Annotated in this window: 55 protein-coding genes (1 of these 55 cut by a window edge); 23 read left to right on the forward strand and 32 right to left on the reverse strand. The window is 63.3% G+C overall.

Annotated features, from left to right (window positions below; genetic code table 11):
• The 5 genes from LSO07_RS15270 to LSO07_RS15290 all read right to left on the reverse strand — a co-directional run.
• Positions 1–1933: the 5' portion of a bifunctional 2',3'-cyclic-nucleotide 2'-phosphodiesterase/3'-nucleotidase gene (locus tag LSO07_RS15270; protein ID WP_151095147.1), read on the reverse strand. Its footprint begins 170 nt before the window's first position; the window shows 1933 of its 2103 coding nt (coding positions 1–1933); it begins with the start codon at positions 1931–1933; its stop codon lies beyond the left edge, outside the window.
• 83 nt (positions 1934–2016) lie between these two features.
• Positions 2017–2472, reverse strand: coding sequence for a TlpA family protein disulfide reductase (locus tag LSO07_RS15275; RefSeq protein ID WP_151095149.1), 456 nt, complete (start codon positions 2470–2472; stop codon positions 2017–2019).
• Complete coding sequence (locus tag LSO07_RS15280; protein WP_070254407.1) at positions 2469–2936, reverse strand: DUF3299 domain-containing protein; 468 nt, start codon at positions 2934–2936, stop codon at positions 2469–2471. The genes LSO07_RS15275 and LSO07_RS15280 overlap by 4 nt, the downstream gene beginning before the upstream one ends.
• Positions 2937–2947: 11 nt before the next feature.
• Positions 2948–4144, reverse strand: coding sequence for an FtsX-like permease family protein (locus LSO07_RS15285; protein WP_151095151.1), 1197 nt, complete (start codon positions 4142–4144; stop codon positions 2948–2950).
• Positions 4141–4797, reverse strand: coding sequence for an ABC transporter ATP-binding protein (locus LSO07_RS15290; RefSeq protein ID WP_151095153.1), 657 nt, complete (start codon positions 4795–4797; stop codon positions 4141–4143). The genes LSO07_RS15285 and LSO07_RS15290 overlap by 4 nt, the downstream gene beginning before the upstream one ends.
• Before the next feature lie 140 nt (positions 4798–4937).
• On the opposite strand from LSO07_RS15290, the gene zigA reads away from it, so the two are divergent.
• From zigA to LSO07_RS15310, 4 genes are read left to right on the forward strand one after another with little or no spacing between them, the layout of a single operon-like run.
• Entirely contained in the window at positions 4938–6164 is a 1227-nt protein-coding gene (gene zigA, locus LSO07_RS15295; RefSeq protein WP_151095155.1) for a zinc metallochaperone GTPase ZigA, read from the forward strand.
• Between the two features lie 19 nt (positions 6165–6183).
• The gene (locus LSO07_RS15300) at positions 6184–7212 is read left to right on the forward strand and encodes a CobW family GTP-binding protein (RefSeq protein ID WP_151095157.1); all 1029 of its coding nucleotides are present in this window, start codon (positions 6184–6186) and stop codon (positions 7210–7212) included.
• A complete protein-coding gene (locus tag LSO07_RS15305; protein ID WP_151095159.1) occupies positions 7209–7997 on the forward strand; it encodes a HoxN/HupN/NixA family nickel/cobalt transporter in 789 nt (262 codons plus the stop codon). The genes LSO07_RS15300 and LSO07_RS15305 overlap by 4 nt, the downstream gene beginning before the upstream one ends.
• A gap of 44 nt (positions 7998–8041) precedes the next feature.
• Positions 8042–8560: a GNAT family N-acetyltransferase gene (locus LSO07_RS15310; protein WP_092604874.1), complete on the forward strand. Its 519-nt coding sequence runs from the start codon at positions 8042–8044 to the stop codon at positions 8558–8560.
• 12 nt (positions 8561–8572) lie between these two features.
• Here the strand turns inward: LSO07_RS15310 and LSO07_RS15315 are convergent, their stop codons facing one another.
• The 9 genes from LSO07_RS15315 to LSO07_RS15355 form a co-directional block, all read right to left on the reverse strand.
• Complete coding sequence (locus tag LSO07_RS15315) at positions 8573–8998, reverse strand: Fur family transcriptional regulator (protein ID WP_034787417.1); 426 nt, start codon at positions 8996–8998, stop codon at positions 8573–8575.
• A gap of 102 nt (positions 8999–9100) precedes the next feature.
• Positions 9101–10441: an alpha/beta hydrolase gene (locus LSO07_RS15320; protein ID WP_151095161.1), complete on the reverse strand. Its 1341-nt coding sequence runs from the start codon at positions 10439–10441 to the stop codon at positions 9101–9103.
• Positions 10442–10549: 108 nt separating this feature from the next.
• Complete coding sequence (locus LSO07_RS15325; RefSeq protein ID WP_034787421.1) at positions 10550–11428, reverse strand: peptidase; 879 nt, start codon at positions 11426–11428, stop codon at positions 10550–10552.
• 90 nt (positions 11429–11518) lie between these two features.
• Positions 11519–12328, reverse strand: a complete 810-nt coding sequence (locus tag LSO07_RS15330; protein ID WP_070279556.1) for a transglutaminase family protein — start codon at positions 12326–12328, stop codon at positions 11519–11521.
• A complete protein-coding gene (locus tag LSO07_RS15335) occupies positions 12328–13272 on the reverse strand; it encodes an alpha-E domain-containing protein (RefSeq protein WP_034787425.1) in 945 nt (314 codons plus the stop codon). The genes LSO07_RS15330 and LSO07_RS15335 overlap by 1 nt, the downstream gene beginning before the upstream one ends.
• Positions 13266–14720: a circularly permuted type 2 ATP-grasp protein gene (locus LSO07_RS15340; protein WP_052140579.1), complete on the reverse strand. Its 1455-nt coding sequence runs from the start codon at positions 14718–14720 to the stop codon at positions 13266–13268. Before LSO07_RS15340 ends, LSO07_RS15335 begins: the two co-directional genes overlap by 7 nt.
• 128 nt (positions 14721–14848) lie before the next feature.
• Entirely contained in the window at positions 14849–16006 is a 1158-nt protein-coding gene (locus LSO07_RS15345; RefSeq protein ID WP_151095163.1) for a sensor histidine kinase, read from the reverse strand.
• 67 nt (positions 16007–16073) lie between these two features.
• Positions 16074–16949 carry a hypothetical protein gene (locus LSO07_RS15350; RefSeq protein WP_151095165.1) on the reverse strand — a complete coding sequence of 292 codons (876 nt, stop codon included), beginning with the start codon at positions 16947–16949 and terminating at the stop codon, positions 16074–16076.
• A 98-nt stretch (positions 16950–17047) separates the two neighbouring features.
• Complete coding sequence (locus LSO07_RS15355) at positions 17048–19255, reverse strand: TonB-dependent receptor (protein WP_151095167.1); 2208 nt, start codon at positions 19253–19255, stop codon at positions 17048–17050.
• Positions 19256–19488: 233 nt separating this feature from the next.
• On the opposite strand from LSO07_RS15355, the gene LSO07_RS15360 reads away from it, so the two are divergent.
• The 3 genes from LSO07_RS15360 (at position 19489) to LSO07_RS15370 (ending at position 22469) form a co-directional block, all read left to right on the forward strand.
• Positions 19489–20166, forward strand: coding sequence for a hypothetical protein (locus LSO07_RS15360; RefSeq protein WP_151095169.1), 678 nt, complete (start codon positions 19489–19491; stop codon positions 20164–20166).
• A gap of 112 nt (positions 20167–20278) precedes the next feature.
• Positions 20279–21229 carry a 2-hydroxyacid dehydrogenase gene (locus LSO07_RS15365; RefSeq protein ID WP_099387747.1) on the forward strand — a complete coding sequence of 317 codons (951 nt, stop codon included), beginning with the start codon at positions 20279–20281 and terminating at the stop codon, positions 21227–21229.
• Positions 21230–21284: 55 nt separating this feature from the next.
• Positions 21285–22469, forward strand: a complete 1185-nt coding sequence (locus LSO07_RS15370) for a low temperature requirement protein A (protein ID WP_404811519.1) — start codon at positions 21285–21287, stop codon at positions 22467–22469.
• A gap of 13 nt (positions 22470–22482) precedes the next feature.
• Here the strand turns inward: LSO07_RS15370 and LSO07_RS15375 are convergent, their stop codons facing one another.
• Positions 22483–23013 carry a GNAT family N-acetyltransferase gene (locus LSO07_RS15375; protein ID WP_151095173.1) on the reverse strand — a complete coding sequence of 177 codons (531 nt, stop codon included), beginning with the start codon at positions 23011–23013 and terminating at the stop codon, positions 22483–22485.
• 103 nt (positions 23014–23116) lie between these two features.
• Between LSO07_RS15375 and LSO07_RS15380 the strand changes: the two genes are divergently transcribed.
• Complete coding sequence (locus LSO07_RS15380) at positions 23117–23686, forward strand: XRE family transcriptional regulator (RefSeq protein WP_092604883.1); 570 nt, start codon at positions 23117–23119, stop codon at positions 23684–23686.
• Between the two features lie 2 nt (positions 23687–23688).
• Here the strand turns inward: LSO07_RS15380 and LSO07_RS15385 are convergent, their stop codons facing one another.
• Positions 23689–24564: a LysR family transcriptional regulator gene (locus LSO07_RS15385; protein WP_151095175.1), complete on the reverse strand. Its 876-nt coding sequence runs from the start codon at positions 24562–24564 to the stop codon at positions 23689–23691.
• An 84-nt stretch (positions 24565–24648) separates the two neighbouring features.
• On the opposite strand from LSO07_RS15385, the gene LSO07_RS15390 reads away from it, so the two are divergent.
• The 3 genes from LSO07_RS15390 to LSO07_RS15400 all read left to right on the forward strand — a co-directional run bounded on the left by LSO07_RS15390 (position 24649) and on the right by LSO07_RS15400 (position 28282).
• On the forward strand, positions 24649–26145 hold the full coding sequence (locus LSO07_RS15390) for an MFS transporter (protein WP_151095177.1): 1497 nt from the start codon (positions 24649–24651) through the stop codon (positions 26143–26145).
• Between the two features lie 218 nt (positions 26146–26363).
• Positions 26364–27932 carry an EAL domain-containing protein gene (locus tag LSO07_RS15395; RefSeq protein ID WP_151095179.1) on the forward strand — a complete coding sequence of 523 codons (1569 nt, stop codon included), beginning with the start codon at positions 26364–26366 and terminating at the stop codon, positions 27930–27932.
• Complete coding sequence (locus tag LSO07_RS15400) at positions 27929–28282, forward strand: hypothetical protein (protein WP_151095181.1); 354 nt, start codon at positions 27929–27931, stop codon at positions 28280–28282. Before LSO07_RS15395 ends, LSO07_RS15400 begins: the two co-directional genes overlap by 4 nt.
• A 3-nt stretch (positions 28283–28285) precedes the next feature.
• On the opposite strand, the gene LSO07_RS15405 is transcribed toward LSO07_RS15400, so the two are convergent.
• Positions 28286–29638, reverse strand: a complete 1353-nt coding sequence (locus LSO07_RS15405; RefSeq protein ID WP_191909686.1) for a serine hydrolase — start codon at positions 29636–29638, stop codon at positions 28286–28288.
• Positions 29639–29775: 137 nt separating this feature from the next.
• Complete coding sequence (locus LSO07_RS15410; protein WP_151095185.1) at positions 29776–30684, reverse strand: VirK/YbjX family protein; 909 nt, start codon at positions 30682–30684, stop codon at positions 29776–29778.
• A gap of 196 nt (positions 30685–30880) precedes the next feature.
• Here LSO07_RS15410 and LSO07_RS15415 point away from each other — a divergent pair, with 196 nt between their 5' ends.
• The 4 genes from LSO07_RS15415 to LSO07_RS15430 are packed head-to-tail and all read left to right on the forward strand — an operon-like array spanning position 30881 to position 32952.
• Complete coding sequence (locus tag LSO07_RS15415; protein ID WP_151095187.1) at positions 30881–31489, forward strand: hypothetical protein; 609 nt, start codon at positions 30881–30883, stop codon at positions 31487–31489.
• 30 nt (positions 31490–31519) lie between these two features.
• Positions 31520–31954 carry a DUF1801 domain-containing protein gene (locus LSO07_RS15420; protein ID WP_151095189.1) on the forward strand — a complete coding sequence of 145 codons (435 nt, stop codon included), beginning with the start codon at positions 31520–31522 and terminating at the stop codon, positions 31952–31954.
• Entirely contained in the window at positions 31951–32502 is a 552-nt protein-coding gene (locus LSO07_RS15425; RefSeq protein WP_151095191.1) for a hypothetical protein, read from the forward strand. The genes LSO07_RS15420 and LSO07_RS15425 overlap by 4 nt, the downstream gene beginning before the upstream one ends.
• Before the next feature lie 3 nt (positions 32503–32505).
• Positions 32506–32952, forward strand: a complete 447-nt coding sequence (locus LSO07_RS15430) for a GNAT family N-acetyltransferase (protein ID WP_151095194.1) — start codon at positions 32506–32508, stop codon at positions 32950–32952.
• 136 nt (positions 32953–33088) lie between these two features.
• Here LSO07_RS15430 and LSO07_RS15435 read toward each other — a convergent pair whose 3' ends face one another.
• Complete coding sequence (locus LSO07_RS15435; RefSeq protein ID WP_191909687.1) at positions 33089–34099, reverse strand: DNA-binding protein; 1011 nt, start codon at positions 34097–34099, stop codon at positions 33089–33091.
• A gap of 221 nt (positions 34100–34320) precedes the next feature.
• Between LSO07_RS15435 and LSO07_RS15440 the strand changes: the two genes are divergently transcribed.
• Positions 34321–35340: a tyrosine-type recombinase/integrase gene (locus LSO07_RS15440; protein ID WP_151095198.1), complete on the forward strand. Its 1020-nt coding sequence runs from the start codon at positions 34321–34323 to the stop codon at positions 35338–35340.
• A 767-nt stretch (positions 35341–36107) separates the two neighbouring features.
• On the forward strand, positions 36108–37241 hold the full coding sequence (locus LSO07_RS15445; RefSeq protein ID WP_151095200.1) for a sensor histidine kinase: 1134 nt from the start codon (positions 36108–36110) through the stop codon (positions 37239–37241).
• 235 nt (positions 37242–37476) lie between these two features.
• On the opposite strand, the gene LSO07_RS15450 is transcribed toward LSO07_RS15445, so the two are convergent.
• From LSO07_RS15450 to LSO07_RS15470, 5 genes are all read right to left on the reverse strand, one after another.
• Positions 37477–37914 (reverse strand): GNAT family N-acetyltransferase, encoded by a 438-nt coding sequence (locus tag LSO07_RS15450; RefSeq protein WP_151095202.1) that lies wholly within the window; start codon positions 37912–37914, stop codon positions 37477–37479.
• The gene (locus LSO07_RS15455; RefSeq protein ID WP_151095204.1) at positions 37911–38363 is read right to left on the reverse strand and encodes a PaaI family thioesterase; all 453 of its coding nucleotides are present in this window, start codon (positions 38361–38363) and stop codon (positions 37911–37913) included. Before LSO07_RS15455 ends, LSO07_RS15450 begins: the two co-directional genes overlap by 4 nt.
• A gap of 31 nt (positions 38364–38394) precedes the next feature.
• The gene (locus LSO07_RS15460; protein ID WP_052140589.1) at positions 38395–38877 is read right to left on the reverse strand and encodes a MarR family winged helix-turn-helix transcriptional regulator; all 483 of its coding nucleotides are present in this window, start codon (positions 38875–38877) and stop codon (positions 38395–38397) included.
• An 81-nt stretch (positions 38878–38958) separates the two neighbouring features.
• Positions 38959–39333: a hypothetical protein gene (locus tag LSO07_RS15465; protein ID WP_151095206.1), complete on the reverse strand. Its 375-nt coding sequence runs from the start codon at positions 39331–39333 to the stop codon at positions 38959–38961.
• A 134-nt stretch (positions 39334–39467) separates the two neighbouring features.
• Positions 39468–40676, reverse strand: coding sequence for a citrate synthase (locus LSO07_RS15470; RefSeq protein WP_225317315.1), 1209 nt, complete (start codon positions 40674–40676; stop codon positions 39468–39470).
• A gap of 76 nt (positions 40677–40752) precedes the next feature.
• Between LSO07_RS15470 and LSO07_RS15475 the strand changes: the two genes are divergently transcribed.
• On the forward strand, positions 40753–41298 hold the full coding sequence (locus tag LSO07_RS15475; RefSeq protein WP_151095208.1) for a GNAT family N-acetyltransferase: 546 nt from the start codon (positions 40753–40755) through the stop codon (positions 41296–41298).
• Positions 41299–41315: 17 nt separating this feature from the next.
• On the forward strand, positions 41316–42368 hold the full coding sequence (locus tag LSO07_RS15480; RefSeq protein ID WP_151095210.1) for an NAD(P)/FAD-dependent oxidoreductase: 1053 nt from the start codon (positions 41316–41318) through the stop codon (positions 42366–42368).
• A gap of 14 nt (positions 42369–42382) precedes the next feature.
• Here the strand turns inward: LSO07_RS15480 and LSO07_RS15485 are convergent, their stop codons facing one another.
• The 3 genes from LSO07_RS15485 to LSO07_RS15490 all read right to left on the reverse strand — a co-directional run bounded on the left by LSO07_RS15485 (position 42383) and on the right by LSO07_RS15490 (position 43951).
• Entirely contained in the window at positions 42383–42841 is a 459-nt protein-coding gene (locus LSO07_RS15485) for a hypothetical protein (protein ID WP_151095212.1), read from the reverse strand.
• Positions 42838–42969 (reverse strand): hypothetical protein, encoded by a 132-nt coding sequence (locus tag LSO07_RS28370; protein WP_263643051.1) that lies wholly within the window; start codon positions 42967–42969, stop codon positions 42838–42840. The genes LSO07_RS15485 and LSO07_RS28370 overlap by 4 nt, the downstream gene beginning before the upstream one ends.
• Before the next feature lie 100 nt (positions 42970–43069).
• On the reverse strand, positions 43070–43951 hold the full coding sequence (locus tag LSO07_RS15490; protein WP_070254474.1) for a LysR family transcriptional regulator: 882 nt from the start codon (positions 43949–43951) through the stop codon (positions 43070–43072).
• Positions 43952–44048: 97 nt separating this feature from the next.
• Between LSO07_RS15490 and LSO07_RS15495 the strand changes: the two genes are divergently transcribed.
• Entirely contained in the window at positions 44049–44633 is a 585-nt protein-coding gene (locus LSO07_RS15495; protein ID WP_191909688.1) for a GNAT family N-acetyltransferase, read from the forward strand.
• A 128-nt stretch (positions 44634–44761) separates the two neighbouring features.
• A complete protein-coding gene (locus LSO07_RS15500; protein ID WP_269450147.1) occupies positions 44762–46249 on the forward strand; it encodes an MFS transporter in 1488 nt (495 codons plus the stop codon).
• A 4-nt stretch (positions 46250–46253) separates the two neighbouring features.
• On the opposite strand, the gene LSO07_RS15505 is transcribed toward LSO07_RS15500, so the two are convergent.
• The 3 genes from LSO07_RS15505 to LSO07_RS15515 all read right to left on the reverse strand — a co-directional run bounded on the left by LSO07_RS15505 (position 46254) and on the right by LSO07_RS15515 (position 51168).
• Positions 46254–47306, reverse strand: coding sequence for an alpha/beta fold hydrolase (locus tag LSO07_RS15505; RefSeq protein WP_151095216.1), 1053 nt, complete (start codon positions 47304–47306; stop codon positions 46254–46256).
• Between the two features lie 9 nt (positions 47307–47315).
• The gene (locus LSO07_RS15510; RefSeq protein WP_151095218.1) at positions 47316–48779 is read right to left on the reverse strand and encodes an alpha/beta fold hydrolase; all 1464 of its coding nucleotides are present in this window, start codon (positions 48777–48779) and stop codon (positions 47316–47318) included.
• Positions 48780–48864: 85 nt separating this feature from the next.
• Positions 48865–51168, reverse strand: coding sequence for a heavy metal translocating P-type ATPase (locus LSO07_RS15515; RefSeq protein WP_151095220.1), 2304 nt, complete (start codon positions 51166–51168; stop codon positions 48865–48867).
• 98 nt (positions 51169–51266) lie between these two features.
• On the opposite strand from LSO07_RS15515, the gene cadR reads away from it, so the two are divergent.
• Both cadR and LSO07_RS15525 read left to right on the forward strand, forming a co-directional pair.
• Entirely contained in the window at positions 51267–51698 is a 432-nt protein-coding gene (gene cadR, locus LSO07_RS15520) for a Cd(II)/Pb(II)-responsive transcriptional regulator (protein WP_034787498.1), read from the forward strand.
• A 42-nt stretch (positions 51699–51740) separates the two neighbouring features.
• Positions 51741–52793, forward strand: coding sequence for a hypothetical protein (locus LSO07_RS15525; protein ID WP_151095222.1), 1053 nt, complete (start codon positions 51741–51743; stop codon positions 52791–52793).
• Here LSO07_RS15525 and LSO07_RS15530 read toward each other — a convergent pair.
• Together LSO07_RS15530 and LSO07_RS15535 are read right to left on the reverse strand one after the other, a co-directional pair.
• Entirely contained in the window at positions 52790–54340 is a 1551-nt protein-coding gene (locus LSO07_RS15530; protein WP_225317316.1) for a methyl-accepting chemotaxis protein, read from the reverse strand. The genes LSO07_RS15525 and LSO07_RS15530 overlap by 4 nt on opposite strands.
• A 60-nt stretch (positions 54341–54400) precedes the next feature.
• Positions 54401–54868 carry a cache domain-containing protein gene (locus LSO07_RS15535; protein ID WP_080753727.1) on the reverse strand — a complete coding sequence of 156 codons (468 nt, stop codon included), beginning with the start codon at positions 54866–54868 and terminating at the stop codon, positions 54401–54403.
• Between the last annotated feature and the right edge of the window lie 103 nt (positions 54869–54971).

A 54971-nucleotide genomic window follows, 5' to 3' on the forward strand; every position in this document is an offset into this window, starting at 1 on the left:
TGCCATTGGCCGCCAGCGTGACCTTGCCGCCTTTGGTGCTGAGCGACGCCAGGTAGTTGCTCACCACGGCCTGGTTCGCATCGGGCGACTTGATGATGGTCTTGCTGCCATCGATGCCAGGCACGGCGCCGCCGCCACCGGCGCGGTAGTCGTTGGTGGCGACGATGAAGTCATCGCCATCGGCCACCGCCGCACCCTTGTACGTGAGGTTGACGATGCGGCTGCCCGGCTTTTTCGTCACGTCGATCTGGTACGTCAGCGCATTGTTTTCCGCGTAGAACACGTCATAGTTATAGATCGTGCCATACGACGGCACCAGGTCTTGCTCGGCGCTGCTGGCCGGGTCGATCTGGTTGAATTGTTTGGCCGACGTTTCCAGCCACGCCTTCAAGTCCGCGCCCTTGATCTTCACGGCTTGCAGGTTGTTATTGCTATACAAATACAGGTCGCCCGGATTGCGCACTTGCAAGCCGACCGGCGCGGCCGGGGAGGCGCCAGCGGCCACGTCCGTGAAGTCCGACGGCCCGTTGCGGCCCGCCTTGAATGGCGCGCTGCAGGAAATGACGGGGATGTTCTTGTAGCTGGACAAGGTGGCATCGGTGCTGGTGGCGATGAAATTCTTCACGTAGTCGAGCTGCGCCTGGTTCACCAGCTGGATGGCGCTCACGTCGCCCACCAGCGCAAAATAGGCGGACATCTCGAAATCCGTGCTGATGCCCAGCGGCTGCTTGGCGTAGGCGATGGTGGCTGCGTGCTCGGTGGCCACGAGAGGAGCGATGGCCGGATCGGCTTTCACGAGGGTCTTGCCATCCGTGTACTTGAAGCCGCGCGATTCCACCGTCGTCTTGGCCGGCTGCACCACCCACTTGCCGCCCTGATAGGCCATCGTCAGCTTGATGATGCCCAGGCGGCGGCCCCAGCTTTGCGCCATGACGGTGGGCACGCCGTTCACAAAGCCGTTGACGGCGTCGATCTTCGCGCTGGCGGGGAAGGCGGCGAACGACGCGTCCAGCGCGGCCGCGCCTTCTTCCTTGCCTTTCGGGAAGATCAAGTGCGAGTGGCCGATCATCAGCGCGTCGATGCCCGTGTTGGTCAAATGATAGCTGCCGTTTTCCATCTTCGGACTGTAGGCGCTCGTGTCCAGGCCGCCATGCGACAGGGCCACGACGAGGTCGGCGCCCTTGTTGCGCAATTCCGGTACGTACTGTTTCGCCGCTTCCTGCACCCCCGTCACGCTGACCTTGCCAGCGAGTACTTTTTGATCCCATTCGAGGATTTGCGGCGGCACAAAGCTCAGCACGCCCACATTGATTTTCACCGTCAGCTTGCTGCCATCGGGCGCCGTGGCGGCGAAATCGCGGGGCAGCAGGGTGTAGGGCTGGAAGATGGGTTTGCCGCTGGACACGCCGACGACATTGCTCAGCACGGAAGGGAAGGCTGGCGCGCCGCACGTGCCCGTCGGCTTGGCCACGCCGGGAATGCCGAAATCCGTGTTGGTGATCTGGCTCAGGTAGGGCAAGCCATAGTTGAATTCATGGTTGCCCATGCCGCCCGCATCATATTTCAGCGCGTTCATGGCCTTGTGCACGGCCAGCGTGCCGGAGCAGGGCACGGGCGCCGCCACGGCCTGCAGGTCGGCCAGCAAAGTGCCCTGGATGACGTCGCCATCGTCGAGCAAGACGTTGTTCGGATTTTCCGCGCGCGCCGCCTGGATCAGGTTCGACGTGCGTTCCAGGCCCAGGCTCGTGTCTTCCGCCAGCGCATAGTAGTTATAGCTGAGGACATTCGAGTGGATATCGGTGGTTTCCAGCAATGCCACGGTGACCGTCGTGCCTTCGGGAATGGCCGGCGCGGCCGGCGTATTCGAACTGCCGTTGCAAGCAACGAGACCCACACTTGCCAGCGCCGCCAGCATGACCCAATTTGTTTTCATTACCGCCCTCGGAGAGATTCAAAGGACGCGACTGTAACGCCGCCATATGACGCGGCGATGACAGCCGTGCAAGGTGCATGGAATCAGGGCTGTGCGCAGGCGGCCACGGCCTTGGCTAGCCAGGCCGCATCGACGGCGCCCAGGCGCCGTGTACAGACCCGATGTTGAGAATTTACAATCACTGTGTACGGCAAGCCCTTGATTTGATTGCCAAAGGCGGGCAGAAAGGCGGGTGAGGCCAGAGCCTGCGGATAGCTGGCCGGGTGTAGCCGCAGAAACGCTTGCGCGGCCGTCCGCGTATCGATGGCGATGCCGATGAAGGGCAAGCCGGGCTGGCCGGCGGCGTGGGCATTGAAGATCGGCAACTCCTGGATGCACGGCAGGCAATTGCTGGCCCAGAAGTTCAGCACCACAGGCTGGCCTGGGAACTGGCCCAGGCGTATGCTGCCATCCGCATCAAGGCGGGGCAGGTCGAAGGACAGCGGTGCGGCAGCCGCATGGCCGGCCAGCAAAAGCAATAAAGCCGGCCAGCGCATCATTGCGGCACCACGGCCGCGTCCGTCATGCGGTAATACAGGCCCATGGGGTCGCTGGCCAGTACCTTCAGCTTGCCTTGCACGATGAAGGGCGCATAGCTGAATTTCACGGGTGTCCGGCTCTTGATTTCCACCACGCCTTCCGGGCCGGCAGGCAGGCAAAAGGGACAGCTGGCCGAGGTGACGGTCAGCAGGAAGTGTTTCTGCTTCTGGCCAGGTTCCAGCGGCATCATGAAACCTTGCACTTTCACGTCAGTATTGTCGAGCGCGCTGATTTCCGGCGTGTATTTCGGCACCATGCGGCCTTTTTTCGCCTTCACCGTGGTGGCCTGGCCCAGCAATTTCCACGAGACGACGCCGGGCAAGTCCGTCAAGGGGGCGAAGAACGATGGCGGTTCGTCGGCGGGGGCCGCTGCGGCGCTGCCGGCCAGCAGCAGTCCAGCGCCCAATAGCATGATTTTCAGCATGTTCTTTCCTTTCAGGGACGCGCCAGGGTGGCGGCGATATCGGTGCGGTAGGCGCGCGCGGCGGGAATGGCGGCGGCCAGCAAGCCCACGGCCACGGCGATGACGGGTAGCCACGCTTCACCGGGGACAATGCGCCACGCTTGCAGGTTCAGGTCCTGCATCGATGCCAGCCAGCCCAGCAAGCCGACGGCCGCATGGCCCAGCAGCCAGCCCAGCGCCGCGCCCGTCAATGACAGCAGCAAGCCCTGCGCCAGCAGCAAGCGCAGCAGTTTGGCGGGCGAGGCGCCCAGGGTGCGCAGGATGGCCAGGTCGGTCTTGCGCTCTTCCAGCGCGCCGTACAGCGCCACGAACAGCGACAGGGCCGCCACCAGCAGTACGCCGGCGGCAATCGCCCGCAGCACATCGATGCCCACGCCCAGCAGGTTGAACAGCCGTGCCGCCTCGAAAGCGGGCTGCGCCGCCTGCAGCCGGGCCTGACTGTTCACCCAGCGGGGCAGGCTGATCGCGGCCAGGGGAGATGCGTATTGCACCAGCACGGCCGTCAGTTCGCGCTCGGGCGCGGCGGCTGGCACGGCCGGCTGCTCATCGGGGTCCGTTTCATGCACTTGCCATACGGAAGCGACGGGCGTGAGGATCAGCCGGTCCAGCACCGTGCCCGTGGGCGCCAGGATGCCCGTCACCGTGTACGGCGCGTGTTCGTGCACTTCGCCGCCCGCCGCCAGCCCGTGCGAGCCGGCAAATCTGGCGCCGAGGGTGGCGCCCGTGTCGCGTGCGGCGCGGGCGCCGAACACGGCTTGCATGGCTTGCGTAAACAGTTTTCCTTGCGCCAGGTGCGCGCCATAGTGGTCCAGCAGCGCCGTCGTGCTGCCGACGATGCGGAAACCGTGGAAGTTGTCTCCCAGCGCGAGCGGAATCGCGGATTTCACCAGCGGCTGCGCGGCCAGCGCAGCCAGCGCGCCGTCGGGAATGTTACCGGTCGGAATATCGGCGTGATACACGGACGACAGGATCAGCTGCAAGGGCGAGCCTTTCGCGCCCACCACCAGGTCGATGCCTTGCGCATCGCGTTCGGCGTGCTCTTCCAGCTGGCTCGATACGCCGAGTATGAACGTCATCATGGCGATGCCGATGGCGACCAGCAGCAGGTTCAGGCTGGACGCCAGCGGCTTGTGGCGCAGGGCGCGCCAGGCCAGGGTGGCCGCGTTCATGCCGCACCCCTGGCGCGGGGCAAGCGCAGCACGAGAGCATCGGGCAGGGCGGCCAGCACCCTGGCGTCGTGGCTGGCAATCACCAGCGAGGCGCCAACTTGCGCGGCCTGGCAGGCCATCAGGGTGACGACGGCGGCGCAGGCGGCGTCGTCGAGGTTGTCCGTCGGCTCGTCGGCCAGGATCAGTTGCGGGCGCATGACGACGGCGCGCGCGATGGCGGCCCGTTGCCGTTCGCCGCCGCTCAGGGCATGCGGGTAGACATCGAGCTTGTTGGCCAGGCCCAGCTGGCCCAGCAAGCTGGCCGCGCGGGCCGGATCGGGCCGCTGGCCGCTGGCGTAGGCAGGCAGCAAGACATTGTCGAGCACGTTCAAACTGGGCACCAGCGCCAGTTGCTGGGGTAGCAAGCCGATGGCGCGGCCGCGCCAGCTGTCGCGCTGGCGTGGCGTCAGGCCGGGCAGGGACGTTCCCGCCACGTCGAGGCGACCCGCCTGGGGCGCCAGGATGCCGGCCAGCAAATGCAGCAAGGTGGATTTGCCGGAGCCGGACGGCCCCAGCAGCAACGCGTGGCGCCCGGCGGGCAAGTGAAAGGCGGCGATGTCCAGCACGGGGCAGGCTGGATCATAGCCATAGGTCAGGGAGGCGAGGTGGAGCATGGAATTCTTTCGGGTGGCTAGCTGGCAAAGATTGCCGCACAAATGCAATTGAGCTGCATTATAATTCAAACGCAATACACTTGCATTTGAAATGCTGCCTCCTTGATTGCCAACCTGATCGCCCCATCCGAAAGATACCCATGACCCAACGCAAACTCCCCGTCACCGTCCTGTCCGGCTTTCTCGGCGCCGGCAAGACCACCTTGCTTAACCACATACTGCGCAACCGCGAAGGCAAGCGCGTGGCCGTCATCGTCAACGACATGAGCGAAGTCAATATCGACGCCTCGCTGGTAAAAGACAGTGCCGCAGCGGCTGGCGCGGCCCTGTCGCGCACGGAAGAAAAACTCGTGGAAATGTCCAACGGCTGCATCTGCTGCACCCTGCGCGACGATCTGTTGCTGGAAGTGCGGCGCCTGGCTGCGGAAGACCGCTTCGACTATCTGTTGATTGAATCGACGGGCGTGGGCGAACCGATGCCCGTGGCCGCCACCTTCGACTTCGAGGATGAGCACGGCGACAGCCTGAACGACGTGGCGCGCATCGACTGCATGGTCACCGTGGTGGACTGCGCCAACCTGCTGGCGGATTTCCATAGCGAAGACAGCCTGGAGCAGCGCGGCGAGATCGCCGGCGAGGGCGACGACCGCCAGCTGGCCAACTTGCTGACGGAACAGATCGAATTTGCCAATGTCATCGTCCTCAACAAGGTCGACATGGTCGATGCGGCCGAACGCCTGCGCGTGCTGGCCATTTTAAAAGCCCTGAATCCCGGTGCGCGCATCATCGAAACCAACCAGTCCATCGTGCCGCTGGACGCCATCCTGGGCACGAACTTGTTCGACCTGGAGCAGGCTGCCAGCATGCCGGGCTGGGCCCATGAATTGGCCGGCAGCCACACGCCGGAGACGGAAACGTATGGCATCAGCAGCTTCGTCTACCGGGCGAAGGAGCCGTTCCACGCGCAGCGCCTGCATGACTACATTGCCCAGCCGATCAAGGGCGTGGTGCGCAGCAAGGGATATTTCTGGCTGGCCAGCCGGCCCGAATGGGTGGCCAGCCTGTCCGGCGCGGGCAAGCTGATGAATATCGAGCCCGTGGGCCTGTGGTGGGCCTCCGTGCCGAAGGAGCGCTGGCCGACGGATGCGGCCTCGCTGGCGGAAGTCAAAGCGGGCTGGAGCGAAACGTATGGCGACCGCTATCAGGAGCTGGTCTTCATCGGCCAGGACATGGACCGGGCCGCCATCGAGGCAGACTTAAAGAAATGTCAACTCAACTACACGGAAACGCGCCAGGGCATGGCCGCCTGGCGCAAGCTGCCCGATCCGTTTCCCCAATGGCAGCGCATGGAAGAACTTGAAGATTAACCATCGATAGGAAAGCAATATGACAGAACTGATCCCCGTTACCATCATCACGGGTTTTCTCGGCAGCGGGAAAACCACCTTGCTCAAACGCATATTGCAGGGCGATCACGGCGTGCGCATCGCCGTGATCGAAAACGAATTCGCCGCCGAAAGCATCGACCATGGCTTGCTGGTGCAGGACAGCGACGAGCAGATCGTGGAAATGAACAATGGCTGCATCTGCTGCAGCGTGCGCGGCGACCTGATCCGCATCCTGGGGGAATTGCACGCCAGGCGCGCATCGGGCACCATCGCATTCGACCACGTGATCATCGAAACGACGGGCCTGGCCGCGCCTGGCCCCGTGGCGCAAACCTTCTTTGCGGAGCCGTCCGTCAGCGAATTCTACATGCTCGACGCCATATTGACGGTGGTCGACGCGCGCCACGCGCAGCAGCAATTGACGGCGCACAAGGAAGCGCAGGAGCAGGTGGGCTTTGCCGACCGCATCCTGCTGTCGAAGACGGACCTGGTCAGCAAGGATGAGCTGGCCGCGCTGCGGCAACGGCTGATCGCCATCAATGGCCGCGCCAGCATACAGAAAGTGCGCTTTGGCAATGTACCGCTGCGCGACATCCTGAACATCCGTGGTTTCAACTTGAACGCCATCGTCGAGCTGGAGCCGGATTTCTTGGGAGAATTGGGGCACCGCCATGGCGACGGCGTGCAATCGTTCGTCTACCATCAGGCCCAGCCCCTGGATCTGCTGCAGGTGGAAAATTTTCTCGATGCCGTGGTGCAGCTGTTCGGCACCCAGCTGATGCGCTACAAGGGCATTTTGTATGTTGCCGATCTGCCATGCCGGGCCGTATTCCAGGGCGTGCACATGCTGATGGGCTCGGAACTGGGCGCGCCGTGGCGCGACGGCGAGACGCGCGCCAGCAAGATGATCTTTATCGGGCGCGACTTGCCGCGGGATATGCTGCCGCGGGGCCTGGACCGTTGCGTGGCCGGCGCCCCCAGCCCAGCGAGCATGATGGCCGAGGTGATGGCCGGGGAGGCGGCATGAGCGTGGAAGCGGGCTTGCCCGCCCTGGCGCTGATCTTTCTGCTCGGCATGCGGCATGGGCTGGAACCGGACCACCTGGCCGCCGTCGATGGCCTGACCCTGCGCAGCCAGGCCGCATCGCCGCGCTGGGCGCCGTGGATGGGCGCGCTGTTTGCGCTGGGGCATGGCCTTACCGTGCTGGCCATCGTGGCCGTGGCCGCTCTGGCATCGCAGCAATTTACACCATCGCCAAACCTGTTCGGCTGGCTGGAATGGCTGCCCATCGCCTTGCTGCTGCTCATCGCCGGCATGAATGCGCGCAGCTTGCTGGCCGGCGCGCAACTGGCCGAGGTGCGCGGGCGGCTGTTGCCGCGCTGGCTGCGGAGCGCATCCGGGCCGCTCGCCGCCATCCTCGTCGGCATGCTGTTCGCGCTGGTCTTCGACACGGCCCTGCAGGCCGCCGCCTGGGGCTATGCGGCCGTCGCGCTGGGCGGCATGCAGCCAGCCTTGCTGACCGGCCTGGTGTTTGCCGTGGGCATGGGCGTGACGGATACCTTCGATGGCTGGATCACGGCAAAAGTCATGCGCACCGGCCAGATTGACCTCGTGCGCGCCTTCCGGCGCCGCCTGGGCTGGCCCATCGTCGCCATCTGCGTGGCCATGGCCGCCTACATGGTTGCCGGCAAGCTCGATTCCGCCTGGTCGCTGCCGGAAAGCTGGACGGCGGCCCTGGGCGCGGCCATGGTGCTGCTGATGGCGGCCCTGTATGGCTGGACCTTGCTGGGTTTGCGCCGCGTGCGTGCCTGAGGCGGGGGCGTGGGTATAATGGAAAAAAACTGCCGGACTCCATCATGCCCGCACCTGAAATCGTCATCCGCCTGCTGACGCCGGCCGACACTGCCGCCTTTTGCGCGCTGCGCCTGCGCGCCATCCTCGATTCGCCCAGCTCGTTTTCCTCGTCGCGCGAGGATGAGCTGGCGCGCACGCCGGAAGAACATGTGCAGCGCATCGCCGGCGGCCCGTTGCACCGGGCGTTTGGCGCCTTCGATGGCGAACGCCTGGTCGGCTTTGCCGGCTTGCGGCGCGAATCCATGCGGCAACTGTCGCACAAGGCCTTGCTATGGGGCGTGTTCGTCGATGTGGCGCAGCGGGGCAAGGGCGTGGCGCGGCGCCTCGTGAACGCCTGCATCGAGCAGGCCGAGACGGATCCTGCCGTCATGCAAGTGCACTTGAGCGTGAATGCGGAAAACAATGCCGCCTTGCGCCTGTATGAATCGCTGGGATTTATCGCGTATGGCACGGAACCGCGCTCGATGCGCGTGGGCGACTTGTTTTACGACGAGCATCACCTGGCTTTATTGATCAGGTAATACTGCTGCCGCTTACTTGCAGCGCGGGCACAGCCCCTTGATCAGGTAATCGACTTCGCCGCCGCTGAAACCTTCCGGCAACAGCACGGGCGGGGGCAGCTTGACTTCATTGAAGCAGGTGACGTTCGCGCATTTGGTGCACTGGAAGTGCGCGTGCTCGTGCGCCTGGTGGCCTGCGCCCGCGCTGAAGCGCCACACCTGGTCGGCACCGGCGATACGGTGCACCAGTTCATTTTCCGTCAGCCATTCCAATACCCGGTACAGGGTGACGGAATCGATATCGCTGTCCTGGGACAGCGCCTGCTGGATTTCATGGTGGGTCAGCGAACGGCTTTGCGCCATTAAAAAGTCGAGCACCTTCACGCGCGTCTTGGTGACGCGGGCGTTGGTGTTGCGGATCAGCGATTCGGCTTGCGGTGTAGAAGATGATGTCAACATGATAGGCCTGCTTGCGGGGGATCGGCTGGCGGCGTCATCGCCGTGCCTTTGCCACCCTCTGGGCCGTATCTTAGCATGCGTGCCGCACCGGATGGAACGGCGTCATGGTTTGAACGTCCAATAGCGGCCGGCCACCGTATCGACGGGGTCGAGAAAGCGCTGGTCGGCGCGCGCATGGTTGCGTATCAGATAGAACATGTCGGACAGGGCGGAGCGCTTTTCCGCGAAATACGCATGTTTCATGAAGCTCGTGTCGACCCCGCTGGCATCGATGGTTTCCACGCCCGCCACGATCAGCATGCCGGCGCCGCTGTCGCCCGCCCGCCGGTAGCCGTGCACGGCTTTCGAAGCGGCCAGGGCCAGGTCTTGCGACGAGGCATACAAGGTGACGGGGTTGCGCGCGGCGGCCAGTTTCGGCGCGATATCGTGCTTGAAGATGGCGGCGTCGATATCGGGCGCGGACAAGATGATTTCCGTAATCTTTTGTGCCAGCTGCGGCTGCGCGGCCAGCAAGTCGGCCACGGCGCGCGCCAGGCCGCGGCTGCCCATGCTGTGTCCGACCAGATACACTTGCGCCGCCTCCGTGCTGGCGAGAAAGTCGGCCAGGAAGCTGGTAAGGTGAGGCGTGCTCCACTCGATATTGTTTTCATCGATGGTGTAGCCGGCCACCTCGCCGCGCGACGGCCAGCTGTAGAACACGGGCGCGCCGTCAAAGCCCAGGTCGTAGGCCATCTGTCCCGTGCGCCGCGCCGCATCCTCGAAACTCACGTTATAGCCATGCACGAAGATAAAGGCGCTCTTGCCGGCCGAGGCGCGGATCTGGGTCTTCAAGGCGGCAAAGAAGTTGTCGCGGTCTTGCACCTCGGCCGACAGCAGCACCACGTGCTTGGCCGGGTCGTCGCGAAACTCCAGGCGCCACAGCGACGGCGATTCCAGCTGGCCCATGCGATGGTCGCGGGGGATGCTGATGTCGCAGCTGCCATAGCTGAGCGGGCCATTGCCGCCCATGATGTTGCGTTCGCCGCTGAAGCGCTGGGCCGGCGGCTTGCCCACATCGCGCTGGCGGTCCGTGGCGAAATACACCTTTAGCACCGCATAATTCGAGATGACGGCGCTTTTATCGGCCGGGTCGGGCACGGCTTCCACGTCGGGGACTTGGGGAATGGGCCGCTGCAGAGAGTCGAGCAAGCCTTGCGCGGCAAACAGGGTTTCCATGTCATCGGGCACTTTTGCGCTGGACAGGGCGGCCGACAGGGCCAGTTGCAGTCGGGTATCGGCAGGGTCGGCTTCCAGCGCGGCGATGGCAGCGAGGATGGCGGCGGCGCTGTCGAACTTGGCGATGGCCCGCTTGAGCCGCGCATAGTGGCTGGCGACGGCTTCGGGAGCGCGGCCGGGCGCGCCATGCCCGATGGCTGCCACGACAGCGGAAGTAATCAAGTCCATGCGCCACCTGCCTTTCAGGTCAATATGGATCGAATGTCAATCCATATTGCCATAAAAGCACGCGAAAAGCGATTTGTCCAGCGCCCCATGCAGCGGGCGCGGCTACGGTCAATGCTGCTTGTCGTCGCTGAACTGCTGCGCCAGCGATTGCAGGGGCGCTACCGTCAGGCCGCCGCGGCTCACGTGCTCGGGGATGGCCACGCGCACTGGCTTGCTGTGCATGTTGGTGGACGACAGCACATTCGTGGTGGTCTCCGGCGCCGCATTCCACACGGGGTCGACGATGCCTTCGAACACATGTTTCAATTGCTCGCCCCAGGTGTCGCGGATCATGCGGAAATACTGGTTCTTTTCATCGATGGTGACAAAACGCGTGACGGCCAGGCTGCCCGTCTCGTAGACGAGCAGATCAAGCGGCAAGCCGACGGAAATGTTCGAGCGCAAGGTCGAATCCATGGAAATGAGGGCGCACTTGGCTGCCTCGTCCAGGCGCGTGAACGGGTTGATGACCCGATCGATGATGGGCTTGCCGTATTTCGCTTCGCCGATCTGGAAATACGTGTTTTCATCGTGCGATTCGATGAAATTGCCAGCCGAATACACCTGGAACAGCCGGCAGCGCTCGGCGCCGATCTGGCCGCCTAAAATGATGCTGACATTGAAATCGATGCCGCAGTCGGCCAGGGCCTTCGCTTCGCGCAGGTGCACCGTGCGCACGGCTTCGCCCACGATGCGCGCCGCATCGTACATGCTGGCCACGTTCCAGATGCTGCGTCCGTCCGCATCCACGTGTTCGGAAACGATCTGGCGGATCGCCTGCGAGATCGACAGGTTGCCGGCCGTCATCAGGACCAGCATGCGGTCGCCCGGGTTCTCGAACACGCTCATCTTGCGGAAGGTGCCCACCTGGTCCACGCCGGCATTCGTGCGGGAGTCGGACAAGAAGACCAGGCCTTCGTTCAGGCGCATGCCTATGCAATAAGTCATCGTCGTAAATCAAGTCAAAAGGGGTAGCATTCTACACCAGCCGGGCCTGGCAACCAGCTTGCAAGGCCCGGCCAGCCTCATTCCTGCCGTTTACACGGGCACGATCTGCACATCGACCCGTAATGTTTCTGTGCCGCCACCCTGGCGCACGCCGCGCACGGGGGCCGCCGAATCGTAGTCGCGTCCGATGGCCAGGCGGCAATACGCATCCGTCATCAGGCGCGCATGCGTGACATCGATGCTGACCCAGCCCGCGAAATCCGTGTCTTCCGTCCAGGCGTCGACCCAGGCATGGCTGGCCGCGTGGCCCGTCGTGCCCGGATCGATATAGCCGGAGACATAGCGGGCCGGGATGCCCCAGGCGTGGCAGCAGGCGAGGAACAGATGGGCGTGGTCCTGGCACACGCCGCGCCCCAGCGCCAGGGCGTCACCAGCCGTGGTGGTGACCATGGTGGCGCCGCTTTCATAGGCCACCTTGCCGACGATGTGCTCGGCCAGGCGCAGCAAGTGGCCCGTGCCCGCCGTCACGCGCCGGTCCGGCAGGCTGGCGGCGCTCAGCTCGAGGATGGCGGGATTGGCCTGCGTCAGGGGTGTCGGCATGGTAAACAGCAGCGGCGACAAGGTATCGACCAGGTTCAGCCGTCCCTTGTGCGGGTAGATGGTTTCCACCACGCCATGCGCTACCAGGCTCAGGGAGTGATGGCTGCCGTTGATCGTCAACATGTGCGACAGATTGCCGTAGGCATCCGTGTAGGCGTGGCACTGGCCCGGCGTCGTGATTTGCCAGGACAGGGCCCGCTGCTGCGGCTCGATACGCGGCGTCAGGTGCAGCTGCTGGATGGTGTAGGCCAGCGGCGCACTGTAGGCGTAATGGGTTTCGTGGCGGATGGTGAGCTGCATCAGGCCGCCAAGGGAACGAGGAAATCGCGGCTGACCCGGTTGCCCAGGTCATAGATGTTTTCCAGAAATTCCGTCAATGTATGGTGCAAGCCCGCCTTCATGATGTCGTCGATATGGCCGAATTTCAGCTCCGCATGCAGTTTGCCAGCGAAACGCTCCGTATCAGCGGACACATCGTTGCGAATATGCTTGAGGTTTTCCACCACGTCATCCATGCAGGCCAAAAGCGACCTGGGCATGTCGCCGCGCAGCATCAGCAATTCCGCCACCCGCGCCGGGGTGATGACGTCGCGGTACACCTTGCGGTAGATCTCGAAGCCGGAAACGGAGCGCAGCAGCGCCGCCCAGTAGTAAAAGTCGCGCTGCGTGATGTCTTTCGACGTGTCGCGCGCGCCGTGGAACTTCACGTCGAGGATGCGCGCCGTGTTGTCGGCCCGCTCGAGGAAGGTGCCGAGGCGGATGAAATGGATGGCCTCGTCCTTGAGCATGGTGCCCAGGGTCACGCCGCGCGACAGGTGCGAGCGGTATTTGACCCATTCGAAGAACTGGCTGGGGTCCGTTTCCAGCAGATTGCTTTTCAGACGCTTCTGCATGTCGAGCCAGGTGGCGTTCTGGATTTCCCACACTTCCGTCGTCAAGGTGCCGCGCACGGCGCGGGCGTTTTCGCGCGCGCCCGTCAGGCAGGCGAGGATGGACGACGGGTTGTTCGGATCGCGCACCATGAAGTCAAGCACGTCGCGCGTATGGAAGCGGCCATATTTGTGGTCGTACGCGCTTTGCAGCTCGGAAATGCCCAAGGTGGCGCGCCAGCCCTGTTCCGCATCCTGCTCGGACTGGGGCAGCATCGAGGTTTGCATGTTGACGTCGAGCATGCGCGCCGTGTTTTCCGCCCGCTCCGTGTAGCGGGCCATCCAGAACAAATGATCGGCGGTGCGGCTCAGCATGCTTTTTCTCCTGCAAACACGGATGTTGGTTCCAGTACCCAGGTATCCTTGGTGCCGCCCCCTTGCGAGGAGTTGACCACCAGCGAGCCTTCGCCCAGCGCCACGCGGGTCAGGCCGCCGGGCACCATGGAAATCGTCTTGCCGGACAGCACGAATGGACGCAAATCGATGTGGCGCGGCGCAATGCCGGCCTCGACATACGTGGGACAGGCGGACAGGGCGAGCGTGGGCTGGGCGATGTAGCCGCCCGGATTGGCCAGCAGGCGCTGGCGGAAATCCTCGATCTGCGCCAGGCTGGACGCCGGCCCCACCAGCATGCCGTAGCCGCCCGCGCCATGCACTTCCTTGACGACGAGTTTCGCCAGGTTCGCCAGCACATACGACAAATCGGCGCTCTTGCGGCACTGATACGTCGGCACGTTGTTGAGTATCGGCTCTTGCGACAGATAAAACTTGATCATGTCGGGTACGAACGGGTAGATCGACTTGTCGTCGGCCACGCCCGTGCCGATGGCGTTCGCCAGCGTTACCCGCCCGGCGCGGTAGACGGACAGCAGGCCCGGCACGCCCAGCGACGAGTCCGAGCGGAAGGCCAGCGGATCGAGGAAATCGTCGTCCACCCGGCGGTAGATCACGTCGACGCGCTTGGGCCCGCGCGTGGTGCGCATGTACACCGAGTTGTCGTTGACAAACAGATCCTTGCCTTCGACCAGTTCCACGCCCATTTGCTGGGCCAAAAACGCGTGCTCGAAGTAGGCGGAGTTGTACATGCCGGGCGTCATGACGACAACCGTCGGGTCATCCACGCCCATGGGCGCGACGGAGCGCAGGTTGTCGAGCAGCATGTCCGGGTAATGGTCGACGGGGGCGATGCGGTTGCGGGCGAACAGTTCCGGGAACAAGCGCATCATCATCTTGCGGTCTTCCAGCATGTAGGACACGCCGGACGGCACCCGCAGATTGTCTTCCAGCACATAGAATTCGCCCTGGCCGGCGCGCACGATGTCGACGCCGGCGATGTGGGCGTAAATGTCGGAGGCGACGGAAATACCCTGCATTTCCGGGCGGTACTGGGCATTCTTGTAGATTTGCTCGGCGGGGATGATGCCCGCCTTGATGATGTTTTGCTCATGATAAATATCATGGATGAACATGTTCAAGGCTTGCACGCGCTGTACCAGGCCCGTCTGCATCTGCGCCCATTCCGTGGCGGGGATGATGCGCGGGATGGTGTCGAACGGAATCAGGCGTTCCGTGCCGGCATCGTCGCCGTACACGGCGAACGTGATGCCGACCCGGCGGAACGTCAGGTCGGCTTCGGCCCGCTTGCGGGCGATGGTCTCGGGGGATTGCTGCTCCAGCCAGTTGCTGAATTCACGATAGTGTTCACGTACCTTACTGTCCGTCCCCACTTCATTTGCAGTCATTTCATTGAAAAAATTTGCCATGTTGTGATTTCCCTTGAGCCGTGTCTATGCATAGCTCAGCAGGAAGCGTGCCAACAAGGCGGGCGTGAACAGGTGTAAATATGACCACTTTTGTGGCGTCGCGCCATTGCTTGCACCAATTCGGTGCGCTAGGCGTCACTCTTGGGGACGTCGGCGGGCTGGACGAAGGGGCGGCAATCGACGGGAACGTCGAAGATGAAGCTGGTGCCTGTCTCGGCCGCGCTGTCGACGGCGATGCTGCCGCCGTGGCTTTCGGCCACGCTCTGCACGAAGGGCAGGCCGATACCCCAGCCTGGCGCGGGGCTGTCGTTCTCGCGGCGCAGGTAGTCAAAGATGCGTTCGGCCTGTTCCGGCGCGATGGGCCGCCCGCTATTGTGGACGGTGACGATCAGGCGTTCGTGGGTCGCTTCCACGTGCACGCTGATAGGCGCGTCGTCGCCATACTTGAGCGCATTGCCGAGCAGGTTTTCCAGTGCGCGCCGCAGCGAGTTCTCGCACCACCAGCCGATGACGGATTGCCCGCTGACCTGGCATTTTCCCGGCCGCTGCAAGTTGACCTGGCTGGCCACGGCGTGCACCAGCGGCAGCACATCGAATTGGCTCAGCACCAGTGGCAACTGCTGGCCCTGGTGGTAGCTGAGGCCATCGAGCAATTCCTCGATCATGCTGTCGAGCCGCTTGCTGTGCTCGACAATCTTGTGCGCCAGCAATGTCACCCGTTCCGGGTCGACTGGCCTGAGCAGCAGCTGGGCGCTGGTGCTGATCACGGCCAGGGGATTGCGCATGTCGTGCGACAGGCCTGCCGCGATGCGGCGCCGGAAGCCTTCGTGCATGCTGGTAAATTCGCGTATCGATTCGCGGATGCCCGAGTCGATCGACACATTGATCACCTGCCAATCCTTGCTGCGCAGGGTGATGCCGGACTCATGCGCGGTGGCGGCGAAGCAGTCGCGGAAGATCTGGTATTCCTGGATCACCTGTTCCGGGCCGTAATTGGTCATGCGCGCCCGTTCATTGCCATGCACGGCGGGCACGTTGCTGTTGCTGGCGGCGTTTTCGCGCGGGTGGCCCGGGGTGAGGGCTTCGGCCAGGTTGTCGAAAAAGGCGGGCAAGGTATTGATGAGTATGGGCGTGAGCAACTGGTCGGCGCCGCGCACCTTGGCGCGCACGCGCTGTTCCCAGGCGCTGAGGACGGCGTCGCGCATGGCAAAGATGCGCTGCGCGCGCTGCAATGGCTGGCGTGCGCTGGCCTGGCGACCCGCGTGATGATCCGTGGCAATACTCACCTGGACTCCTGACTGCAATGACTATGCTTGCGATAGTATGCGCCAATTCAGCCGCCGGGGAAACGCCTTATTGTCCAGTATCGGCCTGCCGCAGGGCCGCATCGAGGCGGGAAAGCGAGGCAGACCATTCGGCCAGCGAAAAGTTCTGTGGATCATCATGACCATTCGCAAACCCTGTATCGATGACGGCATGGAAGGCGGGGATCAGCCACGTGCCCCTGCGCACGCTGGCGGCGATATACAGCAGGGCAAGCCGCTCGTATTGCGGAGGCGTAAAGCCGGGATCGGGCGCCAGGCCATCGTTACCCTTGCCGCCGCCGGGCACGGAGTTGCGCGGCTGCACCAGTTCCACGTGCAGGAACAGGCCCGTCAGCGACGGCTTGTCCTTTTCCAGCTTGCTGGCGTAGCTGGCCGTGGCAAAGTCGCGCACCTGCAAGGAGCCGCCCACGCGATTCACGTAGACATGGCCTTTCGGGCCGCCGCCCAGCGCCGGATTGCGCAAGCTGAAGTCGTTGAAGTCCCAGCTCGCATCGTTGATGTGGCCGGGAATGGCGTCAAGCAGGAAATTCGGGTAGCTGGTGTCGTGGATGACGAAATAGCGGGCCATGGGCGCGGCCAGCCGGCCCACGGCGCGCGACAGGGGGGCGTCGACGGCGCCGCCCACGTCTGCCTCGGCGATGCCTTGTTCCGCCAGCCAGGCGCGCAAGCGGGCCGGGGCGATGCCCGTGCGCTGGCCGATGCGATCGGCAAGGAAGTTCGGCAGCGGCGCACTCTCGCCCAGCCGCGCATACAGTTTGACGGGGCGCAGCAAACACGTGGCTTGCGCCAATGCATCGCCCTTGAAGCCGCTTTTCCAGGCAGCATACGGGCAGGCGGCTTGCTTTTGGGCCGCGGCAGGCAGGGACAGGCAAAGCAAAAGCAGCAGGGCAGGGAATCGTTTCATGCGGCATTGTCGCCGAAGCGCGCCTTGCGGCACAGGCGCGCACGCGGAAAAAAAGCTGCCCGAGGGCAGCTTTTCAAAGTAGGACAGGGGCGCGGTCTTTAAAATGCCACGCTGGCCGACACGACCACGGTGCGCGGCGCGGCCAGGACCAGCGAGCCGATGTTGAAGGACGACACGGCCGAGGACCAGTAATTGCGGTCCGTCACGTTGTCCACGCGGGCGCGCAAGGTCACGTCACGGCCCGCCACTTGCGTCAGGTAGCGCGCGCCGATGTCGAGGCGGGTCCACGATGGCAGTTGCTTGGTGTTGGCCTGGTCCGCATACTGCGTCGAGGTGTAGATGGTGCGGGCGTTCAGGGTCAGGCCTGGCGCGCCCGGCACGTCCCATTCGCCGCCCACGCTCATCTGCGTTTCCGGTGCGCCGATGGGTTTCTTGCCATTATTCGCGGCCACGTCGGTATTGCTGAGCTTTGCATCGAGCCAGGTCAAGCCGCCCAGCAGGCGCACGCCTTGCATCGGCGTGCCGAAAATCGACAGTTCCAGGCCACGGTTGCGCTGCTCGCCATCGAGTTCGGCCCGCTTGCCGACCACGGCCAGCAACGGTTTGGCCGTGCTGAACAGGGCGGCGCTCATGCCCAGCTTGCCGCCGTCATACTTGACGCCGATTTCCTTTTGCTTCGATTTGTACGGCGCAAACACGTCGCCCATGTTGTCGACGTTGAGCTGCTGGCCGTTTTCCACGTACGTTCCCGTGGCCGCTGGGCCCTTGACCAGTGCTTCGATGTAGTTGGCGTACAGCGACACGTTCTGGTTCGCCTTGAAGACGATGCCAGCCACGGGCGTCGTGGCGCTCTCGTCATAGGCCTTGCCTTGCAGCGCCGAGGTGTTGTAGTCGTAGCCGGCATCCTTGATCTGCTGGCGGCGCAAGCCCACGGTCAGCAGCAGCTTGTCGTCCAGGAAGGCCATGGTGTCGGCCAGGGCATAGCTGTTGAGGATGGTTTTCTGGGTGATGCGCGGGTCGCTCATGATGCCGCCCGTGTAGGGCGTTGGCGGCGGGGTCACGCTGATTGGCGCATAAATGTTGGTGGCAAACTTGTCGCCGATCGCATAGGCGTTCTTCGCTTCATTCCAGTGCCCGGACCAGCTGGCCACCAGGGTGTGCTTGACGGCGCCCGTAACGAGCTTGCCGCGAATGCCCAGTTCGCCCGTGCGGATTTCCTGCTTGCGGGCATTGTCGAAGCGCGACACCGTGGCGTCGCCATTGATCGAGGTCAACGAAGGCTCGGCCAGGCTGTTGGCTTCCTTGGCCGAACGGGAGCCAAATGCGGCCCAGGCCACGACATCCTTGGCCAGGTCCACTTCGGCGCGCGCCGTGCCGAACACATCGTGTTCCTTCGAATAGCTCCATGGCTGGGCAAAGTTCTTCGAGGCATCGGGCGCGGATGGCAGCACGGCCACGCTGCCAATGGCGACGGACGGGCGCGGCGATGTCAGGTTGAAATTCTGGTAGCCGGCATCGGCCGACAGGCGATAGCCGCGGCCGCGGTAGTCGAGGCCCAGCGAGAACATGCCCACGTCGTGGTCTTCGCGCCTGATGCTGGTCTCGCCCTGGCGCTTGGCGGCGTTGACGCGCACGCCGAATTCCTGGTTTGCGCCAAAGCGGCGCGCCACGTCGATGGCCGCATAGACGTGGCCGCCCGATTCCACGCCCACCGTCAATTCCGTCAGCGGCGTGTTGCCGGCGCGCTTGGGCATCAGGTTGATGGCGCCGCCGATGCCGCTGCCGCCAGGCGCCGCGCCGTTCAGGAAGGCGCTGGCGCCCCGGAACACTTCCACGCGCTCGAGCAGTTCCGGCGACACATATTGACGGGGCAGCACGCCGTACAGGCCGTTATACGCCACATCGTCCGAATCGAGGGCGAAGCCGCGGATCACATACACTTCCTGGAAATTGCCATAGCCGCGCGACATGCGCACGGCCGGATCGCTCTGCAGCAGATCGCCCACGCTGCGCGCTTGTTGGTCGGCAATGAATTGCTGCGTGTAACTGGTGCCGCCGAATGGCGAATCCATCATGTCCACGGCACCAAGAATGCCCATGCGCCCGCCGCGCGCCACCTGGCCGCCCGCATACGCCTTCGACAAGCCTTCCGCCGACGCATCGGCGGACGCATTGACCACCACCGTCGGCATGCTTTGCGCGTCGCCGGCCGTCATGGCGGGAGCGGTTTGGGCTTGGGCGGCGGCGCTGGCCAGCAGGAAAGCGGCCAGGGCGAACGGGGTAGGGACGAGGTGGAAGGTGCGCATGGTGTTGTTTGGATATTAATGAGAATGATTATCATTATATTCCAGCGTGGCGCGCTGCGTGGAAAAGTGTGAGAAAGTGATAAAAAAGTCGCCATTTGTACAACAGCCGGCATGCCAAGGCACTGGAATCTGGCGGAAAAAGGCGCGCCAGGCGATACCTTGTGGATTTATTAATGCGCAAATCCAAGTTTCGCTAGAATGGGGCATCGCGCCCGGCGCCCACAGGAAACCGCATGCCATTGCAACGCCATCTACAGTCCGCTTCCATGCGCATGCGGGAGGGCTTGAGCCTGAAAGGCGCTGCCGTCGCGCTGATCCTGGCCATGCATGTGCTGGGCCTGTATTTTCTGCTCCTGCCGCCGCGGCAGCTCAAGCAATACACGGAAGTGGCTTTCATGACCTTGCTGCCGCCCCGGCCCACGCCGCAGGCGCCGCCGATGGCCTTGCCTTTGCCGATGCCTGTGCCGCGCGCGCGGGCATCGGCGCCGCCCGCCGCGCCGTCCGCCATCCTCGAACCATCTCGCGTAATAGTGGAAGCCATCACCGTACCGGCCGAAGAGCTTCCCGCCGTGCCGGCCACGGCCCCCTCGACGGCAGACTTGCGCACGCGCGCGCGGCTGGCCGCGGGCGCCGCCGACAAGGCCCTGCGTAACGAGCTCAAGCAAGACCAGCCATGGCTGGCCTCTGCCGGCCTGAAGAGCGAAAGCACTTTCCAGAAACTCGTTGCCTCCGCCTGGCGCGGCGGCCCCGTCATCCGCGTGGAGGAATTCCTCACGGCCGATGGCCGGCCCGCCACGCGCGTCGTCAGTGCCGGCGGCGCCACGTGCTTTGGCATGGCCGAGAATCCCGGCTCTGGCGCCGACCCGGCCAGGACGGGCGGCAAGGTGAAACGCGTGCCTTGCCCGGGCTAAAGACCGCATTCGGCACAGGGTTATCACGGCGATTGCGGGGCAGTCATCCCCGGCAGGGCGTCAAATATGCTAAGTTGCGTCTGCAATTCATGTGACACGACCCAGGACGCCCATGCTCCCCGAACTCCTCATCCTCGCTCCCAGCCCTTCGGCTGCCGTCAACGCGCAGCTGGAACAGCAATATACCTGCCATCACGCCTGGCAAGTGCCGGCGCAAGAACGCCACGCCTGGCTGGCCGAACGGGCGCCGTCCATCCGCGCCGTTGTCACGACGGGCGCGCTGGGCTTGAACGCCACCGACATGGCCCTGTTACCAACGCTGGAAATCGTCGCCGTCAATGGCGTCGGACTCGATGGCGTGGCGCTGGACCTGGCGCGCGAGCGCGGCATCGCCGTCACCACCACGCCGAACGTGCTGACCGATGACGTGGCCGACGTGGCGCTGGCCTTGCTGCTGGCCAGCGCGCGGCATATCGTGGCACTCGACCGATTCGTGCGCGATGGCGGCTGGGAACGCCGCGAAGCCATCGCCCCCGCATCCAGCCTGCGCGGCAAGACGGCCGGCATCTTCGGTTTCGGCCAGATCGGCCAAGCCATCGCGCTGCGCCTGGCCGCCTTCGGCATCCACGTGCGCTACTTCCAGCCGCGCGCCATTGCCGGCACCAGCGTGCCGCGCGCCGAATCCCTGCTGGCCCTGGCGCAGGAAAGCGATTACCTGATCGTCTGCGCGCCGGGCACCCCGGCCACGCGCAAGATCATCGACCGCACCGTGCTCGACGCGCTGGGACCGCAAGGCACCCTGATCAATATCGCCCGTGGCGCCCTCATCGATGAAGAAGCCCTGATCGCCGCCTTGCAGGATGGCCACCTGGGCGCGGCCGGCCTCGACGTGTTTGCCGACGAGCCGAGGGTGCCTGCCGCCTTGCGCGCCTTGCCGAACGTGGTGCTGACGCCGCACGTGGGCAGCCTGACCGTGGAAACGCGCCATGCGATGGGGCAACTGGTGGTCGATAACCTGGCCGCGCACTTTGCCGGTTTGCCGCTATTGACGCCAGTAAAATGATAACGCCCGGGATGAACCGTTTTAATCAAGCATGAATGAAAGAGTAGCTATGGAATTGACAAAATCGCTGTTGCGCACGCGCGGCGGGCAGGACAGCGGCAAGGTGGGCATGATCGAGCTGTTCTTCGATCTCGTGTTCGTGTTTGCCGTGACGCAACTGTCGCACGGCTTGCTGGCGCACCTGAGCGCCATGGGCTGGCTGCAGACGGGACTGCTGCTGATGGCCGTCTGGTGGGTGTGGATTTTCACGTCGTGGATCACCAACTGGCTCGACCCCGAGCGCATTCCCGTGCGCATCAGCCTGTTTGCGCTGATGCTGGGCGGCCTGATCATGTCCGCTTCGATCCCCGAGGCGTTCGGCACGCGGGGTGTGGCATTCGCGGGCGCCTACGTCGCCATGCAGGTGGGGCGTCCCCTGTTCGCCTGGTGGGCCGTGCGCCATGAAGCGCTGTCGCGCCGCCGCAATTTCCAGCGCATCGCCCTGTGGGCAGTGTTGTCCGGTATCTTCTGGATCGCCGGCGGCATCGCCGCACCCGAGCAGCGCATCTTCTGGTGGGTGCTGGCACTGGCGATCGACCTGGCCGGTCCCTGGATGCAGTTCGGCTTGCCGGGCCTGGGCCGCTCGACGACGGCCGACTGGGATGTCGATGGCGGCCACATGGCCGAACGCTGCGGCCTGTTCGTCATCATCGCCCTCGGTGAATCGCTGCTGGTGACGGGCGCCACCTTCGCCGGACTGGAATGGACGGCCAGCAACTGGCTGGGCTTCCTGTCGGCCCTGGTCGGCAGCATCGCCATGTGGTGGATCTACTTCGATACGGGCGCCGAGGCGGGGCACCACCGCATCGCCCACTCGAAAGACCCGGGCCGCATCGCCCGCAAGGCTTACACATATATCCACGTGCTGATCGTGGGCGGCGTGATCGTTTCCGCCGTGGCCGATGAGCTGGCCCTCGTGCATCCGGACGAGGCGAGCTTCGCCGGCATCAGCGCCTTGCTGGGCGGCCCGATCCTGTATTTGCTGGGCAATGCGCTGTTCAAATGGGTCAGCAGCGAGCGCGCCGCGCCGCCGCTGTCGCATCTGCTGGGCATCTTGATCATCCTGGCGCTGATCCCGATGGCGTATGGACGGCTGTATGCGCCCCTGACCCTGGCCTGCATCACCAGCTGCGTGCTGGTATTGGTGGCAGTGTGGGAACATATGGCGCTGCGCCGTCCGCCACCGGATATCGATCCCTGACGTCGGTTTTCCCTCAGCCGGGCGGCGCGATGCCGTCCGGATCGCTGCGCGCATCGAGCTGCAGCTGTAAGAATGCCAGGTCCAGCCAGGCGCCGAACTTGGTGCCCACCTGGCGCATCAAGCCCACTTCCTCGAAGCCCAGCTGCTTGTGCAGGGCGATCGAACCGGCATTGCCCGCTTCGATACCCGCCACCATCACGTGCTTGCCCAGGCTGCGCGCCCGCGCGATCAATTCCACCATCAAGGCCTTGCCGACACCGGCGCCGCGGCGATCGGCGCGTACATACACGGAATGCTCGACCGTATGGCGAAAACCCTCGAACGGGCGCCAGTCGCCAAACGCGGCGTAGCCAGCGACATTTCCTTCCGCATCGATGGCGACCAGCACCGGATAGCCGGCCCGCTGGCGGTCGGCCAGCCAGGCGGCGCGGTTGGCCGCATCGACCGTCCGTTCATTCCAGATGGCCAGGGTATGGCTGACGGCATCGTTGTAGATGGCCGTGATGGCTTCGATGTCGCCCGCATGGGCATCGCGTACCTGCATGTTGCTCTCCTTGCTAGTCGTCCACTATAATGGACAAATCATAGATTGCCTCTCACGCCTTGTCCAATAAAATCCGAATGGAAGCCGGAATGAAATCCAATATATGTCCACTAAACCAGACGAATTGAACCAGCGCATCGGCGCCAGGGTACGCCTCGAGCGGGAAAACCTGGGCTGGTCGCTGACGGAACTGGCGGCCCGCTCGGGCGTGTCGCGCGCGATGGTGCACAAGGTGGAGCGGGGCGACTGCAGCCCCACGGCCACCTTGCTGGCGCGGCTGTCGGGCGCCTTCGAGCTGAGCATGTCCGAACTGATCGCCCGCGCCGAGATGCGCGCGGGGCGCTTGCTGCGCAAGGCTGAACAACCCGTGTGGATCGACCCGCAGAGCGGCTATGTGCGGCGGCACGTGTCGCCCGCGTCCGACATGCCGCTCGACCTCGTGCACATTAGCTTGCCGCCGGGCGCCGTGGTGGCCATGCCGGCCGCCGCCTATGTGGCCCGGCGCCAGCTGATCTGGTCGCTCAGCGGCAGCCTCGTCTTCCTCGAAGGGGAGACCCGCCACGTGCTGGACGAGGGCGACTGCCTGGAACTGGGGCCGCCGGCCGACTGCGTGTTCAGCAATGAAACGGCCACCGCCTGCACCTATGCCGTGGCCGTATTGAAGAATGGCTGACGTCAAGCCAGCGCCGCGGCGCGCAGCTGGGCAATGAAGGCGCGCGCGGCGGGCGCCTGTTCGTGGCGGCGGAAGGCCACGGCGATTTCCGAGCTGATCTGCGGCCCTGCCAGTTCGCGGAACACCACGCCGGGCAATTGCACGCTGGCCATCACCGAGTGGGGCACGATGGCGCAACCGACGCCCAGCGACACTTCCGTCAGCACGGCCACCAGACTGCCCGGGCGCGACACCACCTGCGCCGCAAAACCGCCGCGCCGGCTCGCTTCCAAGGTTCCCAATTCCTGTTCCGGCACGATGAATGCCTGCTGCGCCAGCGCGGCCGGCACCGCCACATCCAACAGGGCCAACGGACTGTCGGCTTGCACGGCCAGCACGAAGCGGTCGCGCAGCAAGACCACGCTGTCCAGTCCGTCCGGCAAGTGCAGGGGCGGGCGCACGAAGGCCAGGTCGACGCGGCCCTGGTCCAGCAAGCCGGGTAGGGTATCCATCGCGTATTCGCGCGCACCGATGTGGATGCCCGGGTGGCTGGCGCGAAAGCGGGCAAACTGGTCTTGCAGCACGCCTGAGTAAGCTGCTGATGCGACATAGCCGATTTCCAGGCGTCCCAGTTCGCCCCGTCCCGCGCGCCGCGCCACTTCCTGCGCCTGCGCCAGCTGTGCCAGCGCGCGCGCAGCCTCGATGACGAACAATTCTCCGGCGGCCGTCAGGGCCACGGCGCGCTTGCTGCGCTGGAATAAACGCGTACCCAGCAGCTGTTCCGTTTCCTGCACCTGCTTGGTCAGCGCGGGCGGCGAAATGCCCAGTTCCGCGGCCGCCCGCGCGAAGTGCAGGCTGTGCGCCACGGCCAGTACGCAGCGGAAATGCCGCAGTTCCATGTCTTTTTCTGTATTCACCATGAGTGAATTATAAGGTGATTATCTTATAACAGGAAATAATACAAGCCTGCTTACAATCGAGGCATGAAGAATACCAACTGGACCTTATATACGTGCTCGGGCGTGTGCGCCCTGATCATGCTCGACACCAACGTCGTGGCCGTCTCCTTGCCGTCGATCGCTCGCTCGCTGAACGCCAGCTTCGTCGACGTGGAATGGGTGGTCAGCGCCTACATGCTGGCGTTCGCCTCATTCCTGTTGCCCGCCGGCAGCATTGCCGACCGCCTGGGACGGCGCAGGGTGATGCTGTTCGGCCTGGGCGTGTTCGCGCTGGCGTCGCTGCTGTGCGGCCTGGCGTGGACGCCGTTCGTGCTCAACGTGGCGCGCGCCGTCAAGGGCCTCGGTGCCGCGCTGCTGCTGACCTCCGCGCTGGCCGTCATCGGCCACACCTTTCATGCGGAAAAGGAGAGGGCGCGCGCCTGGTCCGTGTGGGGGGCGGCCATGGGCGTGGCCATGACGGTGGCGCCCCTGCTGGGCGGCCTGATCACGAGCGCCATCAACTGGCGCTGGATTTTCTACCTGAACCTGCCCGTCGTCGCCATCCTGATGTGGCTGGTGCAGCGCCATGTGGACGAGTCGAAGGACGCGTCGAACGCCAGCTTCGACCCGCTCGGCGCGGCTTTATTCTCCGCCGGCCTGTTCTGCATCATCTGGGGCTTGATCGACGCCAGCGTGGCGGGCTGGTCCAGCCGCGCCACCGTGCTGCGCTTTGTCGCGGGTGCGGCGCTGCTGGCCGTGTTCGTGCTGGTGGAGCGGCACCAGCGCGCCCCGATGGTCGATTTATCCTTGTTTGGCCGCCGCGTGTTCGTCGGCGCCGTGCTGGGCATGTTCGGCTATGCCATCGCCGCGCAGGTGATGATGACCTTTTTACCCCTGTATCTGCAGAACGCCTTCGGCTTTTCCGCCGTGCTGGCCGGCTGCGCCATGCTGCCGTTTGCCGTCGCCATGGTGGTGCTGTCGCGGCTGGCGCCACGCGCCATGCGCCATCTGGACGACCGCGGCATCCTGGTGACGGGGCTGTTGATCGTCGCCGTGGGCAACGTGGCCACGGCGCTTGCCGCCGCCAGTTTGCAGTACGGCTGGGTGGCGGCCGGCATGGTCGTCACGGGCGCGGGCGCCGGATTGCTGAACGGCACCACCCAGAAGGCCATCCTCGCCTGCATCCCCCGCGAGCGCACGGGCATGGGCTCCGGCATCAGCACCACCACGCGCTTTGTCGGCATCGTGCTGGCCGTGGGCGCGCTGGGCGCCGTGCTGGCCATGCGCACGGCCGCCTCGTTCGAGAAGCTGGCGTGGCTGCACGGACTGAAGGCGTCGCCCGAGATGATCGGCCGCATCGTCGCCGGCAATGCGGCCGAGGCCTTCGGCCAGCTGCCGCCCGCCATGCAGGCCGTGGCGCAGGAAGCGGCGCGGCACGCCTTCATCGATGGCTTTGCCAGCGTGCTGTACCTGGCTGGCGGACTGGCGGCCACGGTGGCGGCGCTGGTGTTCGTGCTGGCGCGGCCGCTGGAAAAATTGTAACTGTTCAGCAATATTCAGGTACACGGCCTCTGCTTGTAATATGATGCCATCGAGCAATACATGGCAATCATATAACAAGACCAATCAAGAGCGCCGAACAGAAGCGTAGCGAGCGGCAGTGAGTTGTGGCTGAGAAGCGGAGCTGTGCGAATGCACAGTGAGCATCGGAAGCCGCAAATCGCGACGCGCAGTAGCTTATGTTCGGTGCGGAGAATCGCATGCGCAGAAAACGCATCATCATCACCAGCGTGCTGGTCGCAGTCATCGGCGTGGCCGCTCCCCTGAGCCTGGCCTTCTATCTGTCGTCCGTGCGCGCCGAGCAGGGCGAGCAGGAGCGCCTGCGGCTGCTGGCCGGCTACGCGCTCGAGCGCGCCCACCGTTCGATCGCCTCGGCCAGCATGGCCCTGCGCAGCGCCGATGCGCTGGACCTGGCGCCGTGCTCGGAAGCCCATATCCAGCAATTGCGCCGCATCACCATCACCACGCGCAGCATCGACGATATCGGCTATGTGGAAAACGGCTTGCTCAAGTGCACCTCGACCGGACTCGAGGAAGAGCGCATCGCCATCACGCCCGCCGACTTCACGCTGGACAATGGCATGGGCATCGATTTCAACCTGCGCCCCGTCGTCAGCGGCGGCAAGCGCATGGTGGGACTGACTTACCGCGCCTATAAAGTGCTGATCGATCCCGTGCGTTTTTCCGACGTCATTGTCGACAGCGACATCCAGATGGCCGTGGCCATCGGCAAGGAAGGCGTGCTCGACACCTTGCACCATCCGGATCCCGCGCAGGTGCAAGCCTTGCTCGCCGGCCTGCCGGCGGCGGACGGCGCCACCCCGGATGGCAGCATCCATGCGATGCTGTACCGCGATGGCTTGACGGCCGTCATGATCGAGCCGCGCAGCAAGCTGAACGACAGGCTGCGGCGCGAACAGCTGCTGCTCTTGCCGCTGGGCCTGCTGATGGCCGCCTTCATCGTCGGCATCGTCGTGTGGCTGTCGCGCCGCCGCCTGTCGCTGATGGGAGAATTGCGCATCGCCATCGACCGGCGCGAATTCTTTGTCCATTATCAACCCATCATCGCGCTCGATACGGGCGTGTGCGTGGGTGCCGAGGCGCTGATACGCTGGCGCCGTCCCGACGGCAGCATGATACGGCCCGACCTGTTCATTCCCGTGGCCGAGGAAGGCGAACTGATCTTGCCCATCACGGACCAGGTCATCGATTGCGTCATCGCCGACATGCGCGCCGCGCTGCTGGCCGACCGCGAACTGCACATCGCCATCAACCTGTGTGCCAGCGATATCGAAACGGGCCGGGTGCTCGACGTGCTGGAACGCGCGCTGGACGGTAGCGGCATCGAGGCGCAGCAGATCTGGCTGGAAGCGACGGAGCGGGGTTTCATCAACGTGGAAGCGGCCCGCGCCACCATCGAAAAGGCCAGAGCCCGCGGCCATGCCGTGGCCATCGACGACTTCGGCACCGGCTATTCCAGCCTGTCGAGCCTGCAAAACCTGCCGCTCGATGCCTTGAAAATCGACAAATCGTTTGTCGACACCATCGGCACGGACGCCGCCACCAGCAGCGTCACTCCGCACATCATCGATATGGCCCGCACCTTGAACATGCTGATCGTGGCCGAAGGCATCGAAACGCAGCAGCAAGCCGATTATTTGCTGGCACGCAAAGTTGAATTCGGCCAGGGCTGGCTGTTTGCGAAAGCGCTGCCGGCCGCCGAATTCCTCGCCTTCTACCGGGCGCGCCGGGCGCCATCTTCCACATGAAGCAGCCACGTTTTCCCTACCCATTGCAGCCGCTGCGCGTACCGGGCGGCTGGCACATCACCGTCAACACCCTGTTCGAAGTGGAACCGGGTGCGGAGACCATGCAGTGGTTCAGCAGCGCGCTACTGCTGTGGGGCAGCTGCCGCGACACGGGTTACTGCTTCAACTCGCATTTTGAATCTGAGGACGATCCGCAAGGCGAATTCGTGCTGGAGATGGGCAAGGTGGAGTACGACCGGCACGGCAAGATCGTCCAGGGCAGCGACGCCTTCCTGGGCGAGTTTCGCACGCGCAGCAAGGCGGCGTTTGTCGCCCGGGTCGAGCAATTCATGCAAGACCCGGCAGCCTGAGTTTTACGGCTTGCGCGGCAAGACGACGTCCTGTCCGCCTTGCTTGAGCACGGCGCTGGCGATCTTGCCTGCGGCATCGCGTGTAAACGCCAGGTCCGCGTCGATGGCGCGGAAGAAAAATTGGTCTTTTGCGCTGGCAAACAAGGGAGCGGAACCGACGCCCGTGCCGGCCGCTTCCAGGCCATGCTTGCCCAAGGTCACCGTCAACGTGAATTTCTTGTCCAGCGGATACTCGCCCACATATTCGGCCAGCGCGGCGCGCGGCACTTCGATGGCGGCTTGCGGTTTTTTCAGCGGCGGCAGGGGCGTGCCGGGCAGCAGGGCGGACAAGCCCAGCGCATCGACGTCGCGCGCCGTGTTCGTCAGCACCACCACGCCCCGCTTGCCGTCCGTCGTAAACGCCGCGTAGCTGGCGTAGCCGCCCGTCTGGCCGCTGTGCCAGGCGTAGGCATGGTCCTGTTGCTGCTCCAGCAGCCAGGCCAGGCCGATTTTCGTATCGCTATCGGGCGCCAGCGGCAGCTGCGGCTTGATCGCCAGCACATACGGGCGCAGCGGCCTGTGCATGTACGCTTGCAGGTAGGCGATCATGTCGCGCGCGCTCGAATACACGCCGCCGGCCGGCGCCACCACATTCAAATCCCAGGCGGGCGTAAGCTCGCCCGACAGCAGGTGGCCGGGCGCCAGGCGCGCCAGCATGCCGGCCGAAGGCGTGTTCGTGGTGGAACGCATGCCCAGCGGCACGGCGATGCGCGAGTGCAGCAGGGCTTCATAGCTGGTGCCGGCCTGTGCGGCCAGGGCCGTGCCCAGCACGGCATAGCCGATGTTCGAATAGTCAAATGCCGTGCCCGGCGCATGGGGCAGGTGATAGGCGGCAAGAAACTGCCGCTGTTTTTCTGCCGTGTAATCGGCATACGGATTGGCCGGGTCCTTCGGCACGAAGTTGTCGGGCAGGCGCGGCAGCGAGGAATAGTGCGTGGCCAGGTCGAGCAGGCTGATCGTCTTGCCGTCGAAGGCAGGCACGGTATAGCCCGGCAATAATGCCGCCACCGGCTCGTCGAGCTTGACCTTGCCTTCGACGACGGCATCGGCCAGCAGCAAGCTCGTCATGGTCTTGGTAATGGAGCCGATCTGGTAGACGGTGTCGGCGCCCGGCTTGGCGCTCTTGCCGGCATGAATGCTGCCAAAGCCGTAGACGGCGCTGTCCTTGCCGTCGATCACGGCGATGACGATGCTCGAATGCAAGCCCGTGCGCGTCAGTTCTTCCGCGCGCTGGCGCACGGCATCGTCCAGCACGGGGGCGGCCAGCGCGGCGGTACCGAGCAGGCAAAGGGGGAGGAGGGCGAAAGTGGGTGTCATGGGAAGCCTTTTCCAGGGTGGGCCAGATGCACGCCGGCGCCTGGATAAGGTCTCTGGCATGCCTGCTGAAGGATACGGCCCCAACATGAAGGCTGCCTGAGTTTTATGGCTGCCGGTATGGCAAGGCTTGCGCTTGCTCAATGTTCAGCCAGCGGCGCTTCCAGCAGGCAGGCCAGCTGCGCGCGCATGCCGCTGGCCATGCTTTGCAGTAATTCACCGCGCCGGCGCGCGTCGGCGCGTTTCTTCGACGGCACGTCGGCCAGGTCCGGCGCCCGGTAGGGGGCGCAGGGCAGGTGATAATTACCGTCGCGCATGCGCAAGGCGTGCAATTCCTGCCATGCCAGGTCGTAGTCGGCGGCGATATGGCGCCGGCGCCGGGCATTCAGGGCGATGCGGTTGTCATTGCTGATCAAAAACACATTATTACAGGCAAAAAAATCGCCGAAATCGCGTAGGGCCGTCACCATCAGGTTTTTCGGGCGGCAACCGTGCAGCGCCCGCGTGGCTTCCTTGACGGCCAGCTTGCCCGCTTCCGAGCGCAAGCCTTGCAGCGCGCCCAGCTGCAAGGACACGCCATCGGCGCGCGGCACGAACAAAAAGCTGGCCAGGTAGAAGGGGTGGCCATCGCGCGTCAGGCGAAGGCACAGTTCGCCTTCGCGGTAGCTGTCGTGGATGGCCGTCAGCTGCAGGCGGTACAGCGCCGCATCCTTGCCTTCGAACGCGGCCAGCACGACGGGCTGGCGCGCGGCCCGCTCGACCAGCGCGCGGGCGCCCGCTTGCCACAGGAAGCGGTAATGCCCTTCCAGCAAGGCCAGGCGATCCGTGCAACCGAGCTGGCGCGATGCGTACGGGCGGTAAATCTTGAAGCGCAAACAAGGATGCAATTGCGCCAGGGAACTCAAGCCGGGCATGCTGCCCAGGAAGGCTTGCCAGCGCGTGCGCTGGCGGGGAAAGAAGAGGGCGCCCAGCGCCGCTTTCAGGCGGTGTCCGCTGGCAGGGTGTGGCAGGGCGGCGCCGTGGCGCAGGGGTAAAGCGATGTCATTCATGGTTCAGCCGGAAAATGGCAGGCGCTGCACAATGAGAGCCTTGCCAATCTGAATGCTACGTGGGCCAGGTGAATTTCATATTAAGAAACCTGATGCCGGCCCACCCGGGGCCAACATTTAGAGGATGACAACTAAATCATTGCCCGCTGGCGACACGGGCTTTATTCTGCTTGCCTGATTAATGACTAAGGCGCCCATGAATCACCACCAATTGCTTGCCATTCCCATGCTGCTCGCCGCACTGGGCGTCCAGGCGCAAGACCGCACGGCCGATCCCCTGGGGCCCCTGGCGCAATGCATCAACCGCAGCCAATTCCAGTTCAGGCAGCAGGACCGCTTGCCCGCGCACGTGACGACGCGCAGCGTCAAGCTGGCAACGGGAGAGGGCCAGGTCTCGGTGGCCGATGGCTATCGGCTGATGTTGTTCCACAAGAGCAGCTTGCCGTTCGTGAATCTGAAGATCGAACGCAGCGCGGAAGGCAGGTTTGCCGCCGACCGCGACACCATCGTGGCGCAAATGCAGCATATGTCGGCCACCAGCAAGCCGCCACAGCTGGTGCCGCTGGAAACGGACACGCGCCAGGGCGTGGAAGTGCTAGGATTGAATAACCCGAATATCACGCAATCGTCCGGCGTGATCAGTCTGTACACGCTGCTGCATGACGCCAGCGGGACGGTCGCCACCGCCTATCTGCTCAATCAGCCGGCAGACAAGCGGGCATTCGCGACGGATGCGCAGTACCAGGCCTTGCGCGACCAGTTCATCGCTACGCTGGTCGCCTGCATGGCCAGCCCTGCGCAGTAAGGCGTGTGCGCATTGAAGGAGATGCCAGCCATGAAAAAAGCAGAACCGGGCACGCCGCCCCATGAAGAGGCGCCCAACACCGCATCGGCTGCCAGCCAGATCGATGCGAAAATCGCCTCGCTGGCGGACTGGCGCGGCAAAACCCTCGCCAGCGTGCGCGCGCTGATACGCCAGGCGGATCCGGACGTGGTCGAAGAAGTCAAATGGCGCGGCGTGCCCGTCTGGTCGCATGCGGGCATGATTTGCACGGGCGAAACCTATAAATTGGCCGTGAAACTCACGTTCGCCAAGGGCGCCGCCTTGCCCGATCCGGCCGGCCTGTTCAATGCCAGCCTGGACGGCAGCACGCGCCGGGCCATCGACCTGCACGAAGGCGCGCACCTTGACACCGCGGCATTCAAGGCGCTGATACGCGCCGCCGTGGCGCTGAATACGGCGCCGAAACCAAAACGGAATTCTACTTGAGACATTATCTGTATATCTGGCACGATCCGGCCGAGCGCATGCTGGTCGCTTCCGGCATCGAATTCAAGGATTTTATTTCTGCCCTCGGCAAGGCTGGCGGCATCGTGCTGCGCAAGGGCAGCGCCGGGACGGCCAGGAAACCTGCCAGCTACCAGACCTTGGCGCGGCAGCAACTGCCAGCCCTGGTGCAGGAAGATATCGCTGCCTGCGGCAGCCATGCCTGGACCGATTGGCAGGGCATGCCGCCCGCTTCCCAGGATGCAGGCGTGGCCGCGATGCTGGACCACCATGGCGCGCTCGCGCCGCTGCCAGCCTTGCGCAGCCGCTTTCTTGCCTTTGCCCACGACGACGGCTGGTATCTGAAGCTGTCGTATGCGGCATGGGACGAGGTGGCGGATTTGCTCGCCGGCGCCATCCCGCCGGCCTTGGGCACGCTCGATATGGATGCGCTGCAACGGGGAGGCGACGCTTATTGGCTGCAAGACGGCGTGGTCCAGGTCGAGCTGAAAACCCACGATATCGACAGCGTGCTGAACCGCCGCCTGTAAGGAATGGATAGTACGCCAGCCATGTGCCTGATTCGTCCCTACGCCAGCACGGACATGCAGCCCTGCACCGCCATCCTGGCCCTGGCCGGGCGCGACGCCTTCGGTCCTGTCGCAGGCAGCGCCACTTTCACGACGGCAACGCAGGGCGAAGAGCTCCTCGTTGCTGAATGCGGCGGCATCGTCACCGGTTTTGCGGCCGTGTACACGGGCGACGCCCCCGATTACTTCCTGCATCACCTGTACGTGCACCCGGCGCACAGCGGCATGGGCATCGGCGCGCAACTGCTGGCGGCCGTCGTGGCGCGCTTCGGTCCCCGTCTGAGCCTGAAGACGCAGCTGGCCAATACGGGCGCGCGGCGCTTTTATGCGCGCGCGGGATGGGTCGAAGATGCGCAAGACAGTGGCGTGGACGCCATCGGTGCGTGGATACGGGTGCGCTACCGGCGGTAAGATATGCTGCGCATATTCGTCCCCGTCCGCCGTCATGGTCATGGAACAGGCGAAATAATGCGGCAGACCTTGAAAGCTGGCGATGCCCGTCCTGGGGCCATCACATAGATCCCAGGCTATTGGACGGGCTCAAACATCACGCTTTGCTATCCATAAGCAGGGCCAGCCTGGCCGCCATGCCGGCATTGTCGCGCAGCAAACCATCTCTCTCCTGCGCCAATACTTCCATTTTCTGCTGCGATACTTGCCCATTTTCCGCCAGCATGTCGAGCTGCCGGTCTTGCGCGGCCAGCGCCACCCTGGCGTCGTTCAGCGCCAGCAGGGCCGTATCGAGCTTGGCCAGCAGGGCGTCGGCCGACGCGGCCGCCTGCAGATACTGAAATTCGAACTGGTCGCGCTCGGGGCGCACGGTGGCCAGCGCTTCGCGGTCTGCCGCCGCGTCGTCAGCAAGGCGCGCGTGTTCCGCCTGCAACTGCGCCAGGCGCATGTCCTGCTGCACCAGGGTCGCTTGCTGCCCCTGCAAACGCTGCTGCAGCTGCGCGTTATCCTGTTCCAGCCGGCTGATTTGTTGCTGCGCCTGCGCCCGTTCCTCGCTGCGTTGCGCGGCGGCCGCTTCCTGGTAATGATCGAACTGCGAGCGCACCTGCGCCAGTTGACGATTGAGCGCCGCGATTTCCTCGCTACGGTCGGCCAGACGCTGCGTCAAACCTGCGTTATCGCTGTGCAAGGTGGCCAGGGTGACGGCGCGGAAATGGTGCTCTTCCTTTAGCTGCGCCAGCGCATGCTGGGTGGCGCGCAATTCCTGGGTGAGGGCGGCGCGCGCCTCCGTCAGTTTCAAGCGTTCGTTTTCCGTCTTCTTCAGTTGCGCCAAAGCCGCGTCGAGTTCCGCGCGGTTCTGCTGCATGCCCGTTTCCAGCTGCTGCGCCACGTCGCGCTGCTGCTTCTCATAGACGCCGCGCATCGCCTCCATCAACTCGGCCGGCAAGCCTGATTCCGTTTTCACGGCGCCCGTGCCCTGGAACTCTTCCTTCCAGCGCTTCAACAGGGGAGCGATGGTGCTCTTGCTGCCCGTGCTGCCCAGCGCTTCGCGCACGCTGTCGACCGTGGGATTGCGCCCATCGGCCGCGACGATTTGGGCTGCTTTCATAACATCAGAGTACAGAATGCCGGTACGGGCCATAAAACCACCTATGAGCGAAATTTAGTAACGTATTACATGATACGTAATATTGAATAATATTACGATATAAATTTTGATCGTTTTTGTAAAATATAAGTCGCGATAAGATCGCTTATCGCGGGTTATGGGGGTGGTTTGCATGGTATTCTGCGTATTTCCCAGTACACCAGCCCGATTTCAGCGATTCCATGCCCGATTTGCCCCTTTCCAAACGCCGTGTCGCCGCGCCCAAAAGCGCCGCCTTGGCTCCTGTGCCGTTACACGGCGCCCTGATCGATGCCGAACTGGCCGCGCGTCACCAGGCGTTTCTCGCCGCCGCCACCTCGGACAACACGCGCCGCACCTACCGTTCCGCCATCCGCCACTTCCAGGCGTGGGGCGGGGCGCTGCCCGCCGACGAATCCACCGTCATCCGCTATCTGTTGGCATATGCGGACACCCTGAACGCGCGCACCCTGGCCCTGCGCCTGACAGCCCTGTCGCAATGGCATGTGTACCAGGGCTTTGCCGACCCTGCGTCCACGCCCACCGTGCGCAAGACCCTGGCCGGCATCGCCCGCCTGCACGGCAAGCCGAAGAAGAAGGCCAAGGCCCTGCCGCTGGAAGACCTGGAGCGGATCGTCGCCAGGCTGGCCGCGCTGGGCAGCGTCAAGGCCTTGCGCGACAGCGCCTTGCTGCAACTGGGATTTTTTGGCGGTTTTCGCCGCAGCGAACTGGTGGGATTGACTGTGGAAGACGTGAGCTGGGAGCCGCAGGGCATGGTGATCACCCTGCCACGCTCGAAAACGGACCAGTTGGGCGAGGGCATCGTCAAGGCGATCCCGTTCGGCGACGGCGTCTGTTGTCCGGCCACGGCCTTGCGCGCGTGGCTGGCCGCGGCGCACATCCGCACGGGGCCGCTATTGCGCACCGTGAATCAGTGGGGTCATGTGAGCGTGAAAGCGCTGCACGCGAGCAGCATCAACACGATACTGGAAGGCTGCGCCAGGCTGGCCGAACTCGACTACGTGCCGGAATTGTCCAGCCATAGCCTGCGCCGCGGCATGGCCACCAGCGCACACCGGGCCGGCGCCGATTTCCAGGCCATCAAGCGCCAGGGCGGCTGGCGCCACGACGGCACCGTGCATGGCTATATAGAAGAGGCGGGCCGCTTCGAGGAAAATGCGGCGGGGAGTTTATTGACGGCGAAGAAGAAGCTGGCAACCTGATTGCGCACAATAACACCATGCTGGCATCGGTCCGGGGGGCGGGTGAGGTCGTCCAATGTGATGCCATCCATTTTGTTTCTCGATCGAAGTTAAATGATAGGCTGAAGAAGATCTGGGCTATCGCTAGCGATTCATAATGCAAGCTTGCGCTGCGTCTCGATAACAGTATGCATCCCCGAAAACGTCCTTCAGATGTGGCCGCCACGACGATGTGGAAAAAGTAGCCATTCCAGTAGTGTTCATGCGTAAACTCCATGGCAGGTATCTCCTTGTTGGCATCGTCCAATGGATAGTTTTTCCTTGGAATGAAAGATGGATAAGGTTGATGCACGTCAACATAAGGTGGCTTTAATTAATGATGGTGTTGCCGTATGTCAATATGTAGCCCGCAAGCAGTGGCGGTAGCATATCTCGAGGGCAGCTATGTTCTTGAATTTACGCATGATGACTCCAATGCTCGAGTCCGCGATCAATAGCAAGGCATTGACGGCGATGAGGTTGCTGATCTTGTCCAACCGGGATGACTGGCCCTTTCAGTGACGAGGGAGGGTGCGATCTCACGCATTTTTCGGTGATTGAACTGAGGAAAATTTCCAAGCGTCTAACTTGTTACGATGTGTGTATATTTTTGCATTTATTTGGCGCACACTCTGACTTACATAAAATTTGGGGGGCATATTTAATTCGCACAGTCTAACGCCATACTTGATGGGCATGCGCTCCGCACGCATTTTCTTGTTGCTACTAATGATAAATTGGGGTGCATAATGATGTACGAATTTCTCATTAATAATCGCGCTAATCTGGCGATGCGCTGTAGAGAAAAAATTGCTCTTCGGCCTGGCCGAAGAGCTTCCGAATTGCAAATGAAACATGGTGTGCCTATGTTCGTCGATCAGTTGATCAGAACAGTGGAGATCGAGAAAGCATTGAATCCACTGGGGAGCCATAGTTCTATTGGAAAATCGAGCGGAGGAATAGCTGTTTATGAAATAGGTATTTCTGCCGCCGCGCACGGGAGAGCCTTATTAGAGCTTGACTTCTCCGTTGATCAGGTTATCCATGATTATGGGGAACTTTGGCAGGCCATAACAGACCTTGCTATTGAAAATAATGAGGCTTTTAAAATTGATGAATTTCGCTCTTTGAACCGTTGCTTGGATAATGCTATCGCAAATGCTGTGGCGGAATTTAGCTATCAACGTGACTTTCTTAATGAGGAAAAAATTGTACAGGGAAATAGCAAACGACTCGGGTATTTAGTTCATGAACTCCGCAATCTCCTCGGAACAATTTCCTTGGCATTTACTGCAGCAAAATCGGGAAGCTTGAATTTGTCCGGCGCTACAGGAGCAATACTTGAGCGTAGTATTCTTAATTTAAGCAAAGTCATCGAGAGTGCTCGTGAGGACATAAAAGACGTGGAACAAGCAAAAATCGTTCTAAGTACTTTTTCAGTGGCCTCATTCATTACAGAAGCGCATGGTGCGGCAGAGTTGTCAGCCAAGAAAAATAGTTGTGATCTAAAGGTCTTGCCAGTTGATGCCGATCTTGGAATTTCGGGTAGCCGTGATTTGCTCCTCGCTGCCTTGGCTAGTATTTTGCAAAATGTATTTGAATTTACTCGGCCACAAACACGGATTTGCTTAAGCGCATATGCCTTTTCTGACCAAATACGGATCGATGTAGCGTATCACGATAGTGGCTTCCCACCTGGTGCTCCGGCGGTGGTTTTTACTCAAGATTGTCAAGGTTGCAGTAATGGAGCGGAAGTTGGCTTGGATCTTGCAATGGCCAAACAAGGTGTCGAGGAGTACGGAGGTACGTTCAGTGTGCATAACATCCCAACTGTTGGTTGCATTTTCACGATTTCTTTGCCTCGTCGACCGCTGGCAACTTAGAAAAAGGTCTTCAAATTCAATGCACTTGCGAGTCATCTGCATGCGCGGTGAGCAGGTATCTTCCTATGCACACTCACTTCATGCCAGTTCTTGTGGTTTTGCACCTTCAGCTTGGTCATAGGCGGCTGCTTTTGGCCGATAGCGGACCAAGAAAAAAAGGAGCGCAACATCGTGCGCCATGCCTTCCAACTACCCTGCCTCAAACCTTTGGCAGGCAAGAAACGAACAAGTGGCTTCATGAGGCGCTCCAGGACAGCAGCTTGACGAAGTGAATGCGCTCCCTGCTAGGATCGCCAAAGTGCTCCACCAGCCGTATCTGGTATCCATTACGGATCAGCAAACGCAGCATGGCGGGATAGCGGTTCATCGATTTCACCGTGATGGCCGCAAAGCCGTGTGCGCTTGCCCAGGCTTCCTGGGCTTCCAGCAGCCGCTGCGCCAGTCCCGTTTTGCGGTGCGCGGGCAGCACGCCGCCGAGCCAGCTATACAAGGAGCCATCCTCGGCGGCATATCCCAGCTTGCAGCCGACGGGCTGGCCGTCCGCTTCCGCGATGAGCACCAGCGCACTGGCGGGCAGCCGCTCCTGCAACTGCGCCAGGCTGCGCCGCTGGTCAAATTCGGGTATCGCCTGCAGCACGTGCCAGGCTTCCGCGATGCTGCCGGGCCGTATCATGCGGCCGCTTGTTCCCGGGGACGGATGATCATGCAGGTGGCTGTCGCGTGCGCGTACACTTTACCGGCTTCGTCGCGGATCGTGCCTTCGGAAATGACCAGGTTGCGTCCCGCATTGATGACCTTGCCTTCAGCGAAGACCGTCACGTTGAAGGGCAGGGGACGGCACATCTTGATGTTCAGGTCCGTTGTGCCGTAGCTTTCGCCGGCCGGCAAGACCGTGTGCGTGGCGCAGCCCGTGACCGTGTCGAGCACGGTAGCGGCAAAACCGCCGTGCACGCCGCCCATGGGATTGGTGTGCGTTTCATTTGCCGTCGCCGTGAAGATGACACGGCCATGCTCGACCGTCTGCGCATCCATGGGCATGGTCCTGGAAATGCCGGGCCGGGGGAACAGGCCTTGCGCGAAAGCCTGCATCAGTTGCAAGCCGGTCATGTCGTTGGGGTGCATGGTAACTCCTGTGGTGGTGATGTGGGATGGGTCAGACGTCCTGCGCAAAACGCAGGCGCGAGGCGTGCAGCAGGAAGCGGGCGACGACGGCCAGTTCTTCTTCGCTGAAACCTTGCTTCAGTTGTTCATTCAGGCTGTCGAGCAGGGGCAGGGCGGCAGCCAGCACCTCGCCGCCCCTGGGCGACATGTGCAGGGTGCCGGCGCGCGCGTCGAGCGCCGACTGGCCGCGCACGATGAGGCCGTTTTCTTCCATGCGCGCCACCAGGCCCGTGACGGCCGAGTTTTTCAGTTGCAGCGCCCGCCCCAGATCCTTCAACTGGCAGCCTTCCTCGCCCTTCAGGGCAAACAAGGCGACGACTTGCGTGCCGGAAAATCCAAGTTCGCTGCTGAAGACGGCATCGGCCGAGCGAAACAGGTTCTGGCGCGCTAGGTTAAGCAGATTGAACAGGCGCGGCGAACGCTCGCCCAGCGGGCAGGCGGCGGTTGTATCGGGGAGGTCAGTATTGGTACGCATGCGGAGTATACTACTACGTATGCGTAATAAATCAAGCATCGATTCTCAAGTACCAGCGGGAGGCAAATATCGACTGGCGGTCTACGGGGAATTCGCCAGGATGAAGACTGCCTTTGCCCCTGACTGACGGGTCGCGATAACATTAGCACCCTGTATTACGGGGTGACTAAACGTGTCTACAACGTTCGAATCCGGAAAAATCGAAATGACCAGCATGTTGTCTGTGATCCGCCAGTACAGAATCGGACCCGAGACGGGACCGCCTTTGCGGCCAAAAGTCGCGCGTACTATTGCGTCCTTGTCGAACGAGAAAATTTGCTGCAACTCCGGGTCGATTAATGTCAACGTCTTGCCAACCAATGCAAGTTGCGTCCAGTCGGTCAGATTTTGCGGTTCTGGTTTCACACAGCCGAACAACGGTAATGCAATCAGCGATATGACTAATTTTCTACGCATGGCACTTTCTCAAGTCGTGATTTTAAAAATCCTGGATAGGCAAATTGGCGTTACCTATAGTGGAAAATTACCAAACCGATAATGTCACATGCCGACCTGAGAGGCAATTCACAACGCATTCTGAACTTTGGTTTCTAATCGCGATGATGGCGCCCCACATAGCGGGCTCGCGGCCGTATCAGGGCCGCGCTGGCGGCTTGCTCAGCGGCATGCGCGATCCAGCCGGCCGAACGGGCCAGCGCAAACACGCTCATGCCCGCGCCTTCTGGCCAGCGGAACGCCAGCTCCATCGCGGCCAGCGCCAGGTCGGCGTTTGGCTTGGTATCGAGCAGCTCGCCTGCCGTGACGCACACGGCCAGGATGGCGCGCAGTTGCGGATGCGCGTGCGACAGCGCCGACAAGCGCTCCAGCAGATACGCGGCGCGCGGGTCGCCGTGCGGATACAGCGGGTGGCCGAAGCCGGCGAATTCCGGCGCGATGGCCGCGTAGTATTTGCCGATGGCGGCCCTGGCATCCCTGGCGTCTGGCGCGGTAAGCGCCTGCGACAACATGCGCCGGGCGGCCGCACTGCCGCCGCCGTGCTTGTCACCGGACAAGGCCGCCAAGCCCGCGCCCAGCGCGGCCGGCAGGCTGGCGCCCGTCGAAGCGACGCAGCGTACGGCAAAGGTCGATGCATTCAATTCATGGTCGGCCAGCAGCACGAGCGCGGCGCGCAGCAATTCAGCCTGCTCCGCGTCGGCGTTCCACGCATTGGCCAACTGCTGGTGCAGCGGCAAGGCGGACGGCGGCGTCTGCAGCAGGGCGGCGGCCAGGATGCGCATCAGTTCGGGGCCATATTGCAACATGGCCGCTGGGGCGGGCTTGGCCCCCAGCATGGCCGTGGCAAGCATGGCGCGCGCCAGCGGCGTGGCATCTTGCGCGCTGGCCAACCCTTGCGGCAGGGCAGGCGCGTCTTGCCGGAAATAATCGCTTGCGCCATCGTCCCACAGCAGCCCTGCGGCCGCTTCCAGGGTCGCGTGCCGGGCCAGCGCTGTCGCATCGCAGCCCCGGTACAGCAATCGGCCATCGAGGATGTGGGAAATCCGCGTCTCCAGCACGGGCAAGCCCCAGTGCATGGCAGCCACGGCCGTCTGGCCGCCGCGCTTGGCGTCATTCTTGCGCGCCGCGAGGCGCAGCACGTCTTCCTGCGGATAGCGCTTGCGGCGCGACGTTCCATTGCTGACGGAAGCGAGCAAGCCCCGGCTCACATAGGAATACAGGGTGGGCAGGCTGACGCCCAGCAGGCGCGCCGCGTCAAGAGCGGACAGATCGTTGTTCATGGCGGCCATTGTAGCGTTTGTCACTTTATATTGATTGATGGAATCAAGATTGACGGCCCGGGTGGCGCGTCACTAGACTCATGCCTTTCCCGGAGTATCCATGAGCACATTTACCATTCGCACCCTGCGTCCGGACGACGCCGCCCTGTTACTGGCATTCGAGCAAGCCAACCGGGCCTGGTTCGAACGCCATATCGACCGGCGTGCGGACGCTTTTTACAGTACCGACGGCATCCATGCCCACGTCGCGCAATTCCTGGATGAGTACGCACAGGGCCGCATGCACCCGTGCGTCATCGTCGGCGAGCAGGGGCAATTGATCGGCCGCGCCAACCTCAAGGACATTGACCGGCAGCAAGGCGTGGCCGAAGTCGGCTACCGCATCGGGGAGCAGCAAGGGGGCAAGGGCCTGGCCACGGCCGCGCTGCACCACCTGATCGCCCTGGCGCAAGACGAATGGCGGCTGGCCAGCCTGTGCGCCTATGCCATCGACGGCAATGCGGCATCGATCCGCGTGCTGGAACGCTGCGGTTTCGTGCAGGGAATGGCCGTGCCCGATATTGCCATCGTGGAGGGCAACGTTGTCGATGGCCATGCCTATGCACTGGATTTGCAGGCGGCTGGGGTAGACTCTGTCCTGCTATAAAACCAAAGTTATCAAATATGAATCATGAAACCCCAAAACGCATCGTCGTCATCGGCGCCGGCATCGTCGGCGCGTCGCTCGCGTATCACCTGGCCAGCAAGGGTGCAAACGTCACCGTGGTCGAGGCGGGCGGCATCGCTTCCGGCGTGACGGGCACCTCGTTTGCCTGGATTAACACGTCCTGCGCCGGACCGGACCCCATCGCGGCCCTGCGCGGTGGCGCCATCGCCGCCTGGCGCCAGCTGGAAACGCAGGTGCCAGGCTTGACGGTGCGCTGGCATGGCGCCTTGTCGTATGGCACGCAGGATGGGCGCGTGTCGCCCGAATCCATGTTGGTAGATCGCAAGCGCATCGCCCAGCTTGAGCCACATCTCAGGCAGCCGCCGGAACAGGCCGTCCACGAGCCGGAGCAGGGCGCCCTCGATGCCGTTGCCACCACGCATGCTTTGCTGGCAGCGGCCCAGGCGCTGGGTGCGACCGTCCGCACGCACACGCCCGTGCTGGGCTTTGTGGTCCGGGACGCGAAGGTGACAGGCGTGGAAACGGCCACGGGCGTCATCGATGCGGACGAGCTCGTGCTGGCAGCAGGCACGGGCACAGCCCAACTGGCCGCGCAACTGGGCGCCAGCCTGCCCATCCACGCCTCGCCCGCCATCTTCCTGCGCTACACGGCGCCGCCCGGCCTCGTGCGCGGCATCATCTCCAGCCATGCAATGGAAGTGCGGCAAGCCGAGGATGGCACCATGCTGGCGGCGGAAGACTATGTGGACGAGGCGCCGGAAAACCAGCCCGCCGCCATGGCGCAGCGCACGGCCAGCGCGATCCGCAGTGAACTGGACGGTGCCGAGGCCGTTGCGCCGGAATTTGCCGCTGTCGGCCTGCGCCCCATGCCCGTCGATGGCGTGCCCATCATCGGCTACCTGTCGCAGGTGGAAGGAGCATACGTGTGCGCCATGCATCCCGGCGTGGTGCTGGCGGCCATCGTGGGCCAGCTTGCCAGCGAGGAAATCGTCGATGGACAGCCCGCGTCGGCCCTGGAGGCTTGCCGGCCCGCGCGCTTTCTGGGGTGATTGTGCGCTGATTCCTACGGCACCGGCGTCACAAACACGGGCAGGATGAACGGTGCTTGCTCCTGCGCATCGCCTTCCTCCGACGGGGCCTGCATGAAATCTTCGTTGCGCCAATCCCCGTTCACCACCCGGTCGGCGATCAGCGACAAATCCTGCGTTTCGCGCAGCTCGCAGCGAAACGGCAACCGGCCATGCGAGCGCGACACCAGGCTGAAGCGCAACTGGCGGCATTGCGCATCGTGCCAGCAATAGAACAGCATCTCCTCGCCAACGAGCGCGCTGCTGCGTGCCGCGATCAATTCTTCTATGAAGGCAACGATATCCGCCGCATGAATCTGCGGCGTTTCCTCGTCCGTGGGCGAAAAGCTCCACATATTGCTCATCGCTTCGTGATTGATATTATCGGGATCAATCTCCACGGCATCGTCTTTTGCCATGCTGAACCAGTTATTGACGACGGTTGAGTGCATCATGTAAAGCTTTCAATACTTATTGTGTTTATTTGCGCATCACCGGCTGGATGATGCCGACGCATCCATTCATCCGCGACATTGCCCATGGTTTTGGCGGCGCCATCGCCGCCGTGCCAATTGAAATCCATGCTGTTTCCTTTGTTTCATCTTTTGGCTATATTCTCATGCCATCGAAATGCCCGCGCCAGCTTTTCCTTCATTTAATGGCCGGGACGACCGCAGCACGCCTTAGCCCCGCGGCCCATCCGCCAGCAACTCCGCCAGCCTCGTCGTCAGCCACAAACTCGTCTCGCTGAGCTTCTTGCCGTGGATCGACAGTCGCCGTACCGGCAGGCGTGACAAAGCCAGGGCAGGGCACGGCACTTCCTGCAGATACCCTTTGTAATTGTCGTAGTTGGCGATGTTCAGGGGCAGAATCGCCCAGCCCAGCTCGTCCGCCACCATTTCCGCGATGCTGTAGAAACTGTCGGAAAACCAGACGGCGGGGCTGAACGCGTGTTCGCGGTTCAGCTCGGAATCCATGATCAGCTGGCGGTAGCGGGTCAGCTCGTTGCGGCTCACTTCCTGGCCGTGGGCCATCGGGTGGCCTTTGGCCACGAACACGCCTTGCGCCACGCTGCCGATGTGCTGCTGTTCCAGCACGGGGGAGATCGGGCCGCGGTCGAAGTGGAAGGCCACGTCCGCTTGCTGCTGTTCCACGTATTGCGCGACTTCCGACGCCGTGGCGTTGAGCATCACCAGTTCCAGCGCCGGGTAGCGCGCCGCCAATTCCTTCACCAGGGTGCCGATGGCCAGGTAGGGCAGGGCTTCGTCCAGGGCCAGGGTCAGCTGGGCTTCGGGCGCCTCGCTCAGGAGCTGCGCCCGCAGTTGCAATCGCTCGGCCTGGCGCAGCAATTCGCACGCTTCCAGGTGCATCACCTTGCCCGCTTCCGTCAGCACGGCGCTGCGGCGCGAACGGTCGAACAGTTCCACGCCGAATTCCGCTTCCAGCAAGCCGATCGAGGTGCTGACCACCGATTGCGCGCGGCCCAGCCGGCGCGCCGCGCCCGAGAAAGAGCCGGCCGCGACGGCCGCCTCGAAGTAGCGCATTTGTTCCAAAGTCCATTGCATGGCATCCACCTATCTGTTTTACAGATGGATTTTAACTTGAATGCCATTCAGGGGCGACATAAAATGCATTTACATTTTCAACAACACGAGATCCGCCATGAAAAACGCTCAAGCCCATAACCCCGCCATCAGCTTCAGCTGGTGTCACGACGCCACCGCCGAAGATGCGCTGTGCAAGCTCTACCTTGATAACGTCAGCGCCGACTATATCTCCCATTCGGAGCTGCAGGGCGAGCGCGCCGATGCGCCCGGCAACTGGCGCGCGGACTTGCCTGAGGTGATCCGTGGCGAAATCCGCGCCGCCCTGTCGCATGACTGGGCACATGGCGATTCGACCCTGCTGGCTGTCGCCACTTCCGGCGACGATATCGTCGGCATGGCACTCGTCTCGATAGACACGCGCCAGCGCGCCTCGAAATCGTTCGCCGCGCTGGACGACCTGGTCTTGCTGCCTTCCGTGCGCGGCAGCGGCATCGGCAGCCAGCTGGTGGAGTGGGTAGCAGGCGAATTGCGCAGCCACGGCATCGCCCGTCTGTTCCTCGAATGCGGCGCGCACAACCTGACGGCGCAACAATTCTTCCAGGGCCGCGGCTTCAAGCAAGTGTCTGTCGTCATGCTGCGCGAACTCGACGTGCCAGCGGTAACCGCCGCCGTGGATGACAAGGATGGCGACCGTGGCTGACGCCCGCCGCCCCCGACAAGCCCAGGCCCGTGGCAGCCTGGAACGTAAATATTTGCGCAGCACCAAATTCATCCAAACCGATAGTTGTTAAAAGTTACACCAAACTCCATGAGTTATTTATGCATCCAATGAAAAAATGGCTGACGCTGGCCATCGTCTCCAGCGCCCTGTTCCTGATCGTGGTCGACATGACCGTGCTCTACACCGCCTTGCCCGCGCTGACGCGCGACTTGCAGGCATCCTCTTCGCAAAAACTGTGGATCATCAACGTGTACGCGCTGGTCGTCTCCGGTTTGCTGCCCGGCCTCGGCACCCTCGGTGACCGCTTGAGCCACAAACCCGTTTTCCTTGCCGGCCTGGCCGTGTTCGGCATCGCCTCGCTGTGCGCCGCGTTTTCGCCCGCGCCGGAGTGGCTGATCTTTGCCCGCGTGCTGCTGGCCATCGGCGCCGCCTTGATGATGCCGGCCACCTTGTCCATCATCCGCCTGACCTTTACGGACAACCGCGAGCGCTCGTTCGCCATCGGCGTGTGGGCGGCCATCGCTTCCGGCGGCGCCGCGTTTGGCCCCGTGCTCGGTGGTTTCCTGATGGAACATTACTGGTGGGGTTCCGTCTTCCTGATCAACGTGCCCATCGTACTGCTGACCCTGGTGCTGGCCGCCATCGTGCTGCCGAAACGGGCCGGTAACCGCGACAAGCCGTGGGATCTGAAGGGCTCGCTGCAAATCATGATGGGCCTGCTTGGTGGCGTATATGCGATCAAGGAGCTGGGCAAGTCGCAGCCGTCGTATGCGCTGGCCGCCGCCTCGTTTGCCGTGGGCGCCTTCTTCATGCTGAAGTTCGTGCGCCGCCAGAAGCGTCAGGCCAAGCCGCTGATCGACTTCGCCCTGTTCCGCGAACTGCCATTTTCCAGCGCCGTGGCCGCCGCCATGGTGGCCTCGGCCGCCCTGATCGGCATGGAACTGGCGCTGAGCCAGCACATGCAGCTGGTGCGTGAATTGTCGCCGCTGGAAGCGGGCTTGCTGCTGTTGCCGCTGCCGCTGGCGTCCGTGTTTGCCGGGCCATTGACGGGTTTCATGCTGCCGCGCGCCGACAAGGCCAAGGTACTGTGGGGTTCGCTGCTGCTGTCCGGTATCGGCATGGCATCGTATCTGGTGCTGCATGACGCCGCCGTTTCGGCCCAAGTGGCCAGCCTGGTGATCCTGGGTCTGGGCCTGGGCGCCGTCATGACGGCCGCATCGAGCGCCGTGATGCTGAACGTGGCGCCACAGCAAGCCGGCATGGCCGCCTCGATCGAGGAAGTGTCGTATGAGCTGGGCGCCGTGATCGGCGTGACCGTGCTGGGCACCATCCTGTCGGCCGTCTACAGCGCCACCCTGGTCATCCCGGAAAGCGCGGGCCTGTTGCCGAATGCCCATGACACCCTCGATGCGGCGCTGCTGGCCGCCGAGCAATTGCCGGCCGAACTGGGCTTGCAAGTGTCGGAACTGGCCCGCTCGGCCTTTGACAAGGCGTTTATTGTCGTGCTGGCAACGGCGTCCGCCATTTTGATGCTGGCAGCCGCCACCATCCGCCACCTGCATCTGCGGGCGCGCCGCGCGGTCTGCGCGATTTGATAGTTCAGCGCACCAGCTGCGGCGCCACCTTGTCGCGCAAGACCGTCCATTGGGCGTCGTGCACGGCCTGGTTGGGGTCGTGTCCGGCGCGTTTCACCAAGGTAAAATCCTTGGCCGGTGCCGTGATGCTGTCGAAGTAGGTGCGCGCGATGGCGGGCGAGGTCAGCAGATCCGCTTCGCCCATGATGAAAAACACGGGCAAGTCAAAGCGCGTGCCCAGCGCGGGCAGGTCGACCTTGGCGAACATGCCGTCCCCTTGCATGCCGATGAACTGGATGTACGAATAATCATCGGCTGCCTCGGCCGCTGCCAGGGCTTGCGGCGTGGCGTAGAACGGCGCCGGCTGCCACCAGTGTTTCGGCGGCGCATCCGTTGCCAATCCCTCATATTTGCGGTCGAAGCGGCGCAGAATGCCGAAGTTGTGCGGATCGCGCCAGGGCGGCGCACCGAGCCCTGTCAGCTTGTCCACCGTGGCGGTATCGCCGGCCGCTTGCGCCAGCGCAAGCACGTCCCGGTACATGCCGGTTTCGTTGGCCCGCGCATTGACCACCTGCGCCGTGCCGATATACGCGTGGAACAGGTCCGGCTGCGCCTTGGCCATGTGCACGCCCAGGATCGAGCCCCAGGAACTGCCCATCAAAATGACTTTCCGCTGGCCCAGATGCTGTTCGATATAGCGGGCCACGGCGATGCCGTCGTCGCGCATCTGTTCCACCGTCAAGCGCACATCTTCAGTGGGCTGCTGTTTTGCATACGTCATGCCTGCGCCACGCTGGTCCCACTGCACCAGGGTGTAGTGGCGTTCCCAGCCGGCATAGATGGCATCCGCGTAGGGACTCAGCGCATTGCCGGGGCCGCCGTGGATGAACAGGATCACGGGATTGCCGCAGGCGGCGCCCGTGATCGTGATCCATTGCTCGATGCCATTGATGGGCACATAGCCTTGCTCGCGGACGGACTGTGCGGGCGAGGCGCAGATGGACGGCGAGACGGGCGGCGCCGCTTGCGCCACGCCGTAACAAGATAACAGCAGCAATGCCAGGCCTGTGATGCGCATATCGTCCTCTTATATAGTTGGGGGGAACTGCAGCGTGCAATCCTGCGCCTGCTTGCCGGCGATAAAGCGGGTACTGGCCTGTGCAAAACAGGCGGGCGCCGTCCATAACAGGAAATGCGGGGCGTTCTGCACGGTGGACAGGGCTACCTTGCCGGCCTTGCTCTGCGTCAAAGCCTGTACCTGCGCCTGCGCGCCCGCGTACGGCGTTTTCGGGTCCAGGGTTCCCTGCAGCACCAGAGTTGGCGGCACTTTCGCCGGCAAGGTGCCGAAATAGGCATCGCGCGGGTAGGTGGGCAAGCCGCCGCCCAGCAGGATGCGAGGCAGGGGACTGGTAAACAGCAAGTCCGCCTCGTCGCGGTCGATGTCGGTGGCGGCCCAGCCGGGGCGCAACGAAGGCTGCAGATTGTTTTCCGAATTGCTGATGATACTGACCAGAGGAATCGACAGCGGCGACTGGGAATAGCTGCCCAGGCTGGCCGCCGCCTGCGTCAACGTGGCGCGCGCGGACGCCAGTTCCCCATCCTTGCCCTGGTCCAGCTCGCGCAGCAGATACGGGATGCGGGCGCGGGCGGCCGGCACGTCGAGCATGCCGCCCAGGAAATTTTTCAGGTTCTTGCCGGGAATCTTCGCCAGCAGGGCGGGATCCGCTTGCGTCTTGTCCAGCACGCGCCGGTACAGGGTTGCGGCCGGCTCGGCAATCGCCGCATGGCAGGCCGGGTCCGCGTCGCAGCGGGCCAGCACCTGCATGCCGACCGTGTTGACCACGTGCGAACGCTGGCTCAAGTCCCAGCGCGCATCCGTTTGCGGCGGCACCAGCGAGTCGAGGATGACGCCCTTGACGGGCAATGGTCCCAGTTGCAAGGCGCGCAAGACCAGTTGCGTGCCATACGACACACTGTATACATACACGGGCGGCTGTTTGCCCTTGGCCTTGCGTTCGCCTTCGATCAGGGCTTGCAAGTCGCGTGCCGCCATCGTGATGGAAAACTGGCCCGCGTATTCCGGCATCAAGTTGATGCCGGCAAAGCAGCTGCCCCATTCGGCGCCAGCCAGGGCGCGGCCGCCGGGACTCTGTTCCGACTCTTCCACCTTGCACAGGCGGGAAGAATTGCCCGTGCCGCGGTGGTCGGGGATGAGGAATTCAAAGCCGGGAAAGCTGCGGCGCAAGGTGGGCAGCAAGTTGTTGAACGAAGCGCCCGATTCGCCGGGACCGCCCGCCACCAGCCACAGGGTGCCCTTGGCGGGCTTGCCGGCAGGCACATCGGCCGCAAACTTGCGCACGAAAACGTGCATGGCGTCCGGATCACCGATGCCGCGGCCCTGGGCGTCGTAGCTGCCAGGCACGTTCAAGCCCGAACACAGGCTGCCGGGGGCGGCCGTATCGGAACAGGGCGTGAAAAACATCGGTTCGGCATGCAGCGAGGTGCCAACCAGCAGAGTGGCCAGCAGGGTCAGGCGGGGAAGAAAGGTCATCGGCTACTTTGGCAGAGATGGAGATCAGCCGCCAAAGTAGCGTTTTTTACAGCAATTGTCCAGATGGAAAGTTTTCCACGTGGATTTATTTGGCTTTACTGCCGCGCAGCAGCCTGAGGCCGTTCGCCACCACCAGCAAGCTGGCGCCCACGTCGGCGAACACGGCCATCCACAGGGTCGCCATGCCGGCCAGGGCCAGGCCAAAGAACACGGCCTTGATGCCGATGGCAAAGCTGATGTTTTGCACGAGGATGCTGCGCGTGCGCTGGCTCAGGCTGATGAATTCGGGCAATTTCCCCAGTTCATCATCCATCAAGGCCACGTCCGCCGTTTCGATGGCCGTATCGCTACCGGCCGCGCCCATGGCGAAGCCGATGTCGGCCTGCGCCAGGGCCGGGGCGTCGTTGACGCCGTCGCCCAGCATGGCGACCACGCCGAACTGCTGCTGCAAGGCCTTGATTTCATCGAGCTTGTTTTCCGGCAGCAATTCCGCCTTGACCAGGCTGACGCCCACTTCGGCACCGATGCGCTGCGCCGTCAGCAGATTGTCGCCCGTCAGCATCACGGTGGTGACGCCCAGCGCATTCAATCTGGCGATGGCGGACGCCGCCGTGGGGCGCAGCACGTCGGCCACGGCGATGACGCCCAGCGCGCCGTCCGGCGTGGCCAGCACCATGGCCGTGTAGGCTTGCTGTTCCAGCCGCGCCAGGATGGCTTGCAATGCCGGCGTCAGGACATTCAATTCCGTCATCAGGCGCGCATTGCCCAGATAATAGGTCTGGCCGGCGATCGTGCCTTGCACGCCGCGTCCATGCAGGGCGGCAAACTGGGTCACGGGCAAATGGCTGCCAGCGGGCGGGCCCGCCTTGACGATGGCGGCGGCCAGCGGGTGGGCCGAATTGGCGTCCAGGCTGGCGGCCAGCAGCAAGATGGCGTCGCGGTTGCTGCCTTCCAATGCCACCACGTCCGTGACGGCCGGTTTGCCCATGGTCAAGGTGCCCGTCTTGTCGACGGCGATGGCCTTGATGCGGTAGCCCGTTTCCAGGAATTGCCCGCCTTTCACCAGAATGCCGCGCCGCGCGGCCGCCGTCAGGCCGCTGACGACGGTGACGGGCGTGGAAATGACGAGCGCGCACGGGCAGGCGATCACCAGCATCACCAGCGCCTTATATACCCAGGCCATGAAGGGCGCGCCAAAAAGCAAAGGCGGCAGTACGGCCACCAGGATGGCGAACACGACCACAGCCGGCGTGTAGTAGCGGGCGAAATTGTCGACAAAGCGCTGCGTGGGCGCCTGTTTTCCTTGTGTTTCCTCGATCACCTTGACGATTTTCGCCAGGGTGCTGTTGCCGCTGTTGGCAGTGACGGTAACGTCAAGCAAGCCCCGTTCATTGATGGTGCCCGCATACACGACGTCGCCCACGGCCTTGTCCACCGGCATGCTTTCACCGGTGATCGGCGCCTGGTTGACGGACGATTCGCCGCTTTGCACGATGCCGTCGAGGGCGATGCGTTCGCCCGGCTTCACGCGCATCAGCGTGCCGATGGCCACCGTGGCGACAGCAACTGGCTGCCAGGCGCCGCTGGCGTCGGCAACGGTCGCCGTGTCGGGCGCCAGTTGCATCAGGCTGTGCACGGCGTTGCGCGCGCGGTTCAGGGACAAGCCTTCGATCAGCTCGGCGATGGCGAACAGGAAGATGACCATGGCCGCTTCCGGCCACTGGCCGATGGCGATGGCGCCAAAGACCGCCAGGCTCATCAGGAAATTGATGTTCAGGGTGAACGTTTTCAGGGCAATCCAGCCCTTTTTCAGGGTCGGCCAGCCGCCCGTGGCGATCGACAGCAGGGCCAGGGCGATGACGAGGGGCGAACTGTCTTCATGCGTGGTCCACGCCAGCGCTTCGGCGCCGGCAGCGGCCAGGCCGGAGACGACCAGCAAGCCTTTTTGCAAGCTGCTGAGGTTGCCTTCATTCGGATCGCGCCTGACTACCGCGTCCGCCTTCATGGGAATCGCCTGCATGCCGATGCCGTGCAGCGCCGCTTCCACCGTGGCCAGTGTAGGCAGGGTGTGGTGCACGTCGAGCACGCGGTTCATCAGGTTGAAATCGAGTCCCACGACGCCCGTCATATTGCCCAGCTTGTTGCGGATCAACCGTTCTTCCGTGGGGCAATCCATGTTGGCAATGCGGTATTTGGCCGTGTTGGCGCCGGCGATGGGCGTACTGGGCAGAACTGGCCCGGTTGGGGCGGCAGGCGTGGACGAGCACGCATGCTGGCTGGAACAGCAGCCGGACGTCTTGGGTGCGGCGGCCGGGGCTGCTTCGTGCGCATGCTTGTGGTCATGCTTATGCTCGTGGTCAGGTGCGTGGTTATGGCTATCGTGCGGCATCGCATCATCCTTCCGGTTTCGTGTATGCTTCCATTAGAAACCCTGTAGCCGCTACAGGCTCAAGCGGAATTTGCATGAAAGAATGAAAAGGGGATGCCATGCGTATCGGAGAACTGGCCAAACGGACAGATTGTGACGTGGAAACCGTGCGTTACTATGAAAAGGCGGGCTTGCTGCAGGAACCGGGCCGCAACAGCGCCGGCTACCGCGAGTACCGGGAAGAACACCAGGAGCGGCTGCAATTCATCCGCCATTGCCGCTCCCTGCAGATCGGCTTGACGGATATCCGTGCCTTGCTGGAATTCAAGAACAATCCTGCGGAAGGTTGCCAGAGCGTCAATGAATTGCTCGACCACCATATTCTGCGCATTGCCGAACAGATGGCGAACCTGCAAACCCTGCAGCAGCAACTGGTGACCCTGCGCCATCAGTGCGACCAGCCGCAGCCGTCGCAAGACTGCGCGATTTTGCAAAACCTGTCCGAGGCGGCCAGCGGCCACGACTGCGCCTGCCATACCGAACTTCATTGAACCGATTGCTGCATGTTGAAACTGTTGCCTAAAAAAACTTTATTGACCTTATCCCTGCTGTCGCCGCTGAGCCATGCCGCCGATGCCCCTGCCGCAGCCGGCCACTACCTGACTTTGTACGCCGTGCCCGGCGTGCCGCAAAACGATGATCCGTATACCTGGAGCACGCTTGGCGGCAAGCAGCTGACGAAAGGCGTGACCAAGGCGGACGGCCGTGCCTATGTCAAGGGGGAGGAGGGGGAAGACACGTATATTCTGAAAACTGTCAGCATGCGCTGGCAGCTGAAGGTTCCCGCCGAATGCTGGCAGGGCGCCCCTGACGCCTTCCAGCAATGCATGCAACTGGCCAAAACCATGAGCCGCTATGATGAAGAGCAGGATGCGCTCAAGCTGGCGGAGCAGCAGAAGGAAGCCAGGATGCAGGCCAGGATCGCGGCCTACGCGGTGGCGGCCAGGGCCAACGACGATGCGCTGGCCTGGCTGGGGCGTTTGCCTTCGAGCTGGACCCTGGAAGGCTATGGCAAACGCCTGCTGGGAATCGGCGACAAGATCGCCAGGCACATCGCCGACGAAGTCCCGCAGGACGGGCCGGATGCACGCCAGTTCGTCTGCCGCGCGCCCGCCTACTATGGCCCCGTGCCGGACCAGGCCTTTGTTGAAGCCTGGATGGCATTGCCGGATGACGCGCGCAAGGTGCGGGCCGGCCCGGCCTGGGATGCGCTGGTGGAGGCAGGCGGGAAAGGCAACTGGATGGCCCGCCTTGAACTGTATTACGCCTTGTCCAGCGGCAAGGTCAGCGAATTGAGCCTGCTGGAACAGTACCGCATCGTGCAATTGATGGAATGGCTGCACAAGAAGAAGGTCGGCGGTCTGTACAGCTATTTCAGCGCCGCCATCCCGGCTGCGCCAGGTGGCAACTACCATGCCGCCTGGCGCAGGCAAGATCAGGTTTTCCTGTATTCCGCCCTGCTGGGTGATTACCATCAGCAATACCGCATGGGCAATGTCTTGCAGCGGGACACGGACCCCGCGCTGGTCGAGGCAGGCAAGGCCATGCAGGCCTGCGCCCAAGCCGCCATGCCGCACCGCCGCTAACGCGCCAGCAAGGGCGGGCCACCATCACCCAGGCGGAAGGCGTCGACCACGCGCAATAAATCGCGCGCCTGGTCCTGCATGCTTTGCGCGGCGGCGGCCGATTGCTCGACGAGGGCGGCATTACGCTGGGTCAATTCGTCCATTTCCGTGATGGCATTGTTGACTTCCTCGATGCCCTTGCTCTGACGCTGGCTGGCCGCCGTGATGTCGTTCATGATTTCCGTCACCTGCTGGACGGAGGCGACGATATCTCCCATGGTGCGCCCGGCGCTGTCGGCCAGTTCGCTGCCCGTTTCTATCCTGGCAACGGAATCCTCGATCAGCTGCTTGATTTCACGCGCCGCCGTGGCCGATCGCTGCGCCAGGCCCCGCACTTCGGTGGCGACGACGGCAAAGCCGCGCCCCTGTTCGCCTGCGCGCGCCGCTTCCACGGCCGCGTTCAAGGCGAGGATATTCGTCTGGAACGCGATGCCGTCGATGACGGCGATGATATCGACGATGCGCCCGGAACTGGCCTTGATCGAGCCCATCGTTTCGACCACCTGGCCCACGACGCGGCCGCCTTCCAGCGCCACGTTCGAGGTCGACAGCACCATCTGGTTGGCCTGGTGCGCGTGACTGGCATTCTCGCGCACGGTATCGGTCAAGGCATGCATGGACGTGGCCGTTTCCTGCAAGGAATGGGCTTGCGACTCGGTGCGGGCCGACAAGTCGGCATTGCCGAGCGCGATTTCACTCGCTTCCACCGTGATGGTGGAGCCCGCCTGGCGGATGTCGCCCAACAAGGTGTTCCAGTTTTTCAGCACGGTGGCCAGGGCGCGTGACAGCTTGCCCACCTCGTCGTCACCCTGCGCCTCGATGCGCGTGGTCAGGTCGCCGGCAGCCAGCGATTCGGCGGCGCGGCAAGCATCATCGATGGGCCGCACCACGGAGCGCGCCACCCACGTGGCGATCAGGGCCAGCAGGGCAAAGCCGATGACCATGGTACCCAGCGACAGCCAGCCGGCCCGCTGGCCCGCATTCTTGGTATCCTGCAACGCATCGACTGTGCGGTGATCGAGGTTGAGCAGCACCTGGCGCAATTGCCCTCGCACTTGCTGGTAGTGTCCGGCGGCATTTTGCATCGCGGCCACGCCCGTATTCGGGTCCATGGACGCCAGGTCCAGCGCCTGTGCCACGCTGGCACGGTAGCGCTCGATGCCCGGCAGCGCCTGGCCCGCTTCCGTGGCGGCGCCCGAGAATTTCTGCAGTTCCTTCAAGCCTTGCGCAATGGCGTTCAGCTGGCCATCCGTTTGTGCGCCGAATTGCTTGAACTGTTCGTCCGACAGGCTGGCCGCGATGGCAATCTTCGCGTACACGTCGGCGTGCACCTGGCCCAGGGCAATGGCTTGCTGGTTCGCAAGCCGTTCGGCCGTCAGGGTGACGTCTTTCAATTCGCGCATGCGCTGCTCGTTCTGCTGCATGGCGAAGTAGGACAAGGCCCCCATGGCCAGCAGGCAAGCCAGCGCGACCACCGGGACGATCAACATCTTCTGTGCGATTTTCATCGGAAGCCCTATCGTCAAGAGATCGGAAAACCATCCCGGTGCTGGCGGCGCGGCGGCCGGCTACAGGTAGATGCCGCCGCAGACGACGGTCTCGGCCAGCTTTTCGCAATACATCACTTTCGGCTCGATTTTCTTGGTTTCCGGATTCGTGAATTTGTATTCCTGCCAGAACGTGCCCTTGCTCTTGGCCAAGTCGACTCGTTCCTTGACGAAAGCCTTGCCATCGATATCCTTCAATTCGATCAGGTTCTTGCCCACCATTTTCGGGTTGGCGCCATGCGCGACGACCGTGCCGTCGAGTTTATAGACGACCAGGTACAGGTCGTGCAGGATGAATTGCGGCGACTTGGCCGTGATTTCGCCATACGCCTTGGCGTCGCCAGCGCTCTTGATGTAGGCCACGCCTTTCTTGACCATGGCTTCGGCATCGGGGCGCGTGGCGCCGCCTTCGGCAGCGCTGGCGATACCAGGCAAGGTAGCGGCGGCAAGCATGAGCGGCAGGCAAATGGCAGGGGCGAACTTGGGCATGAAAATCTCCTTCACATTGCGGCAGAGGGACGCCGGCGGGGAACCGGTGCGGTAGGGAAAGTGCTGATGGTTCATGGTAGCGCGATGCCAGCGGGCATGCGCT

The organism is Janthinobacterium sp. PLB04 (genome assembly GCF_021165895.1).
In the GTDB taxonomy this organism is placed as follows: Bacteria; Pseudomonadota; Gammaproteobacteria; order Burkholderiales; family Burkholderiaceae_D; genus Janthinobacterium; species Janthinobacterium lividum.

What these genes read in the sequence shown, in the direction of transcription:
- LSO07_RS15275 (WP_151095149.1), bottom strand. Translation starts at nt 2,472, where the DNA reads ATGATGCGCTGGCCGGCTTTATTGCTTTTGCTGGCCGGCCATGCGGCT.
- LSO07_RS15280 (WP_070254407.1), bottom strand. Translation starts at nt 2,936, where the DNA reads ATGCTGAAAATCATGCTATTGGGCGCTGGACTGCTGCTGGCCGGCAGC.
- LSO07_RS15285 (WP_151095151.1), bottom strand. Translation starts at nt 4,144, where the DNA reads ATGAACGCGGCCACCCTGGCCTGGCGCGCCCTGCGCCACAAGCCGCTG.
- LSO07_RS15290 (WP_151095153.1), bottom strand. Translation starts at nt 4,797, where the DNA reads ATGCTCCACCTCGCCTCCCTGACCTATGGCTATGATCCAGCCTGCCCC.
- zigA (WP_151095155.1), top strand. Translation starts at nt 4,938, where the DNA reads ATGACCCAACGCAAACTCCCCGTCACCGTCCTGTCCGGCTTTCTCGGC.
- LSO07_RS15300 (WP_151095157.1), top strand. Translation starts at nt 6,184, where the DNA reads ATGACAGAACTGATCCCCGTTACCATCATCACGGGTTTTCTCGGCAGC.
- LSO07_RS15305 (WP_151095159.1), top strand. Translation starts at nt 7,209, where the DNA reads ATGAGCGTGGAAGCGGGCTTGCCCGCCCTGGCGCTGATCTTTCTGCTC.
- LSO07_RS15310 (WP_092604874.1), top strand. Translation starts at nt 8,042, where the DNA reads ATGCCCGCACCTGAAATCGTCATCCGCCTGCTGACGCCGGCCGACACT.
- LSO07_RS15315 (WP_034787417.1), bottom strand. Translation starts at nt 8,998, where the DNA reads ATGTTGACATCATCTTCTACACCGCAAGCCGAATCGCTGATCCGCAAC.
- LSO07_RS15320 (WP_151095161.1), bottom strand. Translation starts at nt 10,441, where the DNA reads ATGGACTTGATTACTTCCGCTGTCGTGGCAGCCATCGGGCATGGCGCG.
- LSO07_RS15325 (WP_034787421.1), bottom strand. Translation starts at nt 11,428, where the DNA reads ATGACTTATTGCATAGGCATGCGCCTGAACGAAGGCCTGGTCTTCTTG.
- LSO07_RS15330 (WP_070279556.1), bottom strand. Translation starts at nt 12,328, where the DNA reads ATGCAGCTCACCATCCGCCACGAAACCCATTACGCCTACAGTGCGCCG.
- LSO07_RS15335 (WP_034787425.1), bottom strand. Translation starts at nt 13,272, where the DNA reads ATGCTGAGCCGCACCGCCGATCATTTGTTCTGGATGGCCCGCTACACG.
- LSO07_RS15340 (WP_052140579.1), bottom strand. Translation starts at nt 14,720, where the DNA reads ATGGCAAATTTTTTCAATGAAATGACTGCAAATGAAGTGGGGACGGAC.
- LSO07_RS15350 (WP_151095165.1), bottom strand. Translation starts at nt 16,949, where the DNA reads ATGAAACGATTCCCTGCCCTGCTGCTTTTGCTTTGCCTGTCCCTGCCT.
- LSO07_RS15355 (WP_151095167.1), bottom strand. Translation starts at nt 19,255, where the DNA reads ATGCGCACCTTCCACCTCGTCCCTACCCCGTTCGCCCTGGCCGCTTTC.
- LSO07_RS15360 (WP_151095169.1), top strand. Translation starts at nt 19,489, where the DNA reads ATGCCATTGCAACGCCATCTACAGTCCGCTTCCATGCGCATGCGGGAG.
- LSO07_RS15365 (WP_099387747.1), top strand. Translation starts at nt 20,279, where the DNA reads ATGCTCCCCGAACTCCTCATCCTCGCTCCCAGCCCTTCGGCTGCCGTC.
- LSO07_RS15375 (WP_151095173.1), bottom strand. Translation starts at nt 23,013, where the DNA reads ATGCAGGTACGCGATGCCCATGCGGGCGACATCGAAGCCATCACGGCC.
- LSO07_RS15380 (WP_092604883.1), top strand. Translation starts at nt 23,117, where the DNA reads ATGTCCACTAAACCAGACGAATTGAACCAGCGCATCGGCGCCAGGGTA.
- LSO07_RS15385 (WP_151095175.1), bottom strand. Translation starts at nt 24,564, where the DNA reads ATGGAACTGCGGCATTTCCGCTGCGTACTGGCCGTGGCGCACAGCCTG.
- LSO07_RS15390 (WP_151095177.1), top strand. Translation starts at nt 24,649, where the DNA reads ATGAAGAATACCAACTGGACCTTATATACGTGCTCGGGCGTGTGCGCC.
- LSO07_RS15395 (WP_151095179.1), top strand. Translation starts at nt 26,364, where the DNA reads ATGCGCAGAAAACGCATCATCATCACCAGCGTGCTGGTCGCAGTCATC.
- LSO07_RS15400 (WP_151095181.1), top strand. Translation starts at nt 27,929, where the DNA reads ATGAAGCAGCCACGTTTTCCCTACCCATTGCAGCCGCTGCGCGTACCG.
- LSO07_RS15405 (WP_191909686.1), bottom strand. Translation starts at nt 29,638, where the DNA reads ATGACACCCACTTTCGCCCTCCTCCCCCTTTGCCTGCTCGGTACCGCC.
- LSO07_RS15410 (WP_151095185.1), bottom strand. Translation starts at nt 30,684, where the DNA reads ATGAATGACATCGCTTTACCCCTGCGCCACGGCGCCGCCCTGCCACAC.
- LSO07_RS15415 (WP_151095187.1), top strand. Translation starts at nt 30,881, where the DNA reads ATGAATCACCACCAATTGCTTGCCATTCCCATGCTGCTCGCCGCACTG.
- LSO07_RS15420 (WP_151095189.1), top strand. Translation starts at nt 31,520, where the DNA reads ATGAAAAAAGCAGAACCGGGCACGCCGCCCCATGAAGAGGCGCCCAAC.
- LSO07_RS15430 (WP_151095194.1), top strand. Translation starts at nt 32,506, where the DNA reads ATGGATAGTACGCCAGCCATGTGCCTGATTCGTCCCTACGCCAGCACG.
- LSO07_RS15435 (WP_191909687.1), bottom strand. Translation starts at nt 34,099, where the DNA reads ATGAAAGCAGCCCAAATCGTCGCGGCCGATGGGCGCAATCCCACGGTC.
- LSO07_RS15440 (WP_151095198.1), top strand. Translation starts at nt 34,321, where the DNA reads ATGCCCGATTTGCCCCTTTCCAAACGCCGTGTCGCCGCGCCCAAAAGC.
- LSO07_RS15445 (WP_151095200.1), top strand. Translation starts at nt 36,108, where the DNA reads ATGATGTACGAATTTCTCATTAATAATCGCGCTAATCTGGCGATGCGC.
- LSO07_RS15450 (WP_151095202.1), bottom strand. Translation starts at nt 37,914, where the DNA reads ATGATACGGCCCGGCAGCATCGCGGAAGCCTGGCACGTGCTGCAGGCG.
- LSO07_RS15455 (WP_151095204.1), bottom strand. Translation starts at nt 38,363, where the DNA reads ATGCACCCCAACGACATGACCGGCTTGCAACTGATGCAGGCTTTCGCG.
- LSO07_RS15460 (WP_052140589.1), bottom strand. Translation starts at nt 38,877, where the DNA reads ATGCGTACCAATACTGACCTCCCCGATACAACCGCCGCCTGCCCGCTG.
- LSO07_RS15465 (WP_151095206.1), bottom strand. Translation starts at nt 39,333, where the DNA reads ATGCGTAGAAAATTAGTCATATCGCTGATTGCATTACCGTTGTTCGGC.
- LSO07_RS15475 (WP_151095208.1), top strand. Translation starts at nt 40,753, where the DNA reads ATGAGCACATTTACCATTCGCACCCTGCGTCCGGACGACGCCGCCCTG.
- LSO07_RS15480 (WP_151095210.1), top strand. Translation starts at nt 41,316, where the DNA reads ATGAATCATGAAACCCCAAAACGCATCGTCGTCATCGGCGCCGGCATC.
- LSO07_RS15485 (WP_151095212.1), bottom strand. Translation starts at nt 42,841, where the DNA reads ATGATGCACTCAACCGTCGTCAATAACTGGTTCAGCATGGCAAAAGAC.
- LSO07_RS28370 (WP_263643051.1), bottom strand. Translation starts at nt 42,969, where the DNA reads ATGGATTTCAATTGGCACGGCGGCGATGGCGCCGCCAAAACCATGGGC.
- LSO07_RS15490 (WP_070254474.1), bottom strand. Translation starts at nt 43,951, where the DNA reads ATGCAATGGACTTTGGAACAAATGCGCTACTTCGAGGCGGCCGTCGCG.
- LSO07_RS15495 (WP_191909688.1), top strand. Translation starts at nt 44,049, where the DNA reads ATGAAAAACGCTCAAGCCCATAACCCCGCCATCAGCTTCAGCTGGTGT.
- LSO07_RS15500 (WP_269450147.1), top strand. Translation starts at nt 44,762, where the DNA reads ATGAAAAAATGGCTGACGCTGGCCATCGTCTCCAGCGCCCTGTTCCTG.
- LSO07_RS15505 (WP_151095216.1), bottom strand. Translation starts at nt 47,306, where the DNA reads ATGCGCATCACAGGCCTGGCATTGCTGCTGTTATCTTGTTACGGCGTG.
- LSO07_RS15510 (WP_151095218.1), bottom strand. Translation starts at nt 48,779, where the DNA reads ATGACCTTTCTTCCCCGCCTGACCCTGCTGGCCACTCTGCTGGTTGGC.
- LSO07_RS15515 (WP_151095220.1), bottom strand. Translation starts at nt 51,168, where the DNA reads ATGCCGCACGATAGCCATAACCACGCACCTGACCACGAGCATAAGCAT.
- cadR (WP_034787498.1), top strand. Translation starts at nt 51,267, where the DNA reads ATGCGTATCGGAGAACTGGCCAAACGGACAGATTGTGACGTGGAAACC.
- LSO07_RS15530 (WP_225317316.1), bottom strand. Translation starts at nt 54,340, where the DNA reads ATGAAAATCGCACAGAAGATGTTGATCGTCCCGGTGGTCGCGCTGGCT.
- LSO07_RS15535 (WP_080753727.1), bottom strand. Translation starts at nt 54,868, where the DNA reads ATGCCCAAGTTCGCCCCTGCCATTTGCCTGCCGCTCATGCTTGCCGCC.